Raw genomic sequence first — 48,754 nt, 5'->3', positions numbered from 1 at the left:
GACATACAGCAGATTGCACATTAATTATTCTCTTAGTATCCCTGATTTTGGATCATTTTTTCCTTGGATTACTCTTAGGAAATGGCACGGGTAGCTTTGGCACTGCTACTCTGTTGCCACGGGGAGGAAATGCCCTCGCTGTCGCTAAATTTAATCCAGACAAGTATGACGACTTGGTTGTAGATAATGGCAATGGTTCTGTATCGATGTTTTTTGGGAGTAGCAGTGGTTTGGGTGCTCCCGTCGATCTATCTTTCGACTCGCGGATTTTCAGTACATACATTGCTGCGGAAGATTTTAACGGTGACGGCCGGCCAGACTTAGCTTTAGCGACTAATCGCGCTACGGGTTCCCCCCCTGGTAATAGTGTCGTCTCAATTCTATTGCAGAATCTTGATGGTACCTTTGCACCTCCTCAAAACTTTTTGGTAGGAATAGGGCCTAAATCTATTGCCGTCGATGATTTTGACGGCAACGGCACAAAAGACTTGGCTGTCGGGACCAATGGTAACGGCCTTTCAATTCTCCTGGGGAATGGTAGTGGGAGTTTTGCCCCGGCCAACAAGATTACAGTGGGGTCACAACTATTTTCTGTGGCTGTGGGGAAATTTAACAGCGACTCCTTCCCCGACTTGGCTGTACCGGACCTGCAGTCTAACAACCTCTCAATTCTGCTGGGAAATGGTAGCGGAGGCTTTACTACTACGGAAATTCCAGTGGGACCGAGTTTTTATTTCGTCACCGTTGCGGATCTCAATGGTGACTCCAAGCAAGACTTGGCTCTCGTGAACAGTAACAAGGTTTCAACTCTGTTGGGGAATGGCGACGGCACATTTACCAAGACTGCGGATTTAGATGCGGGATTGCAGCCTACTTCTGTGATTGCGAAGGATGTGAACGGGGACGGTTTGCCTGACTTGGCCACCACGGACTTCAATCTTAACAACGTTTCGGTGCTGCTGAATACACCCAATACAGTTAATTTCGGGGCTGCAACTTACAGCGGTACAGAAGGAACTACGGATACAGTAGTTAATATTCCCGTTACTCTCAGCGGCGGCACTCCTTTTGCTGATGTAACTGTACCAATTGCGATCGACCCCAGCAGCACAGCCACCGAAAATTCCGACTACGCATTTTCGCCTACCTCGATTACATTCCCCGCAGGTGCAACAGGTGCCGCACTCACCAAGAATATTGCAGTTACTATCAAACCTGACAATCTCCCTGAAAACGCCGAAACCGCAATCCTCAACTTGGGCACAATCACCGGAGGCGTTGCAGGTACAACCAAACAAACAACATTAAATATTGCAGCCAACGGTACTGTTTCTTATGCCATTGCCGCCGGTACTGCCAGCATTCCGGAAGGCAATACCGGCACAAAACCTTTGACTTTCACTGCTACTCGCAGCGGCAACACAGGCGGGGCAAGTAGCGTCAATTATACGATCGCCGGAACAGCTACAAACATCAGCGATTACAACAACATCGGTGGCACTTCTGGGGCAACTGCTGTTACTGGCACAATTAATTTTGCCGCCGATGAAACATCGAAAACCATTACTCTGGATGTATTAGGCGACTCCCAAGGTGAACCCGACGAAACCATAGCCGTCACCCTTTCAAATCCCACAGGCCCGGGCGTAACACCGACAATTACCACTGCTACGGCTACCACAACTATTACTAATGATGACAAAGCTGGCTTTACTGTTAACCCAACAGGATTAACTACAAGTGAAGTCGGTGGCACTGCTACCTTCACTGTCAAACTCAATTCTCAACCGACTGCTAACGTTAAATTTGGTTTGAGCAGTTCCAATGTTGCCGAAGGAACTGTTTCGACTGATAGCTTAACTTTCACTCCCGCTAACTACAATGAACCGCAACCAATAACCGTGAGTGGTGTTAACGATTTGGTAGCTGATGGCCCTCTAGCATACAAAATTGTCACGGCTGCTGCTGAGAGTACCGATGTTAATTACAATAACCTCGATCCTGAAGATGTCACCGTCACCAACAGTGACAATGAAACTCCGGGAATTACGGTGAATCCGACGGCGGGATTAATTACGAAGGAAGATGCCACCAAGGCTAACTTTACTGTGGTTTTGAATACTCAGCCAACTGCTGATGTGAGTATCCGTTTGAACACGGATAATGTTGCGGAGGGAACAGTTTACCCTGCCAGCATAACTTTCACTCCGGCTAACTGGGATACAGCGCAACCAGTAACAGTAACAGGGGTTGAGGATAGCATTGCTGACGGCGATATTGATTACAAAATTGTTACGGATGCTGCTGAGAGTACAGATCCGAATTACAGCAACAAAGATGTAGCGGATGTTAGCCTCAGCAATAAGGACAATGATACCGCTAGTATTTCTATTACTCCTACGGCAACAACTGCTACAGAAGGCGGCGCGACGGGCAGTTATGCGATCGAGTTAACATCGGATCCGAAGGCCTCTGTTACAATTAATTTTGTTAATGCCGGAGGTCAAATAAAGCCGATCGACTCTGTTACCTTTGACAGCAGTAACTGGAATATTCCCCAAACAAGGATTGTCACTGCTACCGACGATAGCAAAGCCGAAGGTACGCACACCAGCACGATCGCTCACACTGTTACCACTACCGACACTAAGTATAGCGGCACAACAATTCAGGATGTCAGTGTAGCGATTACCGACAACGACACAGCAGGTGTCAGCATTACACCTACGAGCACAACTGCTGCTGAAGGGGGTGCGAATGGCAGTTATGAGCTCAAATTAACGTCGCAGCCGATCGCCCCGGTAACTATCACTCTCACAACAGGTGAGCAGATTCAGGCGATCGCCCCTATCACTTTCACTACCGATAATTGGAATGTCGTTCAAATTGTTACGGTGAAAGCTGTTGATGATACGGTTGTCGAAGGCGCGCACAGCGGCAATATCACTCACAGTGTGAGTGGGGGTGATGCTAAGTATAATTTAATTGGGGTTGCAGGGGTGACAGTGGCGATCGCTGATAATGATGTAGCGCCACCGCCACCGCAACCACCAATACTGCCACCGCCGACGCCAACGCCGACAACTGGCACTCCGACGCCAACGCCGACAACTGGCACTCCGACGCCGACGCCGACACCTGGTACTCCGACGCCGACGCCGACACCTGGTACTCCGACGCCGGCACCTGGTACTCCGACGCCGACACCTGGTACTCCGACGCCGACACCTGGTACTCCGACGCCGACGCCGACACCTGGTACTCCGACGCCGACGCCGACACCTGGTACTCCGACGCCGACACCTGGTACTCCGACGCCGACGCCGACACCGCCGACACGTGTTGGTACCATCGACACACAGAAGAATTGGTGTGGTGTAGAAGCTGGATTGGATAAACTTGAGAAAATTCTTGACGACCAATTACAGGCAGTTAACCTACCCATTGTCGGCCCGCTCAAGAACATTTCCCCAGATTTTATTAGCAATATCAAGACTAAGCTAGTCGATACGATTAAAAATCAGGGAAATCAAACTCTGAGCCAGTTAGAAACTAGCCTCCGCGCTGCTCTGGGATCGAACTACAATGTTGCTCTAACTGGGAATTCTAATGCTGATGAAAGTACCTTGCTAATTACTCTGGGCAGGCAATATCAGTTTCCCGACATCAATCTCTCGAAAAACTTAGGAGTACCGGCATTAAGCTTAGATGTAGATGGAAAAGCCCAATCAAAATACAACTACAACTTGTCCCTAGGAGTTGGTGTTAGTAAAGATTTCGGCTGCTACATAGATACTGACAAAACCAAGTTAACCGCCAACATTGACTTGGGCCTAAATGACCAATTCAAGGCAAAAGGCAACTTAGGTTTTTTCCAAGTTGACCTGGCAAACGATACCAAAAACCCGACTAAAGTCGATGCCAACCTTGAAGTCAAGCTCAATGACTTAGACAATCTGGGCGGCCCGAATGATGGAGATCGCCTCACCTTGCCAGAACTGCAAGGCAGCTATCAGTTTAAAGACTTATTTAAAGCAAACTTAACGAGCAATGCTAATCTCGGTCTCACAGCAAAAACCAGCATCAACGGCAATGCTGCATTCCCCTCCTATAACTTCGACTTAGCAGTTAATTGGCCACTCCTAAATTACGCTAACGGTCAATTAACCGGGCCGCAAAAGCCCACAGTTGCATTTAACAATATGCAACTTGATTTGGGGACATTTGTCAATAATTTTGCCAAACCAATTGTCGGTAAAATTTCCGATGTCATTAAACCATTTCGACCAGTTATCAACTTTCTGAATGCCGACACCAAGTTACTATCTAAACTAGGTATAGCGAAACCCTTCGATAAAAATGGAGATGGTAAAGTCAGTGTACTAGAACTGGCAGCAAAAATCTCTAATACTGATATCGATACTAGCTTTTTAGATGCGGTTGCCAAGGTTGATAAAGTTGTTGATTTGGCAAACCAAATAGCAAACTCTCCCGACAAAATCGACTTGGGTTCCTACACTCTGGGGAATATAGATGTTGCCGATAACAGTGCGAATCTTCAAAATGCTTCCCCAGTGCCAAAAACGGCTCTACAGCAAACCGCCAGCCAACAAATCAACTCCAAAACAGGTGGCAAGGTCAAGGAATTCTTAAATGCTTTACAAGATATTGATGGCTTTGATATCCCACTCTTGACCAAACCGGAAACCGCGATTCAATTGCTGATAGGTAAACCCGATGTGTCGCTCTTCACCTATCAGATACCTAAACTGGCCGTTGACTTTAATATTGAGAAAAACTTTCCGATTTGGGGACCGATCGAGGGTTTACTTGAAGGCAAATTTAGTGCTTCAGCTCACCTAGGATTTGGGTACGATACCTACGGACTAAACGAGTGGAAAAACTCTAATTTTGCTTCGGGTTCTGCTGGCAAAGTTTTGGATGGATTTTATGTGAGCGATCGCGAAAATGCTGATGGTACAGGGCCAGATGTTGACGAACTCAGTCTTGACGCTAGTATTGCCGTGGGTGCTCAGATAGATGTTGGCATTGCCGAGGGTTCTGTCAAAGGTGGAATTGAAGGAAAAGTCGGCATCGATCTGATCGATATTGGAGAATTCCAGCCCAAACAAGGCGGTGACGGCAAAATCCGAGCATCAGAAATTGCTTCCCGCATCAGCAAACCCTCGGAACTGTTTGATGTAACAGGACAAGTAAATGCTTTCTTGGGTGCTGATGTCAAAGCTTTGCTACCAACAACATGCCAACAAACCATTGCAGGAACAAAAATTAGGACGCCGTTCGGTTATATAGTCATCACCCGTGACCGCACCATAACTATTCCTTGCTTAGATTACAAAACAGTCTACGATAATCACTTTGCCACATTTAAACTAGCTGACTTTAGTTTGGGGCCGAGTTCTAGCACTAGGGGCAGAGCAATTAACGGTTACATTGCCGGGGCGACAGTCTTCTTCGATGCCAACTTTAATGGAATCAAAGATGAAAACGAACCGTTCTCAATTACTAACGCCGATGGCAGCTTTGACTTAGATGTCTCTCTTGACAAATTCGACAAAAATAACAGCGGCGACCTCGAACCGGATGAAGGCAGAATTGCCATTATCGATGGCATAAATACCTCTACTTATTTGCCACAGCAAACGCCCCTATTTGCCACACCAGATGCTATTGTCGTCACTCCGTTAACTACCCTAATGACCGAGTTGGTGGAGCAAGGTACTGACCCTAATCAGGCGCAAATTCAGGTTAAATCTGCATTGGGACTGTCGTCGGCAATTGACTTGACTAGCTACGATCCGCTAGCAGCAATTACTCAAAACGATCCCAATGGTTTAGCGGTTTATGCAGCACACGCTCAGGTACAAAATACCATTGTCTCAATCACAGATTTAATTAGCGGTGCTGCAACTACTGATAAAAATGAAATTGCCTCTAGCGTAATTTCCACCATAGCCAATCAAATTAAAACTGGCACTCTAGACTTAAGCAATTCCACCCAATTGCAGGCGATTATTCAGTCGGCAACCAGTCAACTGCAAGTACCGCAACTATCTAATATTGCTTCGGATGCTGCCCAAATTATTGCCGAGGGAAATCAGCGAATTAGTGATCTCGCATCCAGCAATTCTTCGCCCTCAGATGCCGCGACAGAAATCGCCCGCATCCAAAAAGTCGCACAAGGACAAGTAGCCCAAGATTTAGTGCAAGTCGCAGCCGGAAATAAAACGATTCAGTCGGCGATTTCCGAAAATACTGGTGCATCTCTAACTACCAAAATCCAGTCGGCGACAGCTAACAATCCAACAGTCCGTAATACTTTAGATACTGATGACTCCAGTACACCATCTACACCCGATGAACCATTCCCAGAAAGCGGTATTGAATTCGTTAAAGATGGGGAAAATACTACCGAAAGCACCGATGGCGATGATACCCTCATGGGCAGCGCTAGCGATGATATATTGCGCGGTAGAAAAGGAAATGACTTGCTGTTTAGTCTTGATGGCAACGATTGGATCAATGGCAATCAAGGCAACGACTTGACAGATGGTGGAACTGGGGACGATACGCTTTACGGCGGCAAGGGTTTTGATACCTTGACTGGTGGTGCGGCTAGTGACTTCCTTTCTGGCAATCGAGGTGAAGATATCCTAATTGGTGAAAAAGCCGACGATACCCTCTACGGCGGTCAAGGCAATGATATTCTGCTAGGAGGTCAGGGTAACGATTTCCTCAGTGGCGATTTGGGGAATGATACCTTAGTAGGGGACGTAGGGAGCGATCGCTTCTTATTATCTACCAATTCTGGTATTGATACTGTTGCTGACTTTGAAGTCGGTAAAGACTTGTTAGTATTGGGTAACGGGCTGACTTTCTCGCAATTAGCCATTGTCCAAGATAGCGGTGCAACTTTAATCCGGTTTGCACAAACAGGGGAGATTTTAGCTTCTCTGGCCGGAGTTTCTGCTAGCAGTATTAGTGCCGTTAATTTCGGCTTAATTTGAGTAGGGACACGGCATTGCCGTGTCCTCAATTGCTCAATTGCCGTGTCCTCAATGGCAGTGTTGTCGATAGTTATATTCGATTGGGCGAGGGCGTTGAACCCTCGCCCTTGCTACGACATTTTGGGGTAGGGAAACGGCATTGACGTGTCCTTCGTAGCCGTGTTGTCGATGGTTATATCCGAGGGGGGTAAATCGGGCAATTTCATCATCCAATTCGGTTGATTTTACCCGTTACCCGAAATTAGGACACGGCAGTGCCGTTTCCCTACAATTAATAATCGGGTGATGCTTACATCCTCGCGATGAAGATTGATTATTTTGGGGTAGGGAAACGACAATGCCGTGTCCTCCGTTGCGGTTTTTCGGCTGACAGTCAACAGTCAACAGTCAACAGTCCTTCCGGTGCAACCAGAATTGATTTAACCTAACCTTTCACATCAGCACCGCTGATATCGCATTCCCGGTAACTGCGAAACTAATCCCAACAATTCCAACTGCAAAAGTATACTCGAAACTGTTCCCGCTTCCAATCCCGCTGCTTCGACAATTGTATCAAAAGAAATCGGCCCAGATTCGATCGCACTTAACACCTTAGCCAATTCCGGCTCCAACGGCGGCCCTTGCTTCTCAAGCGTCGGATTTAGTGGAAATAGCGACAACTGCTCGGCTCTATCCAATTTTGGCATAGCTCCGAGCATTTCCAACAACCTGTCTTCGCTTAAGAGTCGATCGCTACTCGGCAGAATCGGATGAGCACCTTTACTCAGCAACTCCAAACACCCAAAGGAACGCTCATCATCCAATCTTGCCGTCAAAACATACACATCCCGGCAAAAATCATTGGCTTGATAAGCAGTAATTAACGCGCCCGATTTGTGCGGAGCTTCTATCACTATTGTAGCGCGGCTTAACCCAGCAATTATGCGATTTCGGCGCGGAAAATTAGTTCTATTCGGTTGAGTACCCGCCGGATATTCGCTAATTGCCAATCCCTGCTGCAAAACGCGATCGCACAACCTCTCATTCGGCTTAGGATAAACGATATCGACCCCAGTTCCAAATATAGCCAAAGTCCTGCCTCCCGCCTCCAAACAGCTTGTATGAGCCTCTGTATCAATGCCAGCCGCCAATCCCGAAACAACAGTAAAACCGCTTTTAGCTAAAGCCGTACTAATTTTGCGAGTCCACCTTCTGCCGTATTCCGAAGGGCTGCGAGTGCCAACAATTGCCACCGTCGGCGTAATTCCTTGATTCTCTTTTACATCGACTAAACCGCGATAGTACAGCACAGGCGGCGGATTTGGAATTTCCAATAATAAGCGGGGGTAATCTGGATCTGCGGGCGTCCAAAAACAGGGATTTTTTATAAGATGTTTTTCGATAAATTCTTCGGGATTGAGTTTAGCTCGTTCTTGCAAAATTGTTTCAATTATCTGCTTGCCCAACCCTTCGACTCGCATTAAATCTACTGGTTTTGCCGTCCAAGCTTCTGCCAAACTATTGAAATTTTGTTGCAATCTTTGCAACAAAATCGGCCCGATACCGTTAATTTGCGACCATGCCAACCAGTAAGCGCGTTCTTCTACCAACGAGTTACCCTCAACTTATCTGAGAATAATTTTATCATTTTTGGTTGAATATATTAGGGAAACGGCACTGCCGTATCCTGTATTTCCACAGATAGTCGGATCGGGAAAAGGCACTGCCATGTCCTGTATTTCCACAGATGCCCGGGTAGGGACACGGCAGTGCCGTGTCCTGTATTTCCACAGATTTAAAACTGTTATATAAATATTTTTTTACGAACCGCGAAGGCGCTAAGAACGCGAAGGGAATTAAGAGGGAGGTTGACAATTACTGGCTAAGTTTTCCAATCGACAAAACGGGCGTAAATATAAGCAATAAGTTCTCCGATCACAGTCCGAAAACCTTCGCTCGATTTCCACCATTCTTGTGGATCGTAATCTTGCGTTTCAGCAGATATAATCCCGACTTTAATCTCAGGATTCAGGACTTCTTTGAAAACAATCCAACTTCTGCGGGCGTGAGTGCCAAAAGAATAAAGATTAATTGACTCAACTTTTAGGGCAGAAGCAGCCAGCCAATCCCGAAGTGCGATCGCAGAAGCAGCAGTGCGGTGTTTGACAACACTCGCTGCTGGTACAGCTACTACTTTGTTTTTATCAAATCCTAGCGCAATACAAGTCGCGGCAGTCAGTTCGGCATAATTTTTATATTCAGCCAGATAGTAGCCTTTACTTAAAGGAACTCCTGTGGTAATTAATTGGCGGTATTTGCCTTTTTTGAATTCGGCGATCGCACTTTCGATTGCATAATCGGGTAACCAGCCTTCGACAACCAATATATCTGCTTTAATGGGCGCATTTACCGCCAAAAACGGATGGATATTTGTGAGAATTAAGAGCATTGCAATTATTAATACCATCAGAGCAATTACCCAAACTTTCCTGGTAATTGCCCACATTTCTCGGCGGATTAGACTAATTTTGATTGTGAGTTTTCGCAGTATGGCAAAATTCATATAGCAGATGTTGAAGGAAGAAGCAAGTCAGCTCTTCTTCCTTCTTCTATACTATTGGTGTTTCAGATACTCAAAAACGCTTTTATCCCCGATATCTTGTGGCATCGGTTGAAAAAACTTGCGCACAGCAAAGATGATAAACAAAGCCGCCCAAACTGCTAACAAGAACTGTTCATTTTCGGCTGACAGAAAGCCGAAAATATGTCCTAAAATTAAGAGAGGAACTCCCGGAGTCAAAAACTTAGTTTCTAGGCGGTTAAAGCAGAATGCTTCCTTAAAATAAACGCCATTTAAGGCGGCAAAAGTAAAGCCAATTCCCCACAACGTGGCTGGATGTTCGTACACTGCTAAAGCTAGAGGTTGGCTGCTTTGTAACGCCACAAACAATGCTGCCGCGCCGCCGATCGCCCAAAACGCCTGTAGTGCTCGGTGCAGCGCAATCATGTAAATGTGAATAGTTGCCAAGCTGACGCCTAAAGCTATCCAGAAACAAGCAAAAACAGGTGTTACAGCTTGGATTGCAATCGGGTTGTCGCCCTGTTGCAGCACCAGAGTAGCGCCGATCGCAAAACACAGCGCCGCCACCCCCAATCCAGCGCGGTAAATCAACACTCCCGTGCGATCGCTTTGAGTAATCGTAAACTCGCCGAATTGTCCTTGATAGACTTCCGATTCATCAGGCGATTTCAGTAGTTGCATTACAGCTTCCTCCTATTAGACACGAATGTACTTCTGCCAAGATATACTTTATTGATAAACCGATATAGCGAGACCGAGCGATGCCTAAATTTAACAAGCCTAAACTTAACCAGCCTAAACTTAACCAGTCTAAAGTTAACAAATCTAAATTGGACGATCGCCCAGATCAAAGCAAATCCCTTCCTTCACAATCCGAACTTCCTCCAGTTCAGCTTGATGAAACCATTGTAGCAGGCAGAAGACCGAAACCGCTAAACGACTTCCAGCGCCTGCTGGCGGAAGTACCCGAATTTAGCTCGGGGTTCGATCCAGAAATGTTCGCCCATCTCCATGAAAGTATCCCCTTTAGTCTCAAGCAATTTGAAAGTAAAATTAGGAAAATTTTAGGCTCGAAAAATATTGATGTCAGCCTTGAAAATTCAGCCAAATATCTAGAGTACATCAAGCAAAATATTCAACTTCCGTGCCACGTTACCGGCATAGAAGAGTTTGAATGGGAAGAAGAATATACAATGGGTTCTGGCAGTAAAAAAGAATATGCAAGGCTCAAAAAAACTCAACCTTCTTCTACTGATAGATTCAAAATTAATCGGTTTGAGGATTTTAGGGTTGAGGAAGAAGGCATATTTGTGGAAGTGCAGCGCGTCGGCGAGTGCCAAAAGTTTATGTTGCCTTTATCCGAGTTAGAATCAGTTGATATGATTTCCCCGAACAATCAGTTATTAGATGACTATGCCGTGTGGATTGCCAATTATTAAGGAAGTCTTGGAAGAGGGAGATAGAGGGAGAAGAGGAGAGGGAAAAAATCTTCACGCTTGACTTATTCCCTCAACATCTATCCGTTAAATTCGTTGCCGAACTTCTTAATTAAATTGCAGCCACAAAGTGCGATCGCGAAACCAAAGCCAAAGCTTCAACCAAACTGCGAACAGCCGCAATCATCGCCACTTCGCTATTAAGTTGGCTGACAGCAGAACCGACACCAATACCAGCAGCGCCGGCTCCAATAGCGAGCGGTGCGGTGACGCTGGAGATACCAGAAGCGCAGAGTACGGGGACGGATACGGCGCGGGAAATTTCAAAGGCGGCGGCCAAAGTAGGCGCTGCTTTTTCAATTAATCCCAAGGTGCCGGCGTGAATTGGTTGGGCGCTGGTGCCACCTTCAGTTTGGATGATGTTAGCCCCAGCTTTGACTAATTCTATTGCTAACTGCACTTGTTTGTCGAGTTCCAAAATGTGGGGAACTGTCACAGAAAGGGTGATGTTCGGAAATAGCGATCGAGTTTCGCGAGTCAACTCCAAAACTTCCTCAGCTTCAAAGCGGCGGCCTACTGCGTAGAAAGCATCAAAGTTGCCAATTTCAATCAAATCAGCGCCAGCTTCTACCGCAGGCACAAATTTTTCTGGTTCCACAGCCGATACACAAATTGGCAAATTTGTCAACTGTTTTGCCATCAATACCAAATCTCGATCGGCCGCAATATCGACAAAGGAAGCACCGCCGAGATCCGCTGCTTTGACGACAGCCGCAACGTTCGCGGCATCAAAATTATTTAAACCGCTGATAATTTTCAGGGCGCGGTCTTGCTCAAATGCGCGCTGCAATTTAGAATTTACACTCATCGTTAGTTTTCCAACTCAAAAAATTTCTTAGACTTATTTTGACACGGATTAGAACAATTTTTGATTTTTAATTCTTAATAGCGATAAGGTGCAACCTAAGCACCATACATAGGTCGGTTATGCCTCCAAGACTGTATTTTTGATTTTTATAGCAACCGCCAAGACAGTTAGAACGTTCTTAATTGCTGCAACTATTGTTGTGACTGCATTTCCACATCGATCTTCTTCCCTCTTCCCTCTTCCTTATTCCCTATTCCTGACATCCGTTACATCCGTTACATCCGAAGAAAGCGAATCCGTTGCCGAACTTCCCGGCTGTCGAAATTTGTGCACATCTTTGATAACTTGTGCCCAGCCGTCAGAGAGAGATTCGAGAATACGAGATCCCTTTTCTTTCGTCGCCGCCGTCGCATCGCCCAACACACCACTTTCAGTCAACTCTCGCGTCAGCCAAGCAAAAGGCAAATTCCCTTCCATACTCAGCAAACTGTCGATCGGCAAATTTTTCGGATATTCTGTAACAGCCAGTTCCATTTTCACCTGCGACGGCAAAATTGCCAACATCAAACTCGTTTCTGCATCACCAGCGTGAATCCCAAACTCCAACTCCGTCGCACTCAATAACTCAGCAGCAACATTTGGAACCCGCCAAACGAACAGCGGAAAAACCGAAAAATCCTGATATTTTTGATGAATATCCCGCGCCGCAATTTCCATCACCTGCGGCTGTCCGCCGTGACCATTCATTAACACTAATTTCCGAAATCCTGCCCGGTAAATACTGTCTGCAATTTCACCGATTACTGCTAAAAGTGTTTGAGCACTGAGCATAATTGTACCAGGAAAATGGCAGTGTTCGTTCGACTTGCCGTAGTACAAAGGCGGCAAAGCATAAGCGGGAATATTTGCCTCTAACTTTGCCAGCGCTTTGCCTGTCACAGCCGCGCTAATTGCCGCATCTACAATTAAAGGCAAATGGGGGCCGTGCTGTTCTATCGCACCTAGGGGCTGAATTATAACTGTATTTTCCTTGTTCGGCATAGACTGAATTTCTGTCCAAGCCAGATATGGAAAAAAACGTGATTCGGGAATAAAATTGTGCATATTATTGTGGCGGCAAGAGCATAGGCAACCAAGGCAATAAACTAGCCTGAAAACTAAAAAGTAATTTCCAAGATAGATCGCATATTCTGTATGTGGGTAGATAATATAGAAATATAGCAGATGCTTTAACAGCGCGCTGATAGACGGACGCTCGCCAGCTCAGACCGAAAGACGTAGAGATGACTAATTGATGGAAGCTTGGCAAACCCCACAAACTAATTCAACCGACATTCCGATCGCCGAGGAACTGTCGCGCCGCACTCCTCGATCGCACGATCTCAAAGCAGAAAACCGGGCGCTGCAAAAGCTGGCTCGACAACTGGCAACCTCGCCGCACACACTGCTCAAAAAACTGGTGACCATCGCTCAAGATTTGTGCGGGGCAGGAAGCGTGGGAGTCTGCTTGCTAGAAGAAAATGCCAGTTCCGGACAAATATTTGGCTGGGAAGCCTTGGCGGGCGCGTGGGAAGCCGCAGAACACACAAACACACCCCGCAAATTGCGTTTGTCGGGAGCGGTTCTCGATCGCCAAACTCCCCAGCTTTACTTCGCTCCAGAAAAATACTTTACCGACTTGCAGCAGCTAGAATTGCCGATCGCCGAAGCGTTAGTTGTGCCGCTGCAAGCAGAAAATCAACCGCTGGGGGCAATATGGATTGTATCTCACGATTCCGATCGCCAGTTCGATGCCGAAGACTTGCGGATCGCGATCGCCCTAGCAGACTTTGCCGTTGCCGCCGTACAAATCGATCGCGCCGATCGAACCAAAGAAGCTTTGTTCGATCGCGAAGAACGCTGGCAGCTAGCCTTGCAGGGGAACAACGACGGCATTTGGGATCAGAACCTGCAAACCAATTGCCAGATCCTGAGCGATCGCGGTTTAGAGATTTTGGAACGTCGGCCCGAAGAAGTCAAGGACTTCAGCCAATATTTGAGCTACATTCATCCCGATGATTTGGAGATAATGCAAAGCAATTGGCAGCAGCACTTGGATCGAGAAACCTCACATTACTGCTGCGAGTACCGCGTTCGCTGTCGCGACGGGCGCTACAAATGGATTTTAGTCAGAGGGCGAGCAATTTGGGACGAGTCAGGCAATCCCCTGCGGGCTGTGGGTTCCGTGACAGATATCAGCGATCGCAAACAAACTGAAATTGCCTTAAAACAAAGCGAAGAACGTTTGAGCGTCGCCATCGAAGGCTCAGGCATGGCAACCTGGGATTTAGACGTGCGAACAAATCGAGTAATTTGGTCGGCGACCCATTTCAGCATTTTCGGCTGCGAACAGACACCGGATGGCGAAACAACCTTCGCTGTGTGGCAAAACTGCGTGCATCCAGATGACTTAAAGCAAGTCCTGCAGGCAATAGAAACTGCTCGGCAAACGAGATCGCTCTACTCCCCCGAATACCGCATCATCCGGGCAGACAACGGAGAAATCCGCTGGTTGAGCGCGTTCGGGCGCTATCTCTACGACGCGGCAGGCGAAGCAGTGCGGTTTATCGGAGTATTATTTGATGCTACCGATCGCAAAAAAGCCGAACTCGCGCTGCAACAGAGCGAGCAAACCGTGCGCCGTCAACTTCTAGAGATAGAGTCGCTCTACCAAACAACTCCCGTGGGTTTGGCCGTTTTAGACACAGATTTGCGGTTCGTCCGGATCAACCAGCGGTTTGCGCAAATGAACGGCTTGGCTGTAGAAATGCACATCGGCCGCACCCTGCGCGAAATTGTCCCCGACTGGGCAGACACAGCCGAACCTTTGTTGGGCAACCTTCTAGACACCGGAGAACCGATCCGGAATTTTGAACTCACGGGTAAAACCAGGGCTCAACCCGCTGTTGTTCGCACTTGGCTCCAGAATTGGTGGCCGCTCAGAGACAGGGGCGCAGAGATTGTCGGGATTAATGTCGTGGTACAGGAAATTACCACTCGCAAAATGGCCGAACTCGCCTTGCAAGAAAGCTACAACCGTTTCCAATTAGCTACAAGGGCGATCGACGGCATGGTGTTTGAGTGGGATTTCCCATCGAACTCAGTTTACCGTTCCGAGGGACTGTCCTCGATCGTCGGTGTCTGCCCAGAGGACGCACCCGCCACACCAGAGTGGTGGAGAGAACGCATCCATCCCGTCGATTTTGCGCGCATCCAAGCCGGGGCGGACTCAATCTTAAGTGCTGAGCGCTACGAAATCGAGTACCGAGTGCGGCACCAAGACGGGCGCTGGATCGATGTTTGGGAGCGCGGCTGTTCGATCCGCAATCAGCAAGGTGAAGTGACCAAAATAGTCGGCTTCACCAGCGACATTACCAAGCGCAAACAAACAGAAGCAGCACTGCGCGATCGCGAAACCCACCTGCAGTTGATTCTAGACAGCGCCAAAGACTACGCCATCTTCACCCTCGACATCGGCGGACACTTTACCAGTTGGAACGCAGGCGCCCAGAGATTGCTGGGCTATACCGAAGCTGAAATCGTCGGCCAGCACGGACGAATCATCTTCACCCCAGAAGACTCCGCTGCCCGAAAGCCGGAAGCAGAAATGCACAGCGCCCTGACTCAGGGAAAAGGAGAAAACGAGCGCTGGCACCTCCGCAAAGATGGCAGTCGCTTTTGGGGCAGCGGGCTGGTGATGCCCCTGCGCGACGCAGCCGGCGAGGTGCAAGGTTTCCTGAAAATCATGCAGGACAAAACCGAGCGCCGGCAAATAGAAGAAGCACTGCGGCAAAGCGAAAATCTCTACCGCACCCTCGCCGATGGCGTCCCGGAATTAATGTGGATCAACACCGCCGACGGCAGGTTAGAGTTTTGCAACCAACACTGGAAAATCTACACGGGCCTGAGGCCAGCAGAATTGCCGCTGGCTGCGCCGGTGCTGCACTTATTTCATCCTGAGGATCTGCCAACAGTTGTCGCCACGCGCAGCAAGGCGATTGAAGCAGGAGAAGCCTACGAATTCGAGTGTCGGGTGCTGCGGTTTGACAGCACCTACCGCTGGCATTTAGCGCGACTTGTACCCATCAAAGACGCGAAGGGACAGGTGGTGCAATGGGCCGGGATCGGCATTGATATTGACGATCGCAAACGAGCCGAAGAAAGCTTAGCAGAAAGCGACCGCCGCTTCCGCTTCCTAGCTGAGTCGCTGCCCCACCTGATTTGGAACGTAGACTCCGCCGGAGAAATTCGTTTTACGAATCAACAAAAATGGTTGGAATATCTGGGAATGTCTTACGAGGAAGCCGTTGACAACAATTGGGACTCCCTGGTGCCGCCGTCCGATGCAGCACAAGCTTTTGCCCGCTGGCAAGAGTGTCAAATCACTGGAGAAGTTTATCAAGTTGAGCTGCGCCTGCAGCGGGCAGCAGACCAAATGGAACGCTGGCATTTGTCCCGCGCCGTGCCAATTCGGGGCGCGGGGGGGCAGGTTGTCGAGTGGATCGGCACGAATACCGATATTCACGATCGCAAACAAGCCCAACTGAACCAGCAGTTTCTCTCCGAGCTCGAAGTCCGCTTGCGGCAGCGCTCTAACCCCGCCGAAATGTTGTCGGAAGCGATGAACAGTTTGGGAGAATATTTAAAGGTCGATCGCTGCATATGGCACGAAATCGATGTAGAAGCCGATCGGGCAATTGTCCGGCAAGACTGGCACCAGTCCGACCTGGCCAGCACCGTCGGCACCTATCAAATCTCAGACTTTAAGACCCCAGAACTGAAAGCTCTCTCTATGGCAGGTCAAACACTTGTCATCTCAGATATCGCTAATGACCAGCATACAGCACATTTTTTCGATAACTACGGTGCCGTTGCCATTCGCGCTTTGGTCGATGTTCCCTGCCTTCAGGAAGGGCACTGGGTGGCTCTTTTGCTGGTGGCATCAAAGGCGGTTCGGCACTGGCGGGCAGATGAAGTTTCGCTGATGCAAGAAGTGGTGGCTCGCCTCTGGACGGTGATCCTCCACGCGCGAGCCGTGCATGAGCTGCACGAAAGCGAGGCTCGGTTCCGCGCTCTAGCTGACAACATCGCTCAGTTGGCCTGGATGACAGATGCTGCTGGGGGGATTTTCTGGTACAACCAGCGCTGGTTTGACTATACGGGCACCACCCTAGAGGCAATGCAAGGCTTGGGCTGGCAGCAGGTGCAGCACCCGGAACACGTCGATCGCGTTCTCGCAAAATTTAGGCGCTGCATTGAAACAGGCGAACTCTGGGAAGATACTTTCCCCTTGCGCGGCAAAGACGGATCTTACGGCTGGTTTCTCTCCCGCGCCGTGCCGATTCGCGACGACGGAGGCAAGGTGCTGCGCTGGTGCGGCACAAACACCGACATTACCGATCGCAAAGTTGCAGAAGCGGAACGGGAACGCCTTCTAGCGCGGGAAAAGGCAGCGCGGGAAGAAGCAGAACGCGCTAACCGCGTCAAAGATGAATTTTTGGCTGTTTTGTCCCACGAATTGCGGACTCCCTTAAACCCGATTGTGGGCTGGACTAAGCTGCTGCGATCGAACTGTCTGACACCGGAAAAGCAGCGTTACGCCTTAGAGACGATCGAGCGCAACGCCACACTGCAAACCCAGCTTATCGAAGATTTGCTCGACGTGTCGGGGATTCTGCAAGGTAAGGTCAGCTTGAATATTGTACCTGTGGATTTAGCCGGGGCGATCGGCGCTGCTATTGAAACGGTGCGTCTGGCGGCGGAAGTCAAGTCGATTCAAATCAGCACTCAATTTGCACCGAATCTCGGCCCGGTGTTGGGCGATGCGGGGAGACTTCAGCAGGTAGTCTGGAATTTGCTGTCAAATGCCGTCAAGTTCACCCCACCCGGAGGCAAAATCGAAGTCGATCTCGATCGGGTTGACACCGACGCCCAAATTACTGTAACTGATACGGGAAAAGGTATCGAACCAGATTTTCTGCCCTATGTATTCGACTACTTCCGGCAAGCTGACAGCACGATGACGCGCAAGTTTGGCGGATTGGGTTTAGGATTGGCGATCGTCCGCCATCTCCTCGAACTCCACGGCGGCACGGTGAAATCGGACAGTGCAGGCGAAGCACAAGGCGCCACATTTACCGTCAGGATACCCCTGATGCCCGTGCAACCTGCGACAATTCCTGCGGCGGCTGCGCCGGAGCAATTCTTCAATTTGAGCGGTATCAAAGTGTTAGCGGTGGATGACGATGCCGATGCGCGAGATTTGGTGGTTTTTCTGCTTGAAAATTGTGGGGCAAGCGTTACAGCAGTTTCTAACGCCGCCGATGCCTTGGCGGTTTTAGCTCAGTCTGTGCCGGATTTGCTGTTGAGCGATATTGGAATGCCTGACACGAACGGTTATCTGTTGCTGCGGCAGGTTCGGGATCTGGCGCCAGAGCAAGGGGGACTCGTTCCGGCGATCGCCCTCACCGCTTATGCTGGAGAAATTAACTATCAGCAGGCGCTGGCTGCAGGCTTCCAGCGGCACCTTTCTAAGCCTTTTGACGTGGACAAGTTGGTGCAGGCGATTTGGGAGGTACTCGGTCGATCGGGCGGAAACAACATTATTTAAGGTCTTTTTATGTCTGAAAAGTCTTTATTTAACGAACCGCGAAGACGCAAAGAACGCGAAGGAAGAAAGGAAGAAGAAAGGAAGAAATAAATAATATCAAATCCGGTTAGATTTGAGATTTTGCACCATTCTCAATAAAGATTTTATGGGCGGCGTCGGAGCAACGGCACATAAGAAAATCCATCTATTGTGAAACAAGCCGGAAAGCCTATCCTTGACAACGGTGCAATATCTCAGATGTAACCAATTTTATAGTCGTTCGATCGCGCCTCATCTCAAACAAAAAAACCTCACAGATGGAGGTTTTTTGATGATTATTGGCGATCGTCGGACAGGTTAAAACATCCTGTCCCTGCATGATGCCCACAGCCCTAAGACTCGATTATTAGCGGTAGTCAGTACGCACGGCTGGATCGCGATCGCCCGTTGTAGTGGTATAGCGGACTGTTTCTTCGCGTTTGCGGGGAATCAAACCTAACAAACCGGACAAGCCAAGCAATCCCAACCATCCCCAGTCAAAATCGCGATCTGTCTCAGCATTGTAGACATCGGAGCGAGGAGTTGTGGTTGTGGTGGTGCTGTTAGTACCGGAAGTAGTACCGCCAGTTGTATCTGTCTGAGCAGAAGCAGGCAGATGAGCGGGTGCTATGGCTAAACCAGCAGCTATAATACTTGCACCGATTGCTTTGGATAAATCAGAACGTTTCATAATTCAAATGCTCTCTGTTGGCAAAAATCTTTAACTATCATCACTATATCGATCGGCTATTAAAGTTAAATCCACCTCTAGCAGTAAACATTGTGATGTTCCACGTATAACTACAGATTGATATCATTTTTTTAGCAGGCGCACGAAATTAAAGATTGCTCGCGGAGGCACTCCGGCACTAGAAATCGCGGGTCTGGCACCTGACTCGGTTATGAGGCACTCCCGCACTCCCGACAACAGACAAGGTGTTGTTGACAAAAAAAGGTAAACTCAGATATTGCACAGACAACTGTTGGAACTCGATCGACGGAGATCAAAACTTTTGGGTATAGAGCTACGCAGCTACGTATTTCTAGACAACTTGCAGCCTCAGCACGCAGCATACATCGGCACCATCGCCGCCGGATTCTTGCCGCTGCCGGGGGATGCGTCGCTGTGGATAGAAATCTCGCCCGGTATCGAAATTAACCGAATTACCGATGTCGCCTTAAAATCAGCCTCCGTGCGCCCGGGAGTGCAGATAGTCGAACGCTTGTACGGCCTTCTGGAAGTACACTCAAGTCAGCAGGGGGAAACGCGGGCCGCAGGCAAAGCAATTCTAGAATTCATGGGAGTCCGCAGAGAAGAAGGTATCAAACCGCGAGTGATTTCCAGTCAAATTATTCGCAACATAGACCCCCACCAAACACAATTAATCAACCGCACCCGCCGCGGACAGTTGCTGCTAGCGGGACAAACGCTTTACGTCTTAGAAGTAGAACCGGCTGCTTATGCAGCGCTGGCGGCCAATGAAGCAGAAAAAGGCGCATCTATTAACATCTTAGAGGTTCAGGCTGTAGGCAGTTTCGGACGGCTTTACCTCGGCGGCGCAGAACGAGATATTATAGCAGGTTCCCAGGCAGCAATTGCGGCGGTGGAAAGCGTGACGGGTCGAGAAAATCAAGCAATTTTTGGTCGCAAGGAATAGCCGTTAAAGGAGATGCAATTATGGCAAACACACAGCATTTAGCGCTGTTAAAAAAAGGTGCAGTTACTTGGATTGAATGGAGAAGTCTCAACCCAAATATAGAACCGGATCTCAGCGAAGCTAACCTCGCCGAAGCAAATCTCAGAGGTGCGCATCTTTGGCGCTCGAATCTTTTTAAAACAGACTTGTTTAAGGCTAAATTAATTGCGGCTAATCTCGCCGAAGCTCATCTTAGTTTAGCAAATCTTGCCGGAGCGCAACTGCTCGAAACTAATTTAATTAAAGCTAATTTAACTGGAACCAACCTCCGAGCGGCAGACATGAGGGGAGCTGATTTGAGCGGTGCTAATTTAATTGGGTCTGACATCACGGCGGCCAATCTCCAACAAACCGATTTCGCAGATGCGAATTTAATCGGTGCGGTGATGTTTCGAGTTAATGCGATGGGCGCGAACCTCAACTTTGCTAATCTCAGTCAAGCCAATCTCACTCAAGCCGAATTCATTGAAACACATTGCTATGCAGCCAATTTCTCTAAGGCTAACCTCGGGGAAGCTCACTTCACTGCCGCATATCTTTTCAAGGCAAATCTCTGTTTTGCGGAGTTGAGCGCTGCCGATTTCCGGTGGGCAAACCTCGGCAAAGCTGATTTGAGAGGGGCGAATTTGACCCGGGCAAATCTCAGAGGAGCGAACTTGGCGGGAGCTAATCTGGGCGAAGCTATTTTGAAAGGAACAATCATGCCTGACGGCAGCATTATTTCATAAATATTGGATAATATTTAGTCCTGTAAAATAACCGCGATAGTTAAAAAAAAGCCAGTTGCGCGTTTACCGACAGCATCGCCAAAACATGAAATTTTGGGGCAGGTTCAGACTTTCTCTCTCATACAAATCCGAGATTTAGTAAACCCGCCTCGGCTCAAAACTCGCAACTGTCGATCGACTAATTTTTGCCGGCCGGCGATACTTGATAAAGTCCTCTGACGGGGCCTGGATCGGTCTGTGAATCCTGCTGCTGTGTTGGAAGTGTAAACTGATCTTGGAGCCCGGCGGGAGTGGGGAAACAGCCGCTCGGTTGAGGTGCTAGCTGGCAAGCAGCAGGCAGTGCCATGACTGAGGCATCAAAGGGATTGACGGCATCTGGGACGCGGAGAATCGGATCGCTGGAAACTTGGCGCTGCATTACTCGTCGGTAGAAGCCGTTGACGCGACTCGAATCCCTCTCGATTTCTTTTTCGGGAAAGGCAACGACGCCGCTGGGGGAACCGATGCCTAAATAGTCGCCCAAGTAACCTTGCAAGCTGACGTTGTGGTAAAAGTCTCCTGAAGCTTCAAAGAATTGTCGGTTGAAGTCGTCGGCAATCGGGTGAAATCGAGCTGTTTGTGCTTGAGCTGGTTTGACGGATGCCAGTGCGGCAGAGGCGACAGCGAGAATCAACGCGCCGCTCAGGCTTTTTAACTTTTGACTCATAATATTTCAGCCTCCTTAATTAATTCCGATTCCACTATAAACTGATTATCGGCGGATTATTTGTGTTTTTTACACGGTGTGAGTTATGGATGCTGCGGATTTAAAGGTGTTGCGCGATCGACTTCTAGATTTGTTGTGCGAGTTTGCTTATCGTGAAGGCGATTTTGTGCTGTCTTCAGGGCAGAAAAGTTCTTATTACATTAACTGCAAACCGGTGACGCTGCACGCTGAAGGTGCTTTGGCAACGGGACGTTTGCTGTTGTCGATGCTGTCGTCGGATGTGCAAGCTGTGGGCGGTTTGACTTTGGGCGCTGACCCGATTGTAACTGCGGTGAGCGTGGTTTCGGCTCTCGAAGGTCGATCGATTCCGGCGCTAATTGTCCGAAAGGAGACGAAGGGACACGGGACAATGGCGTACATTGAGGGGCCGCTGTTGCCAGAGGGGACGAATGTGGCGGTTTTGGAGGATGTGGTGACGACGGGTAAGTCGGCGATGCAGGCGGTGGAACGGTTGCGGGCGGCTGGTTATAAAGTCGATCGGGTGTTGTCGCTGATTGACAGGGAGCAAGGTGGTGCGGAGTTTTATCGCTCTGTTGGATTGGACTTTGAGGCAGTTTTCACGATTAAGGATCTTAAGGAATGGCGATCGCGCATCCCTGAATCAGAAGAATAGCCCTAGCTTCTGCCTCCAAAAATATAACAAAGGCGCAACTTTAGTCGCTACTGCTAAATAGTAGTGATTAAAGTCCCTGCTACCAAGAGCTGGGGGAATAGTTACGAGCAATGGGTAAGTCCTAGTGCCATGTATCGAGAGTTAAAAAGGCAGGGACTAACAAAAAAAAATACGATCCTGGGCCGTCAAGCTGCGACGCAGTGCGGGTACAAAAATTAAGAGTAGAATACTGGAAAAAAGTGAATAATACAGAGCCATAAAGCTTGGTATTGCTAGAGGAAATCGGTGTTTTATTGGGTGGGATTAGAAACTATGCCCGCTCTAATTTTATCAAAATCAGCTCACGTACTTGGATCGCAATGGAAAATAAAGTTTTCGGTGCTAAACAAGCGCAAGCTTTCAGGTCAGAGTCTCTACCAATCGGCAGATTTTAGCAGAGGTAAATTATAACCTGAGTGAGATATTAACTAGAGAAGACTGTTTTAATATGTTACATGACCCGACGCAAGGAGAAGCAGTAATGATTTTACCTGCATCTATTCAAGGGAAATGGAAACTACTGGCAACAGCCTTTATTTTTCCTCTGACACTAATTGGTGTTGGCATTCAGCAACAACCGATTCAAGCACAACAAAATCCATCTAAGACTAATGTTGCTGCTTTGCCAGATGGTATTTACCTGTACGGAGATTCGCCACAGCCCAACCAAGTTCTTCAAAACTACATTGTGTTTCAACGCCAGAACGATCGGGTCGTCGGTGCAATCTACGCGCCGCGATCGGACTTTGCGTGCTTCACTGGTAAAATCCAGGGAAATACACTGTACGGGAAGGCAATCTCAGCCGGAAAGATTCAAACAGTTGAAATCAATACTCAGCTAACCAATCTGCATTCTATTCGCACAATTAGCTCAAACGATCGGCGCATTCTTTCAACGTGCCAAGAAACTGCGCAAGCTAACATATCCAGGTAAATCTTTTACTTAGCTCAAATGCTGCATGAGGCGGGCGGTGCGTTACACTGCGTTAACGCACCCTACGACTTGAAAATTTATCGTTACCAGGCTCTACCTGGTAATAAATATCTAGAGGCTATGCCTCGATTGAAAAATAGTACAAAAGATGAGTTTTGACCGCCGGCTTAAGGGCCCTGAAAAAAATCCGTTTTATTGACTTATTCTCAGGAATAGGCGGCATGAGATTAGCGTTTGAATCCGCCGATCGTTCCTTGAATCTGGAAACAGAATGCCTCTTAAGCAGCGAAATCAATCCCGACGCTCAGTTAGTTTACCAGTACAGGGTAGGCGACTAATTGACTATCGCGGTGGCAATTCTATTCATTCTTAGGAACTGGGTTTGGGAGGCGAGTTCAGTTTAGACGAAATTGAGTTGATGAAGAGTTTTATATTGACAAGGCGAAATAAATAATTTGGGCATGACCCAGATGGCAAGCTATTAACTAAAGAGCAAATAGATACTTTGTTTGCTCATCCCTATCTCGATAAAATTCTGGATTCCTTGGTAACAAAAAAGTACCTGCAACAGAACAACAATCAGTACAAACCTGTATCCGGTAACTTTTCCTTTGAAGTCTATAAATTTCTCGATCCGCATAAGATTTCGGTAACAATTGTTGCCAGTGATGCTAATAGATTAGGGGTTTACTCTCATCACCGAGTCCGCAGGATTACTCCCCGCGAAGCAGAACGGTTACAAGGTTTTTCAGATAGTTTGAGTTTGCATCCTAATGATGATAAAGCTTATCATCAAGTGGGTAATAGTGTAAGTATTAATGTAGTTAAAGCTGTTGCTCTAGAAGTTATCCATAATTGTTTATCCTCTGCAAAGCAAGTTCCTTTGAAAAATGCAGTTTAATAATTTTCAATCATAACCTAAAACTGTATAGAATGGGCAAAGCGATTCGCCCGCCCAACTAATTATTGCGTCACGAGCTGTATTATGCAAATGGTGAGTAATATTTTGTTAATACTCGGTTGATTGCAGGAACAATATTTGAGGGTGCATGGTTTAGTGCTTGTTGCAGCCTAGCTCCGGCAAGATCGCGAAATCCCAAAGTGCTAATTATAGCCCCATCACGGAGACAAGCTTGCCAATCACTGGTTTCTTCTGAAAAAGCTATTTCTTTTCGGACATAATAAGCCTCTCCCCAAAAAAGTTGCCCTCCCTGTGCTGAAATAGGAACGATGCGCCCGTCGAAAATTTGTACGTCTTTATGTTTGAATGCTGAGGCTTCTGGTAAACTGCTATAGTGACAAAGATTTGTTAGCCGCCACAGAACGAAGCCTCGCTTACGCAGAAAAGAGTCGATATCGCTGAAAAGAGGCTGACCCAAATAAATAGGGTTAAATTCTACTTCAATCTGTAAAGCGCGTATCGACTGTAAGCAATTTTCAGCTCCCTCTAAAACTCCCAATTCCGATCCTTGAGTATCAAGTTTAAGGAAGTCCACTTGATTGACACCCGTAGACGAAGCCCAGGTATCCAATGTCGTTAAATCAACCTCTGTTTCGCCGACCAATTTTGCACAAGCTAGATGAGGCATAGAGCTTGTCAGTGATGAGTCAGGTTTGTATAAAGAACTACAAGCTGGTTCAGCGGTGAGAAAAAGTGGCCGTTTCCCTTCGGAATTTCCCAATGCCTTAGCCACAAAATGTACATCAGAAGAGCCTTGATAGTTACTCTTCAATCGCTCACATTCGGCAGGATCTGGATCAAATCCTATTAAGGTGACATGAGAACCAAAAAGAGACCAAACATCAGCAAATCCCCATCTACAGCCAACATCTATAACAACTAAATTTCGCTCAAAATATTCTGCTAACGAAGCAACTATCGTGGAATTAACAGCGATTTTTGGCTGATTTTCATTAAACATAACTGAGGATGAACCTAAAAGTAACAAGTTACCACAAATGTAAAATTGCAACAGCTTTACGATTAATTAAGGTGGGCAATGCCCACCCTACGAATTAATCCAATTAGCTTTGGGCTACAGGTTCCTTAGCCAAAAACTTCTCTAATTCCGTCAAAGCATCGGCATCAACCTTAGTCTGCATCGGACAGAACTTAGGCCCGCACATCGAACAGAATTCAGCAGTTTTGTAGATATCCGCCGGCAAAGTTTCGTCGTGATATTCCTTTGCCCGTTCTGGATCTAAAGAGAGCTCAAATTGACGGTTCCAATCGAAATTGTAACGTGCTTTCGAGAGTTCATCATCGCGATCGCGCGCACCCGGACGGCCCCGTGCAATATCCGCAGCGTGAGCCGCGATTTTGTAAGCAATCAGCCCGTTTCGGACATCCTCAGCATTCGGCAATCCTAAGTGTTCCTTCGGCGTCACGTAACACAGCATTGCAGTACCGTACCAACCAGCCATCGCCGCCCCAATTGCTGAGGTAATGTGGTCGTACCCAGGCGCAATATCTGTCACCAACGGCCCCAAAACATAGAAGGGTGCTTCCGAACATTCCTCCATTTGTTTCTTGACATTAAACTCAATTTGATCCATCGGAACGTGGCCCGGGCCTTCTACCATTACCTGCACGTCATGTTCCCAAGCTTTGCGAGTTAATTGTCCCAAAGTTTTGAGTTCAGCTAATTGAGCCTCATCCGACGCATCGTGAGTGCAACCGGGGCGCAAAGAATCTCCCAAACTAAACGAAACATCGTATTTTTTGAAGATTTCAATGATGTCATTAAAGTGAGTGTAGAGGGGATTTTGTTTGTGGTGGTGCAGCATCCACCGCGCCAAAATGCCGCCGCCGCGAGAGACAATTCCAGTTAGCCGATTTTTCACCAACGGCAAATGCTCAATCAAAATTCCGGCGTGAATAGTTTGGTAATCAACACCTTGTTGAGCGTGTTTGTCAATGATGTGAAGAAAGTCATTCGCCGTCAGACTTTCCATATTACCGTGAACGCTTTCTAAAGCTTGGTAAATTGGTACAGTACCGATCGGTACCGGTGAAGCTTTGATAATTGTAGTGCGAATTTCATCCAAATTCCCGCCGCCGGTGGACAAGTCCATCACGGTATCAGCGCCGTATTTAACTGCTAGTTTAAGCTTGTCAACTTCTTCTTCCATATTGGAAGAGTTGGGAGATGCACCGATATTAGCATTGACTTTGCATTTAGAGGCAATGCCGATCGCCATCGGTTCCAAATTCGGGTGATTGATATTAGCCGGAATAATCATCCGTCCCCGCGCTACTTCGGCGCGGATCAGTTCTGGCGGGAGATTTTCTCGCTTAGCAACAAAGTGCATTTCCTCAGTAATTACACCTTGACGGGCGTAGTGCATTTGAGATACATTGCTTTGCCCGCTACGCTTAGCGATCCATTCGGTACGCATATCTTATGTCCTTCATAAACAGCTTCCCTCCGCTGGTATTACCCAGACTCAGGTTCTAAGGGTGTTTTCTCAGCCCGGATATTCGGGCACCCCTAGCTAAGCTGTTGATTGTATCACCGATTACTGTGCGCGACGGCAGCAACTAAGGAAATCTTAATATTGAGAGATAGATCAGGGGAGCGATCGCCCTTTTGGGGCTTCTGATATTTCTGCTGTTTAAAAAGTGCGATTGTACCCCATTTAACAATCTAAAAACAATCACACCTCATCAGGATTAATCCCCATTTCGCGCAATTTTGCTGCTAGGCGATCGGCGCGTTGTTTTTCTTCCTCGGCGCGAAGGTGTTCTTCGTCAGCGCGAAGGTGTTCTCGTTCCGCCCGCAGGCGTTCTTCTCGGGCACGTTCCTCTCCAATTAACAGCAAATTCCCTTCACTATCCCACCAACGCAACCAAGGTAAATTCATCTCATCATATTCACCTTGCCAAATTCCCAACTCAACTCCAAGCTGAGGAATCGGATAGCGACCGCGCTCATTTACACTCATGCGCTGATAGCGATTGTCTTCTAAATGATACATTTCTACAGCCGCTTTTTTCACTTCATAAATGCCGTAGTAAGGCACGCGAATCGCCTGTTCGTAAACCCAAAATTTGCCCACCTTTTGTTCTTCGGCTTGACCGGATTCGGGCGGGGGCGTTCTGTCTCGCTCTTCTGCACCGTTCCCGGACACCAATTCCAAAACAATCAGCGGTGCAACGTATTCTTTCCACAATACATAAGAACGTCGCACCTCACCATTTAATAGTGGGGGAACATTCGGCACATAAAACCAATCGGGCGCTTCGGCACCGCGTTCGAGAGGGTCAGTTAAACGCCAATAAATCCCACAATCTTGACCGATGCGGTAGCGTCCGTCAGGATGAATTCGTTGCAATATTGGTCGGAGTGAATCAGTGAGAATAATGCTTTGAGGAAGTTCTTGAAAGTTTTTCACAAAAGTACCATCGGACTCTGGCAGTTCAGTGTGGTCTGGGAGATGGGTGACTTCCAATTCAAATGATTTGGCAATAGTCATAACACTTGCGCAGATTTGAGAAATTAAACTTATTATAGTAGAAGGAAGAAGTAAAAAGCGAAATTTTGCGAATTCAAATCGCTCCCTAAATTAGTAAAATTTAATAATAAAAAAAATCCTATTAACCCAATATAAAATCAACGCTCACTTCTAAATCGGGAAAAGCCAGCGGCGCAACTTGTTGACCGCGCCAAAACTTGAGCATTAAACTATAACCGTTCGGGCCTGGCTGACGGTAGACTTCCAAACAATTTTCAACTAAATCTACCAGCCAAACTTCCTGAATGAGCGATCGAGCGTAAATGGATACTTTCACATCTCTGTCATAATCAACCGTACTATCTGAAACCTCAACTAACAGCAAAACTTCAGACGGTACTGGATGCGCAGTAGCGTAGTAATCAGCGCGAGGTTCCAGCAATACAACATCCGGTTGAGGTTCAGTGCGCTCAGTCAACTGGATAGGGTCTTGGACACCCAGAGTCGCCCGATCTTCTGGAATGAGGCTGAAGCGCCTGATGAGACGCTTAACGGAACTTGCGTGACGAGTACCAATTGCAGCCATTTTAACAATCTCTCCTTCTATGAGTTCTACCCGATCGCCCTCGGAGAGAATACCAGCCTCAGTCATCAAATGATATTCTTTTACTGTAAATAATCGTTTTTGAAGCTGAACAGACATATAACTATTCTCCTTTTTCAGCATTGAATCTAAGTTTATCACTTGTCCCTACAATATTTCCCCTACTAAATCTTAACCGCTATACTTTCAAACAACAAAAAAACACCCCAAACGAAGTGGCATATAAACAAAATGCTGAGAACAGCAAACTTTATGCCAAGGGCCCAAGCGATTCGATCGCACTACCGCATTCTGTTTAGTCGGGCTAATCTCCGTCCGGAAGCTGAACTCTACCCGTTTAATCTGCGTGAATCAATTCCCCAATTCTTGCTTTTTTTGCAGTCAGGATATGAAGAACCTGTTGTGAATTTATCTGAGGTTTTGGGTGAAGTTTATCAGGAGGCAGCTTTGGATTTGGCGATGGATTATTCAGTGTAGTCTATACCAGCGCTGAGTGAAGGTGATTTTCAGTGGGTGCGATCGTTGATGGAATCGTAGGACGGCGACAAGATATAGATGGTGATACATCTTGTGCAACAGGAGTTCATCTATCATTGGTTGTATATTTTTATCAACTTTTTTGAGAAGCACGCTGAAATGGGGTTACAATCTATGTATCTGTTTATTAGGGGCGTTGCTTAATCAGGGTATGAAAAAATAATTTGAAAATCCAAAAGCTTTCTGGATACTGGTTTCTATAACTTTCATATTTAGCCTTTCATACCCTAAATCAGCAACGCCGAATTTAGCTGATTGACTACCTTGACAAACGTAGGTTAATAGATTATGGAAATTTTCGATGAAACCTTGAATCAGGTTACCAAGATTAAAACAGAAGTTACAGAAGAACCAGATAAGCTGATTCTTAAAGTAACCCGGAATACAATGCTTAAGCAACGTTCCCTTGACTCATCTAAGTTTTTTTCAGAGGAATTATCTGCAATCTCTGCTGGAAAAAACTGGGAAATAAACTCTTTCGTTATGGGTGACGCTGAAAGTGAATTTGATGGATATCTCAAGTTTACTCTGAAGAATCCGCAAGATTACATCAACAGTTTGAGGACTTGGTTTGTGGATGCGTATTCTATTCAGCTAGAAGCTGATGGTGGCTTAATTCTTAAGGTTAATCAATCCACAATTCTCAAATTACGCCCTTTGCCAATAACAGAGCTATCGGATAATGAAAAGCAAGATGTTGTAGCTAACAGTGAGTTGAATATTTTTGCTTTTTCTAAGGAAGGTGAGCATTACAAAATTGTTTTCAAAGACTCGGTAAAAGGCTGGAATCAGTGGTTTGTTATTACAAAAGATGTTCAGTTATTAACAGCTTCCGATCTTCAGTTATTAAAAAATTCAAAATTGCCATTATCGGTGCTTGACCCTCATTATCAAAATCCTGACTATGATGATGATGCCAGGCACTATTATAACTCTGATGTCCAACATTACAGAGGTAATTTCAGTTACGCCGAAAGTGCTGATAATGACGATTTTTCCAATTTATTTGGGGGGGCTGGTAGTCCCAAGCGCACCGTGAACGTGAACGTTCGTAGTGGAGACCTTGAAGTTAAGCCAGTTGCTACTACCCCTCAAGCACTGATGCGCTATCCAAACTTGGATTACCCCGATAAGGCAATTATCAATCAAAAGTATAGTTTGACGGTCGAGCTTCTACTTAAACAACCTCAAAATCAGCATACATTATTACCTATTCTAATCCCAGATCCAGGCACTTTAGAATTACCGGAAATAAAGGTAGTTGTGAGTGCTCAGAACTTCGACTTGGAAGGTAGTAATAGTCAGCTTATGCAGGTTGAACGGGATGATAACTCTCAGGTACTTTTCAACCTAATTCCGCGTCAACTTGGGGAGCAGGAAATTAGAGTTTACTTCTGGAAGGATAGTCGCCTTATTAGTACTGCACGTCGTAATATTTTAGTTACTCAACAACCTGTTACTGCAATCGTACCACAACCGGATAATCCCCCGTTTGTTGAACTCCCGTTAGTGTCAACTTTAGTACCGCCTCCAGATTTGGATCTATTGATAGAACTGGATCGAGATGGCAAAACACTTCGATTTAGACTTGGTTCCACCGATCACAACCATACGGAATTTGGAGAGGTTACTTTGCAAGGTTCGCCTCTGCAGAAGATGCAAGTAGTCCACGAAGAGATGAACAGGATGGCAAACACAGTACCAACAACACAGGAAGGGTGCGAACTGGCTGAACGTCGTTTAACTGCTATGGGTAATGAACTCTGGGATGAACTGATTTCGGATTCTTTGAAGCAAGAGTATTGGTGCTTTAAGTCTCGTGTTAAATCTCTTTTGATCACTTCGGATGAACCGTGGATACCTTGGGAGATGATTAAGCCCTTTCGCAACAACGATCAGGGTGCTGTGGAACAAGAACCCTTTTGGTGTGAGCAATTTGCTATCTCTCGCTGGCTCTCAGCAGGGGGAACCGCTGATGAGATAATTATGGGTAAAGCGCGACCAATCGTCCCTACACTTACCAACCTACCTTTTGCACAAAAAGAACTTTCATTCATTGAACAACTCTCTACTTTGTGTCCAGGTATTACTCCTCTCACTGCATTTGGTACGCGCTTACAGGTCTTGGATTGTTTTACTAATGAAGAGTTTTCAATATTGCACTTTGCGTGTCATGGAAGATTCAACGCAACCTTACCCAATGATTCAGCAATTATATTATCTGATGGAGAATTGCGCCCATCTGATATCCGAGTGCAGTTCAAGGGACGGCGGCCTCGACCTCTGATTTTTATGAATGCTTGTCATGGAGCACGAAAAGAATTTAGCTTTACTGGATTGGGGGGGTGGGCAGAAATGCTTGTGAATGCTCGTGTGGGAGGGTTCATCGGTGCCATGTGGGAAGTTTCAGATGAATTGGCTTTACAGTTTGCTAAAACCTTCTACACACAGTTTTTGAAGGAAAATAAATCAATTGCGGAGTCCTTCCGCCTAGCACGAGAGGAAATCCGCAAAGTTGCTCCCTACAATTCAACGTGGTTAGCTTACTCGCTCTACGCAGACCCTGAAGGACGGGCAAAAGTACCACCTAGTTAAGTTGGTATATTGCTGTCAGAATTTTTACTCGGTTGATCTTTTAGGGCTTCTGCCCAGGCTTCGCAAATTGTAGTAGCAACTGAATTAGCGAGAGTTTTGATAATCAGAGCAGTAATGATAGCCGCAATAGCCGGAGCTAGTCCTAAATTGGTAACCAGGATAGGTGCTAGCATTCCGGCAGCTTTGCCAGTATTTTCGTCCAAAGCTTTCTTCAACTCTTTGAGAATTTCGCCATCAAACGGATCTTTGCAGAGAAGCTCATATGAATTAGCATTCAACCGCTTGAATAGACGCTCCCCAAAGGTTAAGTCTTCTTCATTCGCCCTAGTGAGTACGGTACGAGTGCTGAGATCAATAAAGTCAATTGAAGCACTTCTGGTTAAGTCACCGCTGATTCTTTTAGCACTCAATCCAAGTCGAAGTACGAGTTCCTTTTCATCAAGCTTTACCATTTGTTCCACCAAATCTTCAATCTCTGTCATAAAATTTACTCTCAGTTATAGAATCTATTTCGTGCCATCCGAAATTATTGTACACCTTTAAAGCAGCGTTTCCGTATTGCCGCCTCTAGGGAGATTGCACTGCGCTCGTTAGCGTCAATGAAGGAGCGATCGCATCTTCTTCTATCCATTTGTTGTACACATTACATTTGTTTTGTCAACCCTTATTTCTTGACCAATGCCCCAGATGATTAGACTTTAGAGTTGACTCGCCTTCCTCACGGGTCCTGTATTTTTTAGAAGCCCCTAATAGCTGTAACAACTCAAGCGGCTGGGTGTCCCTACCCACAAGTTAGTCTCGCCAGAGTCACCCGTACCGATCGCACTCACCCGATTTTCCCCTAAGCCACTATAGCGATTCTCAAATAAGTGAGGTACGCCCCGATCGCATTCCAATTCCCAGGCGTACCTCATTTTACTGAAAAGTGCTATGTAATCATCAATCCTTACATCGAAGCTGTTAAAGTAGGTCGATCCACCTTGCTATCAGAGGCATTTGAAATATCAGACAATTCCCCGGAATTGGGCTTAACTTCAGTCTCTTTTTCCCCGGAGTCAATTTTGTCTGTATCCTGTTTTAATTCTGATATAACTGCGCCTCGATCGCGCCAAGCTTCCGCATTCTCAGGCTTGATGGCGATCGCGCGATCGTAAGCTGCCATTGCTGCCTTATAGCGCTTTAATGCGGACAAAGCTGTGCCGAAGTGGTGCCAAGCATCGTAGGAGTCTGGCTTAATAGCAATCGCTTTCTCATAAGCTGCGATCGCTTCTTCATTGCGCTGCAATTTTGCCAAAGATTCGCCTTTACCAAACCAAGCTTCGTAACACTCCGAATTAAGAGTAATTGCTGATTCGTAAGAGGCAATTGCTGCTTCGTGCTGCGACAGTTTGTCGAAAGCTGCGCCTCGGTTGTGCCACACTTCAAAATCCTGCGCTTTAATTGCTATTGCTTTGTCGTAGGATTCGATCGATTCTTGATATCGCTGCATTTTTCCGAGCACAGCGGCTCTATTGTACCAAACTTCGTATTTGTCTGGCCGGATTCCCAGAGCTCGATCGTAAGAATCAATAGCATCGCTGTAGCGGAGCAGTCTCCACAGCATATTGCCTCGATTGTACCAAGTTTCGTATCTCTTCGGATTGAGAGCAAGAGCGCGATCGTAAGAATCGACTGCTGCTGCGTGCTGCTCTATTTTGCCCAGCATCGCGCCTCGGTTGTGCCAAATTTCGCTGTCGGTTGCTTTGATAGCGAGGGCGCGATCGTAACTGGCGATCGCTTCTTCGTAATGCTGCAATTTAGCCAACAAAGCCGCTATACTGTGCCAACAAGCGTATTTTCGGGATTCGCTCGAACTTGCTCGCTCGTAACAGACGATCGCCTCTTCGTACTTCTGCAATTTTGCCAGCAAAGTCGCTTTATTATACCATGCTTCGTAGTGATCGGCTTTAATTAATATTGCTTGGTCGTAACAGGCGAGAGCTTCTTCCTGGCGCTGCAATCTTATTAACACATTTCCGCGCCAATACCAACCCTCATCCAAATTCTTATTAGCTAAAATAGCTTTTTCCAAGCAGGCTAATGCCTCATCATAATTCCCTTGAAAATAAAGCCCTTCGGCTTGCTTGATATAATCGTCAGCAATCAAATTGTCGTCCCTAGCAGGTGCAGTTTGCGAATTTTGGGAATTGTTTAAGGGCGGTTGAGGTACGAGTTTGAGAGCTTCTTTGGCAACAACTGCGGGAACTTGGGAAATTTCTTGAACAATTTGAGATTTTTTCTCGTCAACTTCTGTCAACAAAACTTGCAGGTGCATGATAAATTGAGATTTGAGAGTCTCAATTTGCTCGACGGAAGATTTGGAAAGTTCAGTTTCTCTAGTTAAAAAATCAATGGATTGTTTAGCTGCACTAATTTGCGCTTCTAATTCATTCCTCAATTTTTGAGTTAGTTGGCTAGAATTTATGAGTTCTGATTCCAATACACCAATGCCCTGCAATCGTTTATTGGCATCAGCAACCAACTGTTTGATAATTAGCCGTCGCATCAGCCAAAAAAAGGCAATTGTCACTGGTGGAAAGACAGTACCAAGAATTAGTAAAATATTCAGCAGAGTTATAGTATTATTAAAACCGTATGCAGATTCACCACTGCCAGTAGGCGAGGAGATAAAAGCAAAAACCTCGCGAACTTGAGGATTGCTTTCAACCCCGGTTTCAATTAATTTAGCCAGCCAGGTTTCTTGTAAATATTTTGTTAGTTCATCGCCGGATGCAGCAGGAGTATTCGCCTTGGTTTTTGCAGCAGATAAATCGGGTTGAGCCGAGGCTACCAGCAAACCAGTCTGGGATTTTACAGCAATTCGCGGGGAAAATTGTTCGTGGGCGATCGTCTCAGGCTCGCTAATTGACTCAGCCCGACGGGATACGGTAGTATTTGGGGAAAATTGTTCGTGGGCGATCGTCTCAGGCTCGCTAATTGACTCAGCGGCACCCGATTCAGTATGATTTACGGCATCAACAAAGTTGCTAGCTGGCGGTGTCTGAGGAGAGATGGGAGGTGCAGCAGGATTGGCGCTAGTATTAGCAGTTAAATTGTGGGATGCGAGGGCAGCCAGAGTCAAGAGAGCTACATTTGAGACGCGCATAAACGTCAACTCATTTAGGAGAAATTGGTGCTTGGTTGTCAGCGATCGGGCGATCGACCTCATCGTCTCAGCAGTTAGAATAGCTGACATGAGGAATGCTGACTTACTATCTCCAAAATACGCGCGCAGCCTGACTTGTCAGGAAAAGTGCCAATAATTCTGAGTGTGGAACTTTTTTGAAAAAATATATTCTCGCGCCTAATCCGGTTGAATAACTCTCGGAATCATTATTAGGCTGGTAGGGCGGGGTTCACCAATCTGCACCATTAGCCAAAGATCCGGCTGAACCCGCCCCAACTGAACCGATTTTTAACTCTAAACCTTAGCTAAAATCGCTTCCGGCTGCTGACGTTCCGCCGCCACTTCCTCTAAATCAGCACCGTAAATTTCACAGCTATTATTCGGACTTTCAATCAGCTTAATTTTGTGCAACTCTGCGCCCAATTCCCGAACCGGCGATCGCAATAATTGCCCGATCCGAACCGCAATATTCTCCGCAGTCGGCACAACATTCTCAAAATAAGCAATATCCTTATTTAAAAAAGTGCGATCGATGGTATTTTTCTCAGAATAAGCGCGTTTTGTAGGGGCAATCCCGCCGTGGTTGCCCCGATCGATCCTGATGATTGTTGCGTCAGTCCTATTGCTCTAATTATCTGCGATCCACCCGCTATCGATCGTCGTTGAGATCATCAGCAACCTTATCAAGTCTGTCATTGGCATCTTTGGACAGCTTGAGACAATAAGCAGTCGATGCCAGACCTCCAGTTGCGGTGATAGTGCCCTCTGAGGCTTTGCCCAGAAGTACAAGCCCAACTCCCGCAAAACCGATGAGGGCACAGGCTGCGGTACTTACAAAGGCCAAGTTAAAACTATGGTGGGCTTGGCGCAATCGTTCTTTGGCAATAATCATTTCTATTGTGGAGTCAGAGTGGGTGATTGGCTGGTTATTCATAGATTTCGTTGAGCCTAAACTTTATACTTCTAGTGTGAAGCAAAATGCTTGAAAGCCTGACTACACAATGATTTACTTGTCGCTCTCTTGTGATTGCTCTATGATTGTCCTATGCTCTAGTTTCGATTTTGCAAGCGATCGTGTCAAAACACTCTCCCCATTATGACTGACCTAAGCACCAGAAAAAAGAACAAGATAAAGATCACCGCATCTTCAGTAGGTGTAAAGATAGCAGAAAACGCTCTGATCCGGCTAGGATTTGATTCAAAAAGTAACTTTGCCAAATCTCAGCTTTTAGCACGCAGTACAGTTACCAAGTTTTTTCAGTGCCAGCCCATTCAGCTTGATTCCTTTAAAAAGATATGTCTAGAACTGAAATTAGAGTGGAGTAAAATAGCGGAATTCTCAGAAGAAAAACCATCTCAAATACCAGGAAGAACTGATTGCATAAACCCTGATATTAATAATGAAGTAGGGGAGAAAATGCTAACACCAACATTTTATCGTCAAGTGACTGTAATAGATAAAAAAACTAATACACTTAAAGCAGAAATTAAATTGATAGGTGATATAAATTCCTTTAGAGATTCAAGGATGGTTGAATTTATTTTACGAGAATTTGCAGGAGATACTATAAAAATCACTGATATTAAAGAGGGCAGCATCCGATTAACTGTAGAGGGTTCTCAAGAGGATATCGATCGGCTTGTATCTCGCATCAAATCAGGAGAATTAAAGGAAGTAAGCGGTTTTCCTGTTGCAGATGTTCAAATTTTGAGTGAAAGCTCAGAGAATGACGAAAGTAACGAACTCAATTATAAGTGGTATCTAGTACGAGAGATTGTTACTCAGGGAATTAGACATCGAAACTTGAGTGAGGTTGACTTAAGTGATGCCGACCTCAGTGGTGCCGACCTCAGTGGTGCCGACCTCAGTGGTGCCGACCTCAGTGGTGCCGACCTCAGTTGTACCAACCTCAGTGGTGCCGACCTCAGTGGTGCCAACCTCAGTCGTACCAACCTCAGTCGTACCAAACTGAGTGATGCCAACCTGAGTGATGCCAACCTCAGTGGTGCCTACCTCAGTGGTGCCGACCTCAGTGGTGCCGACCTCAGTGGTGCCGACCTCAGTGGTGCCGACCTCAGTGGTGCCGACCTCAGTCGTACCGACCTCAGTCGTACCAACCTCAGTCGTACCAACCTGATTCGTACCAACCTGAGTGATGCCGACCTGAGAAGTGCCGACCTGAGTGGTGCTGACCTGAGAAGTGCTGACCTGAATGGTGCTGACCTGAGTGGTGCCGACCTAAGTAAGACTAAGGTTGAGAAAGCCCGATTCAGCTCGAACTTAGGCATTTCTGAATCGATGAAGCAAGACCTGATTAAACAAGGCGCAATCTTTGAGGATTCTCCAGGCGATCGCTCTGACGTACTAACAAAAGTATAATGCTCTGGAATCAGCTAAAAATGAGCCAACTTCTCAAGGAAAATATTATTAATTGTAGTTTTCTTTCAAAGGACTTTAGCTATGAGACAGGGGTTGAACACCCCTGTCGGACTCTCGGACTGCCGGACTCTCGGATCTACAGAGAAGACTCGTGAATCTACCAGCAGATATTCAGCTCTAAACCCCAGCTAAAACCGCTTCCGGCTGCTGACTTTGTGCCGCCACTTCCTCTAAATCAGCGCCGTAAATTTCACAGCTATTATTCGGACTTTCAATCAGTTTAATCTTGTGCAACTCGGAGCCCAATTCCCGCACGGGCGATCGCAACAATTTGCCGATCCGAACTGCAATATTCTCTGCAGTCGGCACAACATTCTCAAAATAAGCAATATCCTTATTTAAAAAAGTGTGATCGAAGGGTTCAACAACATAATCGTCAACTGCTTTTTGCAAAGCTCCCAAATCAGCAATCATGCCAGTCCGCGCATCAATTTCTCCTTTAACCGTCACCTCTAAATGATAGTTGTGACCGTGACCGTTGGGACGAGCACATTTGCCGTAAATTTCCGAGTTTTCTTCAAAACTCAAATCGGGACGAGCCAACCGATGGGCCGCACTAAAATGAGTGGACAGAGTTAAATAAGCTTCCATTCCGTTTCCTAAATATTCAGCCCAAAGTTCGGGATGTTCAAACAATTGAATTTTGCTCAAATGTAAATGAGGGGCTAGCCGCAGCCAAATTTGCCGTGCTATGTTTTCGGTAGTTGGCAGAGTCTGCTCAAATTCCGGCCACGCTTCGTTAAGGTAGGAAAAATCGAGATCTTTGGTAACTTCCTGCTTGATGACGTGCTTGACATCAGACAGGTTGAGCACCATGCCGTACTCGTCGAGTTCGCCTATCATGGAAACGTAAAGGACGTAATTGTGTCCGTGTCCCGGTGCGCGGGCAGTTGGGCCAAACCGCTCAAAGTTCTCGGCTTCGCTCAACTCCGGTAGCCAGTACCGGTGACTCGCCGAAAACTGTGCCCGACGATTGATGATGCACTGCATAAAAGTCAAGTAGGGTAAGCTTGTTAAGTTCTGTAAAGGACTTACTTCTTAAGGATAAACTAATTTTTGCTGGAATTTTTCAATAATTTGAGGGTGCTGTAAATGAATTTCTACCAATTTTCCAGATATTGGCAACACGTCGTTGCTCGATCGACCCACAGGGCCCATTTTACGGCACAATACAGATATCCGGCAGAAAATACCGCTACAAAATAGTTTTTCGCCATCAGTTACTAACCCATCACTTACTAGCCTTTGAGAAAGTACGCGCGGCGCAGCTATCCCGTTCCCCGCAGGGGTTCCCGAAGGGTAGGGAATCGACCTTTTTTGCAACACAGGGCACTCCACCATTCGAGTTTTTCGCCTAAGCTCTGCAATAGTTAGCAGTTTGGGTTTCAGTTGCGCTCAAAACTAATTACCCACGATCGATCACCAATTACCTATTACCAAATATTAATGAATTGGATTACTGCACGAGCCGATCGCTTTTTTGAACATTTCTCGGGTGCGATGACAACCCCGCTATTCTATATCGGGGACACTCATCTTTCCATCAGTGCGATCGTCAAACTGATAGTTTTAGCTATATTTGCCTTGATTGTAGCTAAGATTATCAGCGAAGGAATCAAGCGCAGCGTGCTAGTTCGGATGGGATTGGATCGCGGCAGTCGAGAAGCAATTTCTACCATCATTAGCTATATTTTAGCAACTCTTGGCTGTATATTCGTCCTGCAAAGTGCCGGCATAAACCTCACTTCTCTCACCGTTATAGCTGGGGTTGTCGGCATTGGTTTCGGCTTCGGCTTGCAAAATCTCGCCAGCAACTTTATCAGCGGTCTCACCCTGCTATTTGAACACCAAATTAGAGTCGGAGACTTTATTGAGATTGACCATTTATTAGGAACAGTAGAAACTATTTCCATCCGCTCCACAATTATTAAAACCATTGACGGACTGTTTGTGATTATACCAAATATTAAGTTTGTCGAAACTAACATTATTAACTGGAGTTACAGAGACCCCAGATGCCGCCTCCACATCCCCGTCGGCGTTGCTTACGGATCTGACCCAGTAATAGTTACGGAAGCGCTGTTAATTGCGGCGCGAATGGAATCGAATGTTTTGTCCCATCCTTCTCCTAAAGTATGGTTTCACGGTTTTGGAGATAACGCTTTAAATTTTGAACTTTTAGTTTGGATTGACCAGCCACAAGAAAGCGATGCCATTAAAAGTGCAGTTAATTTTTTAATAGATTACGAATTGCGCCATCGAAATATCGAAATTCCTTTTCCCCAGCGGGATTTGTGGCTGCGAAACCCCCAAGAGTTAACTAAACTTTTTTACAATAACAAAGATGATAATTCTAACGGCAAAGTTTTTCCGCATAATGCCAAACATTCAGCAGAGATAAAATCTAATCCCCCCGTTTCTGAACATAAAAATCCAGGACCTAAATCCCCTAATAATTGGACGCTGCGAGATTTGTTGCGGCGAGTAACTTATTTTGAACAGTGTACGGATTTAGAACTGCGACAGTTAATTGAATACGGCTACCGACAACTATTTCCAGCGGGACAGGTTGTATGTAAAGAAACTGACCCTGGCGATTCTTTTTATATTATTCTTTCGGGTACTGTAGAAGTTCTTTCTCAAAAAGCCGGTCAGTATATTGCTACGCTTCACGAGGGCGAGTTTTTTGGGGAAATATCTTTGCTATTGGGAACTCCGAGAACGGCGACTGTTAAAACTAGCGAAGATGCAATTTTGTTTGTGGTGGAACGCCACGATTTGCAAAAACTTTTAAGAGAACAACCGAATTTAGCAGATCAGATTGCTCAAAAATTGTCGGAACGCCAGCAAGCTTTGAGAGATTTGGGATTGTTAGATGACGACTCTCTGGGACAAACTCCTTTTCTTAAAATTCGCAAGCGAATTCAAGTTCTTTTTGGAATTTGATACGGGAAGGAAGTTCGGCAACGCGCAGTGAATCGGGATTTAATGGATTTAACCGATGGATTTTGAGGGGATTGGGAATTGGTAATTGGGCAATTCTCCCACTCTCCCCTCTCCTTGACTAACTAACTTTTAATTTTTAATTCATCCTGTGCTTCCCGCCGCAGTCTAGCGGCAATTCTAAACAGTTCTTGGCCGGTGTGCAAGTGGCGATCGTCATAATTGAGGGTAAATAAATGCAATTCTTCTATGCCGTCTCCGACTTGATTGATACAGTAGTAGAGATGGGCCGCAACTCCGGCTACATTAGATGGATTGGGCATGGATGTAAGAAAGTTATGAGCTTTTTTGAGAAACTCGCGGCTGGTTTCGATATAAAGTTGAAACTTTTCTATCAGTTCGTCATCAAACGGATCTGCGGACAATTCGTCTATTTCCTTTTTAAGCGGCTTCAAGATGCTGTTGAGCATTCTATTGACGGGTTTGTATACTTTAATCAGCCACTGTTCCATTTGTTCGTCGGCGTCCCGTGCTGTTTGTGTTTGCTGGCGGCTGACGTTTGGTGCGGCTGGTGATTGCTGTTCGCTGGGGTCGGAAATTTGGCGATCGTAAGATTGTCTGTGCTGGGCGTCTCCTAATATTTCATAGGCTGCATTGAGGCGGACAATCTCTTCGTGATCGGCTTTGGAACTGTGGCTGTCTGGATGAAATATTTTGACTAAACGGCGGTATGCTTGTTTAATCTCGGCTTGTGTTGCGGTTGGGCTAATCTTTAGGGTTTTGTAGTGATTGGTAACGGAAGACACGCTGTTATTTCCTTGAAATCTAGATTCTGCGAAAAAGTGCTTGACAAAAATATCATTATTTGCTAATTTATTAGGTATTTATATGATATAAATGTCAAAAAGTGTAAGTAAAAAACGTCTGTTTTCAAATTATCATAAATCTATTTTAGAAAAACATTGATGCTTTTGAAATGGCAAGCCGATCGACATTTGGGACTCATATAGCACTCCTTCCACCAATTGTTAGCTCCTTCTCTTCTTCTCTCTTCTCTTCCTTACAAGAGCGCTTACCGCCCGCTTCGCTAACGCGCCGAAAGCAGTTCAAAAAAAGCGCCTTCAGAAATTCGGCATCATTCGCGATCGAGGCAGCTACAATCTATCGCAATTCTTTAAGGTAAAAACCAAAGCCAAGCAGGGCGTACACTGTACGCCCTGCTCTGTGTTTCTGCCACTTGGGTCGGAGGCTGAGCTAGTTGAGGGCCATCGCCAGATTGAGTTCTGGATCTTGGAACAAGGGAGTGCTGAGATAGCGTTCGCCGAAGCTAGGCTGAATCATCACAATCAATTTCCCTGCATTTTCCGGACGCTTGCCGACTTTCACCGCCGCACACAGTGCCGCACCGCTGGAAATACCTGACAAAAGTCCTTCTTCTCTCGCCAAGCGGCGGCCGTAGGCGATCGCCTCGTCATCCGTAACAACTATAATTTCGTCGATCGAATCCACATTCAGCACCGGGGGCACAAAACCAGCACCGATCCCTTGAATTTTGTGAGGCCCTGGCTTTCCGCCCGACAGTACCTGACTATTGGCCGGTTCAACGGCGATCGCCTTAAACTCGGGTTTCCGCGACTTAATCACCTCTGCGACACCCGTAATCGTACCGCCGGTGCCGACTCCCGAAATCAGGAAATCCACCTCGCCGTCTGTATCTTCCCAAATTTCCTCAGCCGTTGTCGAACGGTGAACCTGCGGGTTCGCTGGATTCCGAAACTGCTGTAACATATACGCATTGGGAGTTTTGTCCACAATCTCTTGAGCGCGGCGGATGCAGCCGCTCATGCCCTCAATTCCGGGAGTCAGTTCTAGTTGGGCTCCGTAAGCTCGCAGCATCGATCGGCGTTCCGTGCTCATTGTATCCGGCATGGTCAAAATCAACTGGTAGCCCTTAGCCGCCGCCACCATTGCCAGAGCAATTCCGGTATTGCCAGAAGTCGGTTCCACTAAAACCGTTTTGCCTGGAGTAATCAGCCCTTCGGCCTCGGCTTGATTGACCATACTGACACCGATGCGGTCTTTCACCGATGCTGCCGGATTCATGCCTTCGAGTTTTACCACAATCCGAGCCAAGCAGCCTTCAGCTTGGGGAATGCGGTTTAGTTGCACCAAGGGCGTCCGCCCTACCAATTCTGTAATGTCGCCAGCAATACGCATAATCTTTGTCAGTTTGTAATTAAGTAAATGTTAATTCCTAGTTGGGAATATTAACTAGATGTAATACATGATATCGAGCTGCCGTCTGCCATTGCGCTTTTCGCAAAGATCCTGTAGCGTGTATTTTTGCAACACTGAGTTGGCAATCGATCGGGCTTCTTGCCAAACTTCCCAAATCACAGCACTTTCTACAGTTTGAGCAGGCGAGTCTTTTTCAGCTCGATCGAACTCTGAGCCTTCGAGACAGTTGATAATTTCTAGGAGTGTAATTTTCCAGGGTTCCCTCGCCAAGATATAACCTCCCTTAGCTCCTCGCTGGCTGCGAATCAGCCCGCAGCGTCTCATGGTAGCCAGCAACTGCTCTAAATATCGATCGGGAATATTTTGCTGAGCCGCTATCTGGCGAATTTGCAGAGGCTCCCCTTCATCGTAGCAATCGGCAAGCTCCAGCAAAGCTAAGATTGCGTATTCGCTTTTACAGGAGAGTTCTACCATAATTGCTTTAAATATCAGAATTATCAACTCCGAAGTCAGATGTTAAAATTCTCCTCAATGTTGAGTTCCCAATTCTAACTCCTAACTTTACCTTTTATTATACCCCGGTTTTCCACTGAACTTAATCGACTTTCATCTCTCGTTGGGACGCTCCGCACTCTCGCTTCTGTGAAACCCAGTTGCTCGTTTAGACTTCCTCTGCTGCCACGACTGTATTACCTCAATCAAGAAACCGGGTTTCTGCGTCTATGACTGATATTGTTTAATTTTTAATAGATTCTCGGCGTCCAATTCGGCCTATCGACAAAAAAGCCCTGCAGCAGGCAGGGCTAAACTTGGCATCTAGAGTTGCCAGCAGAGAGGGTATGACCCGCCCTGCCTCCTCTAACCCGCTCTTAGAACGTGAAAGTAGTTCTCAGAGTACCAATGATGATGTCATCATTACGGTCATCTTGATTGGGATTGGTCACCCAAATCACGCCCGGAGTAACAGAAATGTTGTCCGAGAGCTGAAACTTGTAGAACCCTTCGATGTGATACGAATCATCGTTGCGGAAGCTCCGCAAATCGCTCGCAACTTCAAGTTTATCCAAGTAAGGTTCACGACCTACCACGAACCCTAGCAAGTTGCCTTCTTTCCCTAAATCGGGCAAAGCCAAGGTGACAGCGTAGTTCCAGATTTTCGCATCGCCGATGCCGAGAATGCGGGCATTGGTTAAACCAGCCCAGCCGCCAAGGATAAACCTCGGGTTCAGCCGCAACGAAGCCTGAGCACCGTAGGAGTTGCTGACCACTTTGCGAGCGCGGAAGCCGTCAAAGCCTTCGCTCAAACCGTTGAGAGAATTAGCCACGCCGGTACCGGTGAAACCGCCTAGACTGTCTGGCCCATTCCCTAAACCATTGTCAAACCCAAAGTTACCTCTACTAAAGTAACCGTGGTTATAGTTGAAAGCAACTTGCAAGTTGCGTCCGGGGGTAAAAGTCAACTGCCCCATCGCTGCGTAGTCGCCGTTAAACAAGCCCGCGCCCTGGCTAGGATTGGCTGCATTTGATGCCAAGTAACCGAAGGACAGGGAAGTCGGGCCAAACACGCCACCCAGCAAGCCCCTGCCACCGAAGGCGTAGTCAAAGCCGATCCCCGCGCCACCGCCCAAGCGGTAAATTGGGTTGTGCTGTCCAAAGGTGCTCAGTGCTCCGTTGCCACCGTCAAAGTCTTCAAAGTAAGGATTGACAGTCGGCATAATGTCGTCCCAAACGCCTGCGTTGGCTGCAAGGGTAACGTTCAGTCGCGGACCGACGGGGAACTTGTACAGTAAGGTGTCGAGGGAAACAACGTTGTCGGTTCTGCCGACAACATTCCAAGTTTGAGTGCCTTCGCTGGTAGCCCCAAGGTTGAAGTTGCGACCGTTGCCGACTTGAAGCCTGGTCAGGAGCAAGTCTCTGCCGGTGAAGCTCGTATTTAAATTCAGACGCACCCGTTGTTGGAAGACAGCTTCGTTGTTGTCGCTACCGAGGGTTCTGTTGTCTCTGCCAAAAACGCTAATGTCGCCACCAAAGTCGTCGCTGAGGGCGAAAATTGCTTCCCCAGTCAGCTTGGTAGTGGTGGAGAATTGGTTGGCTTCGAGTTCGGCTGTCCGAGCTTCCAGAGCATCGACGCGACCGCGCAGGGTTGCCAGTTCCGCTGCAAATTCTTCTTGGAGCCGTTGGAGGGCTGCCAAGTCATCTCTCGTAGCGAAGTTGCCACCGCCTGCTTGAATTAGCTCGCTCACCTTGTCTAAGCAAGCATTTAAACCGGCTGCGAATTCGTAGCGAGTCATTGCCCGGTTGCCGCGGAAGGTGCCGTCGGGATACCCGGCAATACAGCCGTAGCGCTCGACTAGAGATTGCAGTGCTTGGAAAGCCCAGTCTGTGGGCCGCACGTCGGAAAGTTGAGATACTGATGTAACTTGACCTTGAGTTTCGCCGCCGGTAGCACCTTCGCTGCTGTACTGGTTGAGCTGTTCTAATGTGGCGGCTGGGTTTTGATCTTGTGGTGCGGCAGTTTGGGCTACAGATTCAGCCGGTTTGGGCAAATTTTGTTCTGCCGACTCTGCCACTGCCGGGGCTGGAGTTTCTAATTGAACTGCACCGATTTGCTCTGGGAGAGCTGTAGCTGCCGGGGCTGGACTTTCTAGTTGGGCTGCCGGGGCAGAATTTTCTACTGGTTGAGCGACTGTTGGCTCAACTGCGGCTAAAGATTCACTTGTAGCTTGTGATGCCGCTTGGGGATTTGCCACTGCAGGGGCTGTGTTGGCTCCGGCGATCGCACTTTCAGTTGCAGCCGTGCCCGAATCTGCAATCGCTGCCTGGGTTTCGCTGCCCGCGGCGGCTTCGGAAATTTCTTCGACTGGCTCGGAGGCTGCGGTTGTTTCGGAAACAGCAGCTAAAGCATTGAGTTTCGCTTCTGAGGTTTCAGCGGTTTCAGCTTTGGCTGCAGCGGGGTTGAGCGCATCAGCAGCCTGCTGAGCGTCTGCTGCCATCGCGCTCGAAGAAACTACTAGGGTAGCTCCTAAGACTGCTGGGCTGATTAATAGGTAACTCCACAAAAATTTCGACATATTCACTCTCATCCTCACACCGATTACAGAGAAACTTTTCTAGTCTTCTATGTGGTCAGTTGTTGCTCAACTAGCATACTCTAAAAAAAGACCGAAATTTCACTTTTTCTTTTGATTCTTTCGGGTTGACCGAGTTTATAGATGTGACTGAGGGATGCGGAGAGGCTGTTTTTTAACCTGCACTCAACCGCGTCAAAACCAGACCAGACTTGGGCTGTAGATTGATTTGACTGCTGACCCTTAATAGCGCCCGATCGCCTTATTTACTTTTTAGCACAGCACGACCGACTCGTCTAGGCTGATTCGACTTTAACATCCAAGTTGTGTCCGAGGACGCTAAAGACTTGGCGATGATCGAACAATTCTAACAAATCAGCGTTGATTTTGTTGTGAGCAGCTTCTTGGCGCAAAATTTTCATCGCTGCATCTGTCCGCAGAGCTCGCTTGTAGGGTCGATCGCCTGCTGTCAGGGCGTCGTAAATATCGGCGATCGTCATCACTTGCGCTTGAATTGGAATTTCTGACTTGCTTAGACCTCGCGGATAGCCTGTGCCGTCGAGTTTTTCGTGATGTCCGTAGGCAATGTCTGGAACATTTTTTAAATCCTTTGTCCAAGGAATTTGCTTGAGAAACTCGTAAGTGTGAGTTACATGAGATTCTATGTCCGATCGTTCTGCCGGCGTCAGGTTGCCTCTCGACACCATCAATTGCAGAATCTCGTCTGGGCTCAGCAGGGGTTTCCTTGCGCCATCTATATCTCTGTAAGTTTGTAGAGAAATCTCTCGCAGTTGATCTAGGGGTTCTGCGGCCAAAATGTGAGGCTCGTTTGCCTCTAGCAGCACTTCCCAGTATTCTGCTAATCTGGTTTTCGCCTCTGCTAGCTTAGTGTCTAGCTGTTCGATTTCCTGGCATTGAGCGCACTCTGGCTCCTGGCTCGGGTGTTTTCGGTAGGCTGAATGCTCCAGCAAGTATTTATATTTAGACTGGACGCATTCCATTTCCATCGTCCGCTGAGCTAAGCCAAAGCGGTGGCGAATGATTTCTAGCTGTGCGGGGTAGAGCTTTTTCTGCTTGGTCAAAACTGCTTCGGGCACTCCAATTTTGCCAAAATCGTGCAGCAGGGCGGCGTAGCGAAGTTCTTGAATTTGGCGGTTGTTAAAGTAAATAGAACGCAGTCTTCCGCTGCTGACGGTGTTTACTTCTTCTGAAAGGCGTACTGTGAGGGCTGCTACTCGTTCTGAATGGCCATAGGTACAGGGGTCTCTGGCTTCTATGACTTGCACCGAGGCTTTGACGAAGCCCTCGAACAAATTTTCTATGCTGTCTTGGAGTTGGTTGCGCTCGATCGAGATTGCGGCTTGAGAAGCGAGCGATCGAACTATCCTTTCTTCCCACTCCGAATACTGCTGCGTCGATGCCCAGGCATTGTCTGCTGTCAGTACCGTATCTGCGTTTGTTTTGCGGTTGATCAGTTGCAGTACGCCTATTGTCTCGCCCTGTCGGTTTTGCATCGGCAGTACCATTACCGAGCAAGTGCGGTAATTAATATCTCTGTCAAAACTGGTATCTAGCTGGTAGGGTACGCCGAGGGGTAAGTCGTAGGCATCAGACAGGTTCAAACTTTGACCTGTAATTGCCACGTATCCCGCCAAGCTTTTGTCTGTCAGCGGCAGAGCAAACTCCTTAAACGACAGTCTGGGTTGAGAAGCGTTTTGGGCTACCTTGAACAGCAGCTTAGATGTTTCGTCGCTGTGATCTACTAAGTAAACGCTGCCAGCATCGCTGTAGGTAATTTCCCTACTTTTGGATAAAATTAAGTATAACAAGTCGCCCAAATCTTGGGCGCTCGACAGAGCGGCGCCAATATCTAAAAGCTTTTCTATCAGATCGGTTTTTTCTGCAGCAGACTCGTTCTTGAACTCTGGCTTTTCAAATACGATCATGGTCGGATGATGGGGAATAGCCTTTTATACATTGAACGTTTGGGCTCTCGACTTTTTCACACCCGATTTTAACCCCAAGTCGATTTTTTATTTGCGAGCTTTCCGCGATCGGGGACTGTGGCTAGATGCAGAGATCTTGTTGGGCAAACGGGAACTCTTTTAATCTAGCGTAGAAATCTCTTGGGCTAGCGCAAAGTCTTTCTCAGTTAAGCCTCCGGCATCGTGAGTTGTCAAGTAAAGTGTAACTTTGTTGTAGGAAATTTCTATGTCGGGGTGATGTGCTGCGACTTCTGAGGGGGCGACCAACTTATTCACAAAGGCGATCGCTTCGATAAAATCTTTAAATAAACGAGTACAGCGCAGTTGCTTTCCTTCAACCGTCCACCCTGACAAGTGACTGGCGCGCTCTTGAATTTCAGTATTGTTAAGTAGGTCAGCCATAATTTTTCTTCTTTGGATTAGCAATGGTATATTAACTGCCCACCTGTAGAAAACCTGACCAAAAACTATCCGCTCTCACCAATAGTGTTGAAGCTCAAGTTTTAATACTCAAGATTTAACACTATTTGAGGTGAGAGCGGTCTAGCGGGTCTTCAGATTAGAACCTGACTGCCGGGAGAATCCCTAGCTCAGCCTGGTTCCCCGTGGAAGTCGTTTCCCGTTGGAGACGACGGCTGACTGCTAGTGAGCGGCCCCGGCGCACAGCCGGTAGTTTCCAATCTGATGACCCATGCGTTTACTACTTTCTATCATGGGCATCACCTCCAGGTTTAGCTAAATGGCTTAATATTGGAACGCACATCACCTAAATACAAGATTTAAGGTGATGATTTGTGCGCTAGCCATTGCCAGCGTTACCAGAAGAACTTGCGTTCTGAGTATCGTTCTAGTATTCACAATTATTAGAATAACACAAGGAATTAGAAGTGGGGGGATGCAAATTGAGATTTTTGTAAGATTGGGTGAAATTACTGATCCTGCAATGTCTTTGATCGATCTTTACAGCAAGCGGGCAATCGCAGTTTTAGCCATTTGTATATATTTTCTTCAAAATCCGGGCTGTGCGTTTATCAGGTGCATTGCAACTCTGGCGGCGCGGAAAGGTCGATCAATTTCTTGCCAGATAGGAGAGTTCACGAGATATAAAGACACAAGTTGTTCTAGCTACAGGCAGAGTTGGTTTGTGTACAAAATCAACTTTTGTTAGGGCGCTAATTCGATCAAATCCTGGAAACAAAAAGCTCCCGCCATCAAGCGGGAGCTTTTTAAGCATTAAGGGTAAAGCCTAAACTGCTTGATCTTACCCTTTTAAAATGTTGGAAATTTTGATATTTCGCGCTAATTACAGAGCGTTACCGCGAGGCAGAACTTCTTCAGGGAAGATGAAGTTTTCGTGGGGTTGGTCCGTAGGAGCCATCCAAGCACG

At 46.9% G+C, this 48,754-nt stretch carries 37 protein-coding genes and 1 riboswitch; of the genes, 13 read left to right on the top strand and 24 right to left on the bottom strand.

The annotated features are described in order from the left end of the window. The first annotated feature begins 47 nt into the window (after positions 1 to 47). Positions 48 to 7,028, top strand: a complete 6,981-nt coding sequence (locus tag QUA78_RS19680) for an FG-GAP-like repeat-containing protein (protein ID WP_333398977.1) — start codon at positions 48 to 50, stop codon at positions 7,026 to 7,028. Positions 7,029 to 7,465: 437 nt separating this feature from the next. Here QUA78_RS19680 and dprA read toward each other — a convergent pair whose 3' ends face one another. From dprA to QUA78_RS19665, 3 genes are all read right to left on the bottom strand, one after another. Beyond that, positions 7,466 to 8,617 carry a DNA-processing protein DprA gene (gene dprA / locus QUA78_RS19675; protein ID WP_333301569.1) on the bottom strand — a complete coding sequence of 384 codons (1,152 nt, stop codon included), beginning with the start codon at positions 8,615 to 8,617 and terminating at the stop codon, positions 7,466 to 7,468. A 272-nt stretch (positions 8,618 to 8,889) separates the two neighbouring features. Continuing rightward, positions 8,890 to 9,570: a YdcF family protein gene (locus tag QUA78_RS19670; protein WP_333301568.1), complete on the bottom strand. Its 681-nt coding sequence runs from the start codon at positions 9,568 to 9,570 to the stop codon at positions 8,890 to 8,892. A 51-nt stretch (positions 9,571 to 9,621) separates the two neighbouring features. Next, a complete protein-coding gene (locus tag QUA78_RS19665; RefSeq protein WP_333301567.1) occupies positions 9,622 to 10,269 on the bottom strand; it encodes a DUF2301 domain-containing membrane protein in 648 nt (215 codons plus the stop codon). A gap of 80 nt (positions 10,270 to 10,349) precedes the next feature. Between QUA78_RS19665 and QUA78_RS19660 the strand changes: the two genes are divergently transcribed. After that, positions 10,350 to 11,027 (top strand): hypothetical protein, encoded by a 678-nt coding sequence (locus tag QUA78_RS19660; protein WP_333301566.1) that lies wholly within the window; start codon positions 10,350 to 10,352, stop codon positions 11,025 to 11,027. Positions 11,028 to 11,136: 109 nt separating this feature from the next. Here QUA78_RS19660 and QUA78_RS19655 read toward each other — a convergent pair whose 3' ends face one another. Then, positions 11,137 to 11,892 (bottom strand): DUF561 domain-containing protein, encoded by a 756-nt coding sequence (locus tag QUA78_RS19655; RefSeq protein ID WP_333301565.1) that lies wholly within the window; start codon positions 11,890 to 11,892, stop codon positions 11,137 to 11,139. A 243-nt stretch (positions 11,893 to 12,135) separates the two neighbouring features. Next, the gene (locus QUA78_RS19650; protein ID WP_333301564.1) at positions 12,136 to 12,996 is read right to left on the bottom strand and encodes a creatininase family protein; all 861 of its coding nucleotides are present in this window, start codon (positions 12,994 to 12,996) and stop codon (positions 12,136 to 12,138) included. A 190-nt stretch (positions 12,997 to 13,186) separates the two neighbouring features. Between QUA78_RS19650 and QUA78_RS19645 the strand changes: the two genes are divergently transcribed. Beyond that, on the top strand, positions 13,187 to 18,541 hold the full coding sequence (locus QUA78_RS19645) for a PAS domain S-box protein (RefSeq protein WP_333301563.1): 5,355 nt from the start codon (positions 13,187 to 13,189) through the stop codon (positions 18,539 to 18,541). 385 nt (positions 18,542 to 18,926) lie between these two features. On the opposite strand, the gene QUA78_RS19640 is transcribed toward QUA78_RS19645, so the two are convergent. Continuing rightward, a complete protein-coding gene (locus QUA78_RS19640) occupies positions 18,927 to 19,250 on the bottom strand; it encodes a WGxxGxxG family protein (protein ID WP_333301562.1) in 324 nt (107 codons plus the stop codon). Positions 19,251 to 19,572: 322 nt separating this feature from the next. Between QUA78_RS19640 and QUA78_RS19635 the strand changes: the two genes are divergently transcribed. Next, entirely contained in the window at positions 19,573 to 20,217 is a 645-nt protein-coding gene (locus QUA78_RS19635; protein ID WP_333301561.1) for a hypothetical protein, read from the top strand. Between the two features lie 20 nt (positions 20,218 to 20,237). Then, complete coding sequence (locus QUA78_RS19630) at positions 20,238 to 20,984, top strand: pentapeptide repeat-containing protein (protein WP_333301560.1); 747 nt, start codon at positions 20,238 to 20,240, stop codon at positions 20,982 to 20,984. Positions 20,985 to 21,162: 178 nt separating this feature from the next. On the opposite strand, the gene QUA78_RS19625 is transcribed toward QUA78_RS19630, so the two are convergent. Further along, a complete protein-coding gene (locus tag QUA78_RS19625) occupies positions 21,163 to 21,690 on the bottom strand; it encodes a hypothetical protein (RefSeq protein WP_333301559.1) in 528 nt (175 codons plus the stop codon). A gap of 85 nt (positions 21,691 to 21,775) precedes the next feature. Here QUA78_RS19625 and pyrE point away from each other — a divergent pair, with 85 nt between their 5' ends. From pyrE to QUA78_RS19605, 4 genes are all read left to right on the top strand, one after another. Then, complete coding sequence (pyrE, locus tag QUA78_RS19620) at positions 21,776 to 22,363, top strand: orotate phosphoribosyltransferase (protein ID WP_333301558.1); 588 nt, start codon at positions 21,776 to 21,778, stop codon at positions 22,361 to 22,363. A gap of 487 nt (positions 22,364 to 22,850) precedes the next feature. Next, positions 22,851 to 23,336, top strand: coding sequence for a hypothetical protein (locus QUA78_RS19615; protein WP_333301557.1), 486 nt, complete (start codon positions 22,851 to 22,853; stop codon positions 23,334 to 23,336). A gap of 221 nt (positions 23,337 to 23,557) precedes the next feature. Beyond that, the gene (locus tag QUA78_RS19610) at positions 23,558 to 23,674 is read left to right on the top strand and encodes a hypothetical protein (protein WP_333301556.1); all 117 of its coding nucleotides are present in this window, start codon (positions 23,558 to 23,560) and stop codon (positions 23,672 to 23,674) included. A gap of 167 nt (positions 23,675 to 23,841) precedes the next feature. Beyond that, a complete protein-coding gene (locus QUA78_RS19605) occupies positions 23,842 to 24,237 on the top strand; it encodes a DNA cytosine methyltransferase (RefSeq protein ID WP_333301555.1) in 396 nt (131 codons plus the stop codon). Between the two features lie 82 nt (positions 24,238 to 24,319). On the opposite strand, the gene QUA78_RS19600 is transcribed toward QUA78_RS19605, so the two are convergent. From QUA78_RS19600 to QUA78_RS19585, 4 genes are all read right to left on the bottom strand, one after another. Next, a complete protein-coding gene (locus QUA78_RS19600) occupies positions 24,320 to 25,258 on the bottom strand; it encodes an FkbM family methyltransferase (RefSeq protein WP_333398976.1) in 939 nt (312 codons plus the stop codon). A gap of 103 nt (positions 25,259 to 25,361) precedes the next feature. Then, positions 25,362 to 26,735, bottom strand: a complete 1,374-nt coding sequence (gene thiC, locus QUA78_RS19595; protein ID WP_333301553.1) for a phosphomethylpyrimidine synthase ThiC — start codon at positions 26,733 to 26,735, stop codon at positions 25,362 to 25,364. Positions 26,736 to 26,742: 7 nt separating this feature from the next. Further along, positions 26,743 to 26,839: riboswitch (TPP riboswitch) on the bottom strand. A gap of 154 nt (positions 26,840 to 26,993) precedes the next feature. Further along, complete coding sequence (locus tag QUA78_RS19590; protein ID WP_333301552.1) at positions 26,994 to 27,812, bottom strand: Uma2 family endonuclease; 819 nt, start codon at positions 27,810 to 27,812, stop codon at positions 26,994 to 26,996. A 121-nt stretch (positions 27,813 to 27,933) separates the two neighbouring features. Beyond that, positions 27,934 to 28,494: a Uma2 family endonuclease gene (locus QUA78_RS19585; protein ID WP_333301551.1), complete on the bottom strand. Its 561-nt coding sequence runs from the start codon at positions 28,492 to 28,494 to the stop codon at positions 27,934 to 27,936. 132 nt (positions 28,495 to 28,626) lie between these two features. Between QUA78_RS19585 and QUA78_RS19580 the strand changes: the two genes are divergently transcribed. Then, positions 28,627 to 28,872 carry a DUF4058 family protein gene (locus QUA78_RS19580; RefSeq protein ID WP_333301550.1) on the top strand — a complete coding sequence of 82 codons (246 nt, stop codon included), beginning with the start codon at positions 28,627 to 28,629 and terminating at the stop codon, positions 28,870 to 28,872. Between the two features lie 348 nt (positions 28,873 to 29,220). Further along, complete coding sequence (locus QUA78_RS19575) at positions 29,221 to 31,527, top strand: CHAT domain-containing protein (protein WP_333301549.1); 2,307 nt, start codon at positions 29,221 to 29,223, stop codon at positions 31,525 to 31,527. Here the strand turns inward: QUA78_RS19575 and QUA78_RS19570 are convergent. The 5 genes from QUA78_RS19570 to QUA78_RS19550 all read right to left on the bottom strand — a co-directional run bounded on the left by QUA78_RS19570 (position 31,524) and on the right by QUA78_RS19550 (position 35,627). Then, positions 31,524 to 32,009, bottom strand: a complete 486-nt coding sequence (locus tag QUA78_RS19570; RefSeq protein ID WP_333301548.1) for a hypothetical protein — start codon at positions 32,007 to 32,009, stop codon at positions 31,524 to 31,526. The two genes, QUA78_RS19575 and QUA78_RS19570, sit on opposite strands and share 4 nt — an antisense overlap. 264 nt (positions 32,010 to 32,273) lie before the next feature. Continuing rightward, positions 32,274 to 32,441, bottom strand: a complete 168-nt coding sequence (locus tag QUA78_RS19565; RefSeq protein WP_333301547.1) for a hypothetical protein — start codon at positions 32,439 to 32,441, stop codon at positions 32,274 to 32,276. Positions 32,442 to 32,473: 32 nt separating this feature from the next. Beyond that, a complete protein-coding gene (locus tag QUA78_RS19560; RefSeq protein ID WP_333301546.1) occupies positions 32,474 to 34,762 on the bottom strand; it encodes a tetratricopeptide repeat protein in 2,289 nt (762 codons plus the stop codon). Between the two features lie 225 nt (positions 34,763 to 34,987). Then, positions 34,988 to 35,227, bottom strand: coding sequence for a 6-carboxytetrahydropterin synthase (locus QUA78_RS19555; RefSeq protein ID WP_445302345.1), 240 nt, complete (start codon positions 35,225 to 35,227; stop codon positions 34,988 to 34,990). A gap of 115 nt (positions 35,228 to 35,342) precedes the next feature. After that, positions 35,343 to 35,627 carry a TRADD-N-associated membrane domain-containing protein gene (locus QUA78_RS19550; protein WP_333301545.1) on the bottom strand — a complete coding sequence of 95 codons (285 nt, stop codon included), beginning with the start codon at positions 35,625 to 35,627 and terminating at the stop codon, positions 35,343 to 35,345. 162 nt (positions 35,628 to 35,789) lie between these two features. Between QUA78_RS19550 and QUA78_RS19545 the strand changes: the two genes are divergently transcribed. After that, on the top strand, positions 35,790 to 37,073 hold the full coding sequence (locus tag QUA78_RS19545) for a pentapeptide repeat-containing protein (protein ID WP_333301544.1): 1,284 nt from the start codon (positions 35,790 to 35,792) through the stop codon (positions 37,071 to 37,073). Positions 37,074 to 37,250: 177 nt separating this feature from the next. Here the strand turns inward: QUA78_RS19545 and QUA78_RS19540 are convergent, their stop codons facing one another. Next, positions 37,251 to 38,123 carry a 6-carboxytetrahydropterin synthase gene (locus QUA78_RS19540; protein WP_333301543.1) on the bottom strand — a complete coding sequence of 291 codons (873 nt, stop codon included), beginning with the start codon at positions 38,121 to 38,123 and terminating at the stop codon, positions 37,251 to 37,253. A gap of 48 nt (positions 38,124 to 38,171) precedes the next feature. Beyond that, positions 38,172 to 38,474, bottom strand: a complete 303-nt coding sequence (locus tag QUA78_RS19535) for a hypothetical protein (protein ID WP_333301542.1) — start codon at positions 38,472 to 38,474, stop codon at positions 38,172 to 38,174. A gap of 105 nt (positions 38,475 to 38,579) precedes the next feature. Between QUA78_RS19535 and QUA78_RS19530 the strand changes: the two genes are divergently transcribed. After that, positions 38,580 to 40,079 carry a cyclic nucleotide-binding domain-containing protein gene (locus QUA78_RS19530; RefSeq protein ID WP_333301541.1) on the top strand — a complete coding sequence of 500 codons (1,500 nt, stop codon included), beginning with the start codon at positions 38,580 to 38,582 and terminating at the stop codon, positions 40,077 to 40,079. Between the two features lie 122 nt (positions 40,080 to 40,201). Here the strand turns inward: QUA78_RS19530 and QUA78_RS19525 are convergent, their stop codons facing one another. The 6 genes from QUA78_RS19525 to QUA78_RS19500 all read right to left on the bottom strand — a co-directional run bounded on the left by QUA78_RS19525 (position 40,202) and on the right by QUA78_RS19500 (position 47,769). Continuing rightward, positions 40,202 to 40,882 carry a J domain-containing protein gene (locus QUA78_RS19525; protein ID WP_333201979.1) on the bottom strand — a complete coding sequence of 227 codons (681 nt, stop codon included), beginning with the start codon at positions 40,880 to 40,882 and terminating at the stop codon, positions 40,202 to 40,204. Positions 40,883 to 41,330: 448 nt separating this feature from the next. Next, a complete protein-coding gene (gene cysK, locus QUA78_RS19520) occupies positions 41,331 to 42,293 on the bottom strand; it encodes a cysteine synthase A (protein ID WP_333301540.1) in 963 nt (320 codons plus the stop codon). A gap of 54 nt (positions 42,294 to 42,347) precedes the next feature. Next, the gene (locus QUA78_RS19515) at positions 42,348 to 42,788 is read right to left on the bottom strand and encodes an RrF2 family transcriptional regulator (protein WP_172190906.1); all 441 of its coding nucleotides are present in this window, start codon (positions 42,786 to 42,788) and stop codon (positions 42,348 to 42,350) included. A 395-nt stretch (positions 42,789 to 43,183) separates the two neighbouring features. Then, a complete protein-coding gene (locus tag QUA78_RS19510) occupies positions 43,184 to 45,385 on the bottom strand; it encodes an iron uptake porin (RefSeq protein ID WP_333301539.1) in 2,202 nt (733 codons plus the stop codon). Between the two features lie 293 nt (positions 45,386 to 45,678). Then, positions 45,679 to 47,328 carry an HD domain-containing phosphohydrolase gene (locus tag QUA78_RS19505; protein ID WP_333301538.1) on the bottom strand — a complete coding sequence of 550 codons (1,650 nt, stop codon included), beginning with the start codon at positions 47,326 to 47,328 and terminating at the stop codon, positions 45,679 to 45,681. Between the two features lie 159 nt (positions 47,329 to 47,487). Further along, positions 47,488 to 47,769 (bottom strand): 4a-hydroxytetrahydrobiopterin dehydratase, encoded by a 282-nt coding sequence (locus tag QUA78_RS19500; protein WP_333301537.1) that lies wholly within the window; start codon positions 47,767 to 47,769, stop codon positions 47,488 to 47,490. Positions 47,770 to 48,754 lie beyond the last annotated feature (985 nt).

It is taken from the genome of Microcoleus sp. K4-B3, assembly GCF_036704615.1.
GTDB lineage: Bacteria > Cyanobacteriota > Cyanobacteriia > Cyanobacteriales > Microcoleaceae > Microcoleus.
The sequence above is the reverse complement of the archived record's forward strand: the minus strand, read 5'-3'. Positions and strand labels throughout refer to the sequence as shown.

Bases quoted from the DNA above. Each gene is read 5' to 3' on its own strand.
- QUA78_RS19670 (WP_333301568.1), bottom strand. From the start codon at position 9,570: ATGAATTTTGCCATACTGCGAAAACTCACAATCAAAATTAGTCTAATC.
- QUA78_RS19665 (WP_333301567.1), bottom strand. From the start codon at position 10,269: ATGCAACTACTGAAATCGCCTGATGAATCGGAAGTCTATCAAGGACAA.
- QUA78_RS19660 (WP_333301566.1), top strand. From the start codon at position 10,350: ATGCCTAAATTTAACAAGCCTAAACTTAACCAGCCTAAACTTAACCAG.
- QUA78_RS19655 (WP_333301565.1), bottom strand. From the start codon at position 11,892: ATGAGTGTAAATTCTAAATTGCAGCGCGCATTTGAGCAAGACCGCGCC.
- QUA78_RS19650 (WP_333301564.1), bottom strand. From the start codon at position 12,996: ATGCACAATTTTATTCCCGAATCACGTTTTTTTCCATATCTGGCTTGG.
- QUA78_RS19645 (WP_333301563.1), top strand. From the start codon at position 13,187: ATGGAAGCTTGGCAAACCCCACAAACTAATTCAACCGACATTCCGATC.
- QUA78_RS19640 (WP_333301562.1), bottom strand. From the start codon at position 19,250: ATGAAACGTTCTGATTTATCCAAAGCAATCGGTGCAAGTATTATAGCT.
- QUA78_RS19630 (WP_333301560.1), top strand. From the start codon at position 20,238: ATGGCAAACACACAGCATTTAGCGCTGTTAAAAAAAGGTGCAGTTACT.
- QUA78_RS19625 (WP_333301559.1), bottom strand. From the start codon at position 21,690: ATGAGTCAAAAGTTAAAAAGCCTGAGCGGCGCGTTGATTCTCGCTGTC.
- pyrE (WP_333301558.1), top strand. From the start codon at position 21,776: ATGGATGCTGCGGATTTAAAGGTGTTGCGCGATCGACTTCTAGATTTG.
- QUA78_RS19615 (WP_333301557.1), top strand. From the start codon at position 22,851: ATGTTACATGACCCGACGCAAGGAGAAGCAGTAATGATTTTACCTGCA.
- QUA78_RS19610 (WP_333301556.1), top strand. From the start codon at position 23,558: ATGAGATTAGCGTTTGAATCCGCCGATCGTTCCTTGAATCTGGAAACA.
- QUA78_RS19600 (WP_333398976.1), bottom strand. From the start codon at position 25,258: ATGTTTAATGAAAATCAGCCAAAAATCGCTGTTAATTCCACGATAGTT.
- thiC (WP_333301553.1), bottom strand. From the start codon at position 26,735: ATGCGTACCGAATGGATCGCTAAGCGTAGCGGGCAAAGCAATGTATCT.
- QUA78_RS19590 (WP_333301552.1), bottom strand. From the start codon at position 27,812: ATGACTATTGCCAAATCATTTGAATTGGAAGTCACCCATCTCCCAGAC.
- QUA78_RS19585 (WP_333301551.1), bottom strand. From the start codon at position 28,494: ATGTCTGTTCAGCTTCAAAAACGATTATTTACAGTAAAAGAATATCAT.
- QUA78_RS19580 (WP_333301550.1), top strand. From the start codon at position 28,627: ATGCTGAGAACAGCAAACTTTATGCCAAGGGCCCAAGCGATTCGATCG.
- QUA78_RS19575 (WP_333301549.1), top strand. From the start codon at position 29,221: ATGGAAATTTTCGATGAAACCTTGAATCAGGTTACCAAGATTAAAACA.
- QUA78_RS19570 (WP_333301548.1), bottom strand. From the start codon at position 32,009: ATGACAGAGATTGAAGATTTGGTGGAACAAATGGTAAAGCTTGATGAA.
- QUA78_RS19565 (WP_333301547.1), bottom strand. From the start codon at position 32,441: ATGAGGTACGCCTGGGAATTGGAATGCGATCGGGGCGTACCTCACTTA.
- QUA78_RS19560 (WP_333301546.1), bottom strand. From the start codon at position 34,762: ATGTCAGCTATTCTAACTGCTGAGACGATGAGGTCGATCGCCCGATCG.
- QUA78_RS19550 (WP_333301545.1), bottom strand. From the start codon at position 35,627: ATGAATAACCAGCCAATCACCCACTCTGACTCCACAATAGAAATGATT.
- QUA78_RS19545 (WP_333301544.1), top strand. From the start codon at position 35,790: ATGACTGACCTAAGCACCAGAAAAAAGAACAAGATAAAGATCACCGCA.
- QUA78_RS19540 (WP_333301543.1), bottom strand. From the start codon at position 38,123: ATGCAGTGCATCATCAATCGTCGGGCACAGTTTTCGGCGAGTCACCGG.
- QUA78_RS19535 (WP_333301542.1), bottom strand. From the start codon at position 38,474: ATGGTGGAGTGCCCTGTGTTGCAAAAAAGGTCGATTCCCTACCCTTCG.
- QUA78_RS19530 (WP_333301541.1), top strand. From the start codon at position 38,580: ATGAATTGGATTACTGCACGAGCCGATCGCTTTTTTGAACATTTCTCG.
- cysK (WP_333301540.1), bottom strand. From the start codon at position 42,293: ATGCGTATTGCTGGCGACATTACAGAATTGGTAGGGCGGACGCCCTTG.
- QUA78_RS19515 (WP_172190906.1), bottom strand. From the start codon at position 42,788: ATGGTAGAACTCTCCTGTAAAAGCGAATACGCAATCTTAGCTTTGCTG.
- QUA78_RS19510 (WP_333301539.1), bottom strand. From the start codon at position 45,385: ATGTCGAAATTTTTGTGGAGTTACCTATTAATCAGCCCAGCAGTCTTA.
- QUA78_RS19505 (WP_333301538.1), bottom strand. From the start codon at position 47,328: ATGATCGTATTTGAAAAGCCAGAGTTCAAGAACGAGTCTGCTGCAGAA.
- QUA78_RS19500 (WP_333301537.1), bottom strand. From the start codon at position 47,769: ATGGCTGACCTACTTAACAATACTGAAATTCAAGAGCGCGCCAGTCAC.